The 48,540-nt window shown below is 56.1% G+C and carries 41 protein-coding genes; 14 read left to right on the plus strand and 27 right to left on the minus strand.

Going from position 1 to position 48,540, the window contains the following annotated elements; translation table 11 throughout:
* The 16 genes from dnaE to rpsB form a co-directional block, all read right to left on the minus strand.
* On the minus strand, positions 1–1,726 hold a 1,726-nt coding region (dnaE, locus tag ACW14G_RS10935), incomplete at its 3' end, for a DNA polymerase III subunit alpha (RefSeq protein WP_455648589.1).
* 36 nt (positions 1,727–1,762) lie between these two features.
* Positions 1,763–2,359 carry a ribonuclease HII gene (rnhB, locus tag ACW14G_RS10940; protein ID WP_163447282.1) on the minus strand — a complete coding sequence of 199 codons (597 nt, stop codon included), beginning with the start codon at positions 2,357–2,359 and terminating at the stop codon, positions 1,763–1,765.
* On the minus strand, positions 2,356–3,504 hold the full coding sequence (lpxB, locus tag ACW14G_RS10945) for a lipid-A-disaccharide synthase (RefSeq protein ID WP_249022293.1): 1,149 nt from the start codon (positions 3,502–3,504) through the stop codon (positions 2,356–2,358). The genes rnhB and lpxB overlap by 4 nt, the downstream gene beginning before the upstream one ends.
* Positions 3,504–4,292: an acyl-ACP--UDP-N-acetylglucosamine O-acyltransferase gene (gene lpxA / locus ACW14G_RS10950; RefSeq protein ID WP_064547588.1), complete on the minus strand. Its 789-nt coding sequence runs from the start codon at positions 4,290–4,292 to the stop codon at positions 3,504–3,506. Before lpxA ends, lpxB begins: the two co-directional genes overlap by 1 nt.
* A 3-nt stretch (positions 4,293–4,295) precedes the next feature.
* Positions 4,296–4,751: a 3-hydroxyacyl-ACP dehydratase FabZ gene (gene fabZ, locus ACW14G_RS10955; RefSeq protein WP_052285413.1), complete on the minus strand. Its 456-nt coding sequence runs from the start codon at positions 4,749–4,751 to the stop codon at positions 4,296–4,298.
* A 103-nt stretch (positions 4,752–4,854) separates the two neighbouring features.
* Positions 4,855–5,880 carry a UDP-3-O-(3-hydroxymyristoyl)glucosamine N-acyltransferase gene (gene lpxD / locus ACW14G_RS10960; protein ID WP_064547586.1) on the minus strand — a complete coding sequence of 342 codons (1,026 nt, stop codon included), beginning with the start codon at positions 5,878–5,880 and terminating at the stop codon, positions 4,855–4,857.
* A 3-nt stretch (positions 5,881–5,883) separates the two neighbouring features.
* Complete coding sequence (gene skp, locus ACW14G_RS10965; protein ID WP_065356564.1) at positions 5,884–6,369, minus strand: molecular chaperone Skp; 486 nt, start codon at positions 6,367–6,369, stop codon at positions 5,884–5,886.
* Between the two features lie 124 nt (positions 6,370–6,493).
* Entirely contained in the window at positions 6,494–8,911 is a 2,418-nt protein-coding gene (gene bamA / locus ACW14G_RS10970) for an outer membrane protein assembly factor BamA (RefSeq protein ID WP_455648590.1), read from the minus strand.
* A gap of 31 nt (positions 8,912–8,942) precedes the next feature.
* Positions 8,943–10,295 carry a sigma E protease regulator RseP gene (rseP, locus tag ACW14G_RS10975; RefSeq protein WP_163447278.1) on the minus strand — a complete coding sequence of 451 codons (1,353 nt, stop codon included), beginning with the start codon at positions 10,293–10,295 and terminating at the stop codon, positions 8,943–8,945.
* Positions 10,296–10,306: 11 nt separating this feature from the next.
* Entirely contained in the window at positions 10,307–11,164 is an 858-nt protein-coding gene (cdsA, locus tag ACW14G_RS10980; protein WP_163447276.1) for a phosphatidate cytidylyltransferase, read from the minus strand.
* Positions 11,165–11,176: 12 nt separating this feature from the next.
* Positions 11,177–11,935: a (2E,6E)-farnesyl-diphosphate-specific ditrans,polycis-undecaprenyl-diphosphate synthase gene (gene ispU / locus ACW14G_RS10985; RefSeq protein WP_163447274.1), complete on the minus strand. Its 759-nt coding sequence runs from the start codon at positions 11,933–11,935 to the stop codon at positions 11,177–11,179.
* Between the two features lie 237 nt (positions 11,936–12,172).
* Positions 12,173–13,369, minus strand: a complete 1,197-nt coding sequence (ispC, locus tag ACW14G_RS10990) for a 1-deoxy-D-xylulose-5-phosphate reductoisomerase (protein WP_223803279.1) — start codon at positions 13,367–13,369, stop codon at positions 12,173–12,175.
* 88 nt (positions 13,370–13,457) lie between these two features.
* On the minus strand, positions 13,458–14,015 hold the full coding sequence (gene frr, locus ACW14G_RS10995) for a ribosome recycling factor (RefSeq protein ID WP_163447270.1): 558 nt from the start codon (positions 14,013–14,015) through the stop codon (positions 13,458–13,460).
* A gap of 151 nt (positions 14,016–14,166) precedes the next feature.
* Positions 14,167–14,892, minus strand: a complete 726-nt coding sequence (pyrH, locus tag ACW14G_RS11000; RefSeq protein WP_000224567.1) for a UMP kinase — start codon at positions 14,890–14,892, stop codon at positions 14,167–14,169.
* 169 nt (positions 14,893–15,061) lie between these two features.
* Positions 15,062–15,913, minus strand: coding sequence for a translation elongation factor Ts (gene tsf / locus ACW14G_RS11005; RefSeq protein WP_455648591.1), 852 nt, complete (start codon positions 15,911–15,913; stop codon positions 15,062–15,064).
* A 135-nt stretch (positions 15,914–16,048) separates the two neighbouring features.
* Positions 16,049–16,774 (minus strand): 30S ribosomal protein S2, encoded by a 726-nt coding sequence (gene rpsB, locus ACW14G_RS11010; protein WP_455648592.1) that lies wholly within the window; start codon positions 16,772–16,774, stop codon positions 16,049–16,051.
* Positions 16,775–17,106: 332 nt separating this feature from the next.
* On the opposite strand from rpsB, the gene map reads away from it, so the two are divergent.
* From map to ACW14G_RS11030, 4 genes are all read left to right on the plus strand, one after another.
* On the plus strand, positions 17,107–17,901 hold the full coding sequence (gene map, locus ACW14G_RS11015) for a type I methionyl aminopeptidase (protein ID WP_163447268.1): 795 nt from the start codon (positions 17,107–17,109) through the stop codon (positions 17,899–17,901).
* A 60-nt stretch (positions 17,902–17,961) separates the two neighbouring features.
* Positions 17,962–20,634, plus strand: a complete 2,673-nt coding sequence (gene glnD, locus ACW14G_RS11020; RefSeq protein WP_167576713.1) for a bifunctional uridylyltransferase/uridylyl-removing protein GlnD — start codon at positions 17,962–17,964, stop codon at positions 20,632–20,634.
* Between the two features lie 33 nt (positions 20,635–20,667).
* Entirely contained in the window at positions 20,668–21,492 is an 825-nt protein-coding gene (dapD, locus tag ACW14G_RS11025; protein ID WP_052285401.1) for a 2,3,4,5-tetrahydropyridine-2,6-dicarboxylate N-succinyltransferase, read from the plus strand.
* Between the two features lie 108 nt (positions 21,493–21,600).
* Positions 21,601–21,981, plus strand: coding sequence for a DUF3461 family protein (locus ACW14G_RS11030; protein WP_065356560.1), 381 nt, complete (start codon positions 21,601–21,603; stop codon positions 21,979–21,981).
* A gap of 110 nt (positions 21,982–22,091) precedes the next feature.
* On the opposite strand, the gene cdaR is transcribed toward ACW14G_RS11030, so the two are convergent.
* The 3 genes from cdaR to dgt form a co-directional block, all read right to left on the minus strand.
* Positions 22,092–23,249, minus strand: a complete 1,158-nt coding sequence (gene cdaR / locus ACW14G_RS11035; protein WP_163447264.1) for a DNA-binding transcriptional regulator CdaR — start codon at positions 23,247–23,249, stop codon at positions 22,092–22,094.
* A 159-nt stretch (positions 23,250–23,408) separates the two neighbouring features.
* Entirely contained in the window at positions 23,409–24,854 is a 1,446-nt protein-coding gene (degP, locus tag ACW14G_RS11040) for a serine endoprotease DegP (protein ID WP_455648593.1), read from the minus strand.
* A 135-nt stretch (positions 24,855–24,989) separates the two neighbouring features.
* Positions 24,990–26,504, minus strand: coding sequence for a dGTPase (dgt, locus tag ACW14G_RS11045; RefSeq protein WP_163447260.1), 1,515 nt, complete (start codon positions 26,502–26,504; stop codon positions 24,990–24,992).
* 83 nt (positions 26,505–26,587) lie between these two features.
* Between dgt and mtnN the strand changes: the two genes are divergently transcribed.
* The 3 genes from mtnN to ACW14G_RS11060 are packed head-to-tail and all read left to right on the plus strand — an operon-like array spanning position 26,588 to position 28,717.
* The gene (gene mtnN, locus ACW14G_RS11050) at positions 26,588–27,286 is read left to right on the plus strand and encodes a 5'-methylthioadenosine/S-adenosylhomocysteine nucleosidase (protein ID WP_065356557.1); all 699 of its coding nucleotides are present in this window, start codon (positions 26,588–26,590) and stop codon (positions 27,284–27,286) included.
* Positions 27,279–28,079 carry a vitamin B12 ABC transporter substrate-binding protein BtuF gene (gene btuF, locus ACW14G_RS11055; protein ID WP_249022296.1) on the plus strand — a complete coding sequence of 267 codons (801 nt, stop codon included), beginning with the start codon at positions 27,279–27,281 and terminating at the stop codon, positions 28,077–28,079. Before mtnN ends, btuF begins: the two co-directional genes overlap by 8 nt.
* Positions 28,080–28,093: 14 nt before the next feature.
* Complete coding sequence (locus ACW14G_RS11060) at positions 28,094–28,717, plus strand: TRIC cation channel family protein (protein ID WP_064547555.1); 624 nt, start codon at positions 28,094–28,096, stop codon at positions 28,715–28,717.
* A 57-nt stretch (positions 28,718–28,774) separates the two neighbouring features.
* Here the strand turns inward: ACW14G_RS11060 and erpA are convergent, their stop codons facing one another.
* Positions 28,775–29,119, minus strand: a complete 345-nt coding sequence (erpA, locus tag ACW14G_RS11065; RefSeq protein ID WP_106925544.1) for an iron-sulfur cluster insertion protein ErpA — start codon at positions 29,117–29,119, stop codon at positions 28,775–28,777.
* Between the two features lie 82 nt (positions 29,120–29,201).
* On the minus strand, positions 29,202–30,620 hold the full coding sequence (gene clcA, locus ACW14G_RS11070; RefSeq protein ID WP_249022297.1) for a H(+)/Cl(-) exchange transporter ClcA: 1,419 nt from the start codon (positions 30,618–30,620) through the stop codon (positions 29,202–29,204).
* A 181-nt stretch (positions 30,621–30,801) separates the two neighbouring features.
* Between clcA and hemL the strand changes: the two genes are divergently transcribed.
* A complete protein-coding gene (gene hemL, locus ACW14G_RS11075; RefSeq protein ID WP_249022298.1) occupies positions 30,802–32,082 on the plus strand; it encodes a glutamate-1-semialdehyde 2,1-aminomutase in 1,281 nt (426 codons plus the stop codon).
* Between the two features lie 157 nt (positions 32,083–32,239).
* Here the strand turns inward: hemL and fhuB are convergent, their stop codons facing one another.
* From fhuB to hrpB, 6 genes are all read right to left on the minus strand, one after another.
* Positions 32,240–34,222: a Fe(3+)-hydroxamate ABC transporter permease FhuB gene (gene fhuB, locus ACW14G_RS11080; protein ID WP_249022299.1), complete on the minus strand. Its 1,983-nt coding sequence runs from the start codon at positions 34,220–34,222 to the stop codon at positions 32,240–32,242.
* Complete coding sequence (gene fhuD, locus ACW14G_RS11085; protein ID WP_249022300.1) at positions 34,219–35,109, minus strand: Fe(3+)-hydroxamate ABC transporter substrate-binding protein FhuD; 891 nt, start codon at positions 35,107–35,109, stop codon at positions 34,219–34,221. Before fhuD ends, fhuB begins: the two co-directional genes overlap by 4 nt.
* Entirely contained in the window at positions 35,109–35,906 is a 798-nt protein-coding gene (gene fhuC / locus ACW14G_RS11090) for a Fe3+-hydroxamate ABC transporter ATP-binding protein FhuC (RefSeq protein WP_249022301.1), read from the minus strand. Before fhuC ends, fhuD begins: the two co-directional genes overlap by 1 nt.
* A gap of 48 nt (positions 35,907–35,954) precedes the next feature.
* Positions 35,955–38,168: a ferrichrome porin FhuA gene (fhuA, locus tag ACW14G_RS11095; protein WP_163449495.1), complete on the minus strand. Its 2,214-nt coding sequence runs from the start codon at positions 38,166–38,168 to the stop codon at positions 35,955–35,957.
* Between the two features lie 226 nt (positions 38,169–38,394).
* Positions 38,395–40,929 carry a bifunctional glycosyl transferase/transpeptidase gene (gene mrcB / locus ACW14G_RS11100; RefSeq protein ID WP_455648594.1) on the minus strand — a complete coding sequence of 845 codons (2,535 nt, stop codon included), beginning with the start codon at positions 40,927–40,929 and terminating at the stop codon, positions 38,395–38,397.
* A 162-nt stretch (positions 40,930–41,091) separates the two neighbouring features.
* Complete coding sequence (gene hrpB / locus ACW14G_RS11105; protein WP_419057160.1) at positions 41,092–43,524, minus strand: ATP-dependent helicase HrpB; 2,433 nt, start codon at positions 43,522–43,524, stop codon at positions 41,092–41,094.
* A gap of 73 nt (positions 43,525–43,597) precedes the next feature.
* On the opposite strand from hrpB, the gene thpR reads away from it, so the two are divergent.
* The 6 genes from thpR (at position 43,598) to folK (ending at position 48,382) form a co-directional block, all read left to right on the plus strand.
* Positions 43,598–44,128, plus strand: coding sequence for an RNA 2',3'-cyclic phosphodiesterase (thpR, locus tag ACW14G_RS11110; protein WP_249022303.1), 531 nt, complete (start codon positions 43,598–43,600; stop codon positions 44,126–44,128).
* Between the two features lie 13 nt (positions 44,129–44,141).
* On the plus strand, positions 44,142–44,864 hold the full coding sequence (sfsA, locus tag ACW14G_RS11115; RefSeq protein WP_249022304.1) for a DNA/RNA nuclease SfsA: 723 nt from the start codon (positions 44,142–44,144) through the stop codon (positions 44,862–44,864).
* 156 nt (positions 44,865–45,020) lie between these two features.
* The gene (gene dksA, locus ACW14G_RS11120; protein ID WP_001155227.1) at positions 45,021–45,476 is read left to right on the plus strand and encodes an RNA polymerase-binding protein DksA; all 456 of its coding nucleotides are present in this window, start codon (positions 45,021–45,023) and stop codon (positions 45,474–45,476) included.
* Between the two features lie 68 nt (positions 45,477–45,544).
* Positions 45,545–46,441, plus strand: coding sequence for a tRNA glutamyl-Q(34) synthetase GluQRS (gene gluQRS, locus ACW14G_RS11125; protein WP_249022305.1), 897 nt, complete (start codon positions 45,545–45,547; stop codon positions 46,439–46,441).
* A gap of 55 nt (positions 46,442–46,496) precedes the next feature.
* Entirely contained in the window at positions 46,497–47,894 is a 1,398-nt protein-coding gene (pcnB, locus tag ACW14G_RS11130) for a polynucleotide adenylyltransferase PcnB (RefSeq protein ID WP_249023363.1), read from the plus strand.
* A complete protein-coding gene (folK, locus tag ACW14G_RS11135; protein WP_249022306.1) occupies positions 47,891–48,382 on the plus strand; it encodes a 2-amino-4-hydroxy-6-hydroxymethyldihydropteridine diphosphokinase in 492 nt (163 codons plus the stop codon). Before pcnB ends, folK begins: the two co-directional genes overlap by 4 nt.
* Positions 48,383–48,540 lie beyond the last annotated feature (158 nt).

Below are 48,540 nucleotides of genomic sequence, written 5' to 3' on the forward strand. Positions count from 1 at the left end.
GGCGGGCGTTGATCATCTCCAGCGCCCAGTTGATGATGGTGAGCGTACGCAGGCCAAGGAAGTCGAACTTCACCAGCCCCGCGTATTCCACATCGTTCTTATCGAACTGGGTTACCGGATGCAGCCCCTGCTCATCGCAATAAAGCGGCGCAAAGTCGGTAATTTTGGTTGGCGCGATCACCACGCCACCGGCGTGTTTACCGGCGTTACGCGTCACACCTTCCAGTTTGCGCGCCATATCGATTAGCGCGCGCACCTCTTCATCCGCCTCGTAAATTTCCGGCAGCTGCGGTTCAGCTTCAAACGCTTTCGCCAGCGTCATGCCCGGATCGGGCGGCACCAGCTTAGAGATACGGTCCACGAAGCCGTACGGGTGCCCCAGTACGCGGCCTACGTCGCGGATAACCGCTTTTGCCGCCATGGTACCGAAGGTAATAATCTGCGATACCGCATCGCGGCCATACATCTCGGCCACATGCTCGATAACCTGGTCGCGTTTCTCCATGCAGAAATCGACGTCGAAGTCGGGCATCGAAACACGTTCCGGGTTAAGGAAACGTTCGAACAGCAGGTCAAGTTCCAGCGGATCGAGATCGGTAATTTTTAGCGCATACGCCACCAGCGAACCTGCACCGGAACCACGGCCCGGCCCTACCGGCACGCCGTTATCCTTGGACCACTGGATAAACTCCATCACGATCAGGAAGTAGCCGGGGAAGCCCATCTGGTTGATAACCTGAAGTTCCACATCCAGACGCTCATCATATTCCGGACGACGCTTAGCGCGCACTTCCGGATCCGGGAACAGGAATTCAAGACGCTCTTCCAGCCCTTCTTTCGATTTCGCTACGAGGAAGTCCTCGGTGGTCATATCGCCAGTCGGGAACTGCGGCAGGAAATATTCGCCAAGGCGCACCGTGACGTTACAGCGCTTGGCGATCTCAACGGTATTTTCCAGTGCTTCCGGGATATCGGAAAACAGCTCGCACATCTCGTCTTCGCTGCGCATGTACTGCTGCGCGGAATAGTTGCGCGGGCGTTTCGGGTCGTCGAGGGTAAAACCATCATGAATGGCGACGCGAATCTCGTGGGCGTCGAAGTCGCCCGGTTCGAGGAAACGCACGTCGTTGGTCGCGACCACAGGAAGACCACGTCTTTCCGCCAGCTCTACCGCCGCATGTAGGTACGATTCTTCATCCTGACGACCGGTACGAATCAGCTCAAGAAAATAGCAGTTCGGGAAGTGTTGTTCATAAAAATCAACGCACTGATCCACCAGCGCCATATTCCCGCGCAGCAAGCTACGACCCACATCCCCCATACGTCCGCCGGAGAGCAGAATCAAGCCCTCTTTCAGCTCAATCAGCCAGTCGCGGTCGATAATGGGGCCCGCAGCGCCATAACCGCGCTGATAGGCTTTGGAGATCAGTAGCGTCAGGTTCTGGTAGCCCTGGTTGTTCGCTGCCAGCACCGTTAAATGGGTGAGTTCTTCGCCGAGCAGATCGCTCTGCACATGGAAATCGGCGCCGACAATCGGTTTAATCCCGGCACCGTGGCCTGCCCCGTAGAACTTCACCAGACCGCAAAGGTTGGTAAAATCGGTGATCGCCAGCGCAGGCATGCCCAAAGAGGCCGCCTTTTTCACCAGCGGCCCGGTTTTCGCCAGCCCATCAATCATGGAGTAGTCGCTATGCACCCGCAGGTGCACAAAACGTGGTTCAGCCATCTTTAGATTCCGGTTAACTTATTCTCGACACAAGAATCAGGACGCCAGTCCCAGTGCGCGTTTGACGGGAGCAAAGCTGCGTCGGTGATGTTCGGTTGCGCCATATTGCGCTAACTTTTCCAGATGAAAAGCGGTTGGGTAGCCCTTGTGCTGGGCAAAACCGTATTGTGGAAACACCGTGTCCAGCTCCGCCATTTCCGCATCGCGCGTGACTTTAGCGAGAATAGACGCGGCGCTGATTTCTGCCACCCGGCTATCGCCCTTCACCACCGCCATCGACGGCATCGGCAGCTTGGGACAGCGATTGCCGTCAATCAGCACGTATTCCGGTACGATAGCCAGCCCGGCCACCGCGCGCTGCATCGCCAGCATGGTGGCATGCAGAATATTGAGCTCGTCAATTTCATGCGGCTCGGCGCGGCCAAGGCTCCAGCACAGCGCTTTCTCTTTGATTTCGTCAAACAGCGCCAGACGGCGCTTTTCGCTCAGTTTTTTAGAGTCGTTGAGCCCGACAATCGGACGGGCAGGATCGAGGATCACCGCCGCCGTGACGACCGCGCCGACCAGCGGGCCACGCCCGACTTCATCCACACCCGCCACAAGATGGGTATGGGGATATTCAAATTCAATCATTGTGCTAGCTCCAGCACCGCGTCTGCCGCCTGTTCATCCGCATTACAGCGAATTTGCAGATGCAGCTCACGGAAGGTATCGTGCATCGCGTGGCTGGTTTTACCGTTGGCCAGCAGCGGCTGTAGCGCCTCGGCCAGCCGCTGCGGCTCACACTCATCCTGCAGCAGCTCTTTGACCAGCTCGCGGCCAGCCAGCAGGTTCGGCAGCGAAACATACTCGGTCTTCACCAACCGCTTCGCCAGCCAGAAGGTGAACGGTTTCATGCGATAGCCCACCACCATCGGACATTTGGCCAGCATGCACTCCAGCGCCGCCGTGCCTGAGGCCAGCAGCGCCGCGTCGCTGGCGATCATCGCCTCGCGCGCCATGCCGTCGAGCATGTGCACGTGGAGATCGGGCGCCACTTCCCCTTTGATACGTTCGAACTGCTCGCGACGCTTCGCGTTAACCAGCGGCACCACCACTTCAAGGTCGGGGTACTGCTGGCGCAACAGCTGCGCGGTTTTTAAAAAGTCGGCGCTGAGCATCTCCACTTCGGCACCACGGCTGCCCGGCAGCATCGCCAGACAGTGGACATCGTGGGCAATACCCAGCGTATCCCGCGCGGCGTTTTTATCCGGATCCAACGGCATGGCATCAGCCATGGTGTGGCCGATAAAGCGGCACGGGACGTTAAATTTGTCATAAAACGCTTTTTCAAAAGGCAGGAAAGCCAACACCATATTGGTGGATCTGCCAATTTTGAAGACGCGTTTTTGTCGCCAGGCCCACACGGACGGGCTGACGTAGTGGATCGTTTTGATCCCCTGCTTCTTGAGGTTGCCTTCCAGCGTGATGTTGAAATCGGGGGCATCAATGCCAACAAAGACATCGGGCTTGAGTTCAGTGAAGCGTTGGGTGAGATCGGCGCGAATGTGCAGCAGGCGACGCAGACGCCCCAGCACTTCCACGATCCCCATCACCGCCAACTCTTCCATCTCGTACCAGGCTTCGCAGCCTTCGGCCTGCATACGCGGACCGGCCACGCCGACAAAGCGCGCGTCAGGGACTCGCGCCTTGAGAGCGCGAATGAGGCCTGCACCAAGAATATCGCCGGAGGTTTCTCCGGCGACCAGGGCAATCGTCAGGGGACGCTGTTCAGCCATTAACGAATCAGGCCGCGCGTTGAGCGGGCAAAGAAATCGCTAAAGGGCTGAACTTCCGGATACTGCTTCGCCAGCTCGGCAATTTCCGGCTTCACTTCTTCCAGCGTTTTGCCGCTGCGGTACAACGCTTTATAAGCATTGCGAATCGCGGTGATCGCTTCGCGGCTAAAGCCACGGCGCTTCAGACCTTCGATGTTGACGCCAAACGGCGTCGCGTGGTTGCCCTGAGCAATAACGTACGGCGGAACGTCCTGAGCAACGCCAGAACAGCCGCCTACCATCACGTGCGCACCGATGATGCAGAACTGGTGCACCGCGGTCATGCCGCCGATGATAACGAAATCATCCAGCGAAACGTGTCCGGCAAGGGTAGCGTTATTGGCAAGGATGCAGCGGTCGCCCACCGTACAATCGTGCGCCACGTGGGCGTTGATCATCAGCAGGTTATCGCTGCCCACCTTCGTCAATCCACCGCCCTGTACTGTGCCACGGTGAATGGTGACGCTTTCGCGAATGCGGTTGCGATCGCCAATTTCCACACGAGTCGGCTCACCAGCGTATTTCAGATCCTGGTTAACTTCCCCGATAGAGGCGAACTGATAGATCTCGTTATCACGACCAATTTTAGTATGGCCGTTAACCACAACGTGAGACTTCAGTACGGTACCTTCGCCAATTTCGACGTTAGGTCCCACAATACAAAACGGGCCAATGTGGGCGTTAGCACCGATAACGGCACCGTCTTCCACAATGGCGGTAGGATGGATAAAGGCGGTTTTATCAATCACGGATCAGGACTCCCGGCTACGCGCACACATCATTGTTGCTTCGCAAACCACTTTACCATCGACCAGCGCAACGCCTTTAAAGCGAGTCAGGCCACGGCGGGTTTTCTCGAAGGTAACTTCCATAATCATCTGATCGCCAGGCACGACAGGACGCTTGAAGCGCGCTTCATCAATGCCTGCAAAATAGTACAGCTCGCCTGGCTCCAGTTTACCGACGCTTTTAAACGCCAGAATACCCGTGGCCTGCGCCATCGCTTCCAGAATCAGCACGCCCGGTAAAATCGGCTTGCCAGGGAAGTGGCCCTGGAAAAACGGCTCATTTACGGAAACATTTTTCACTGCGCGCAGAAAACGACCTTCTTCAAAATCCAGCACGCGGTCTACCAGTAAGAACGGGTAACGGTGCGGCAGAAGTTCTAAAATCTCTTCAATGTGCAGAGTATGAGTGTCAGTTGTCAAAATACTCTTCCTGTCAAAATATACTAAGGGACAATAATAACACGGCCTGCCGGATTACAAGAATGCCGACAGGCCGGAAAGTATCATGCGATACCGATGAAAATTAGTCTTGATTATCAAGCTTGCGTTCAACAGCTTTGAGACGCTTGCTCATTTCATCAATATTCATCACCAGTGCAGCCGTTTTGCGCCAGGTCTTGTTAGGCTGGAGCGGAATACCGGACGAGTATACGCCAGGTTCGGTAATCGGGCGCATAACCATGCCCATACCGGTTACGGTGACTTTATCGCAGATTTCCATGTGGCCGTTAATCACGCTGGCACCGCCAATCATGCAGTAACGCCCAATTTTCAGGCTACCGGCCATAATCACGCCGCCTGCGACCGCGGTATTGTCGCCAATCACCACGTTGTGCGCAATCTGGCACTGGTTATCAATGATAACACCGTTGCCGATCTGCGTATCGTCAAGCGCGCCGCGGTCGATCGTCGTACAGGCGCCGATCTCCACGCGATCGCCAATAATCACGCGACCCAACTGAGGGATCTTCACCCAGTTGCCGCGATCGTTGGCATAACCAAAGCCGTCAGAACCGATGACGGTGCTGGACTGGATCAGGCAATTCTCACCGATCTCGACTTCGTGGTAAATGGTTACATTCGCCCACAGGCGAGAACCGGCGCCAATTTTCGTTTTTTTACCAACGAAACACCCCGCCCCAATCACAACGTTATCGCCAAGCACAACGTCAGACTCAATCACCGCGTTCGCGCCGATGGAGACGTTGTTGCCGAGGGTCGCGGTCGGGCTAATGACCGCGCTCGGAGCGATATCCTGCGCCGGCTGTGGCGTGGTATCTAAAATTTGTGCCATGCGCGCGTAAGTAAGGTAGGGGTTCTTCACTACCAGCGCAGCGCCTTTGGCAAAAGGCAGTAAATCTTGCGTCAGGACAATCGCTGACGCTTCGCAAGCGGACAGGTGTTCACGATACTTGGGGTTAACCAGGAATGTGATATGACCCGCCTTAGCGGATTGCATGGACGCGACAGCGGTGATGACGATATCGCCATCACCGTGTAATTCCGCATCCAACTGCTGAGCTAAATCAGCCAGTCGAATTGAAGGCATTACTTATTTAACCTGTTTCAGTACATCAGCGGTGATGTCTTTAACATCGCTGCTGTTGAATGCAACGGCGTTAGCGTCAACCACCAGGTCGATGCTCTGGCTTGCAGCAACGGATTTCACAGCGGTCTGGATACGAGTAACCAGTTTGCCACGTTCTTCGTTGGTGCGACGCTGACGGTCTTGTTCAAAGGACTGCGCTTTCTGGGAGAAAGTCTGACGCTGTGCAGAGATGTCTTTTTCCAGTTTAGTGCGATCGCTACCTGCTTTCATAGACTGCAGACGCTGCATTTTAGACTGCAGGTCACCTTCCATGCGCTGAAGTTCGCTAGCACGGCCTTTGAATTCGTTTTCCAGGGTGCTGGAAACGCCAGTTTTCTGTGCAACTTGCTGGAACAGGCTACCCATGTTAACAATTGCAATCTTGTCTGCTGCCTGAGCAGACGCCGCCATTGCTAAACCCAGACCTGCAGCGACTAACCACTTTTTCACAATAATACTCCTTACCATCCCATACGTACCCGAAGGTACTGTTCTTTTGGTGGCCGAAGCCACCTGACGCTATCGCCTAATGCCAGCAAACTACACTGAACCCGCATTCCTTTGCAAAGAGCAATTACCAGGTTTTACCAATGTTAAACTGGAACTGCTCGGACTTGTCTCCATCGTATTTCTTGTACGGTTGGGCGTAGGAGAAGACCAACGGCCCCAATGGTGACATCCATTGTAATGCGATGCCCGCGGACATACGGATATTGCCCGGTTTGCCATAGTCAGGCACATTCGCGCTTGCAGGAACAGATGAAGAATCCCAGTTGGTATCCCATACAGTACCGGCATCCCAGAAGAACGATGTACGTACTGAGTTAGCATACTTATCGCTAATAAACGGTGTAGGTACAATCAGTTCCAGACTAGCCACTGCCATGGCGTTACCACCGACAGCATCATCAGACTTACAAACTGAATTCGTCGAATTCTCATCACAGTTATCCAGCCCATCCCCTCGATAATAAACTGCTTTCGGACCGATGGTATTGGACTGGAAACCACGCACGGTGCTGGAACCACCGGCATAGAAGTTCTCATAGAACGGCAGCTCTTTACCACCCAGACCGTCGCCGTAACCCCACTTGGTACGACCCAGCACCACCCACTGATGGTCTTCATCAAGCGGGAAATAGGACGCCGTATCCAGCGTAACTTTATAGAACTCGTTATCAGAGCCCGGAATCGTCACTTTACCGTTCAGGTTGACACGTGAACCGTCCGTCGGGAAGTAGCCGCGGTCGAGTTTGTTATATGTCCAACCGTAGTTGAAGGTGAAATCATCAGCTGTAAACCCGTTATCATCACTGGTGGTGCCCGGACTCTGACCGATAGAGTTCAGATAACGCCACATCGCCACCTGCGGTTCCATATTGGACAGGTCGTTGTGGACGTACCCCAGACCCGCACGCAGTGAGTTGTATTCGTTAATCGGGAAGCCCAGCGTACCATCTACACCATAACTTTTGTTGGTGTAGGACGACAGGTCAGCATCATCCGCTTTAAAGTCATTGTAGAAGACACGACCGCCAAGGCTAACGCCATCCACCGTAAAGTACGGGTTGGTCACAGAAAGCTCGGTATAGGTCTGGTAGTCGTTCTTGGTACCGTTGATACCGACAGAGTAACCGGTACCTAACCAGTTATCCTGCTGAACGCCCGCCTGGAAGCTCACGCCGCTTTCTGTACCGTAGCCGATACCGAAGTTGAAGCTACCGGTGTTACGCTCTTTGACTTTGTAGACTACGTCTACCTGGTCCGGGCTGCCCGGTACGCGCTGCGTTTCCGTATCGACCGTTTCGAAGAAGCCCAGACGGTTCAGACGATCTTTACCCTGGTCAACCAGGTCGCCGCCCAGCCATGCCCCTTCCATCTGACGCATTTCACGGCGCAGAACGGAATCTTTGGACGTATCGTTACCGACAAAGCGGATGTTACGCACGTAGAAACGGTTGCCGGCATCCACGTTGATGTGCAGCTTAACGGTTTTATCGGTGTCGTTGATTTCCGGCTGAGACTGTACGCGCGGGTAGGCATAGCCGTAGCGACCAAGAAGTTTCTTAATGTTATCTTCCATTTTGGTCACTTTCGCGCCGTTATACAGCTCGCCCGGCTCAATTTTGGTCAGGCTTTCAATTTCAGCCGAATGACCCGCCAGGTTACCGGTCACCTGGACGCCAGACAGTTTGTACTGGTCGCCTTCGGTGATGTTAATGGTGATATAAATGCCTTTTTTATCCGGCGTCAGGCTCACCTGAGTGGAATCAATGTTGAAACGCGCATAGCCGCGATCCAGATAGTAGCTGCGCAGGGTTTCAAGGTCGCCCGACAGCTTCTGTTTCTGGTATTTACGATCGCCAACGACGTTCCACCACGGCACTTCATCACGCAGCTGGAAAGTGGAGATCAGATCCTCGGTCTTGAACGCATGGTTACCGACGATGTTGATCTGCTGGATCTTTGCAGAGACCCCTTCCTGGAAGACCAGCTTCAAGTCGACACGGTTACGCGGCAGAGGGGTGACAACCGCCTTCACGCTCGCGCTGTACTTACCGACGCTGTAGTAGAAATCTTCCAGCCCTTTCTCGATATCGGAGAGGGTGGTACGGTCGAGAGATTCACCGACGCGAACGCCAGAGGCTTCCAGGTTTTGCTTGAGCATGTCATCTTTCACCGACTTGTTGCCGGAGAAAGTGATGCTCGCAATGGTTGGACGCTCTTTGACCTGCACCAGCAACACATCGCCGTCTCTCAGGACGCGGACGTCCTCAAAGTTGCCCGTCGCAAACAGGGCGCGAATGGTGTTACTGATGTCGTCATCAGTGACGGTATCGCCAGGACGTACTGGCATACTGAGAAGGGCCGCACCAACAGCGACACGCTGCAAGCCTTCGAAATGAATGTCCTTCACCACGAACCCTTCAGCACCGTATACAGTCGCGCTGCTAAACAGCAGCGACGCTATGAGCAACTTTTTCATCGCCATCGTTATTATGCGTTCTTCCTAACTAACTCTCTTACAACCGAGAGAAATCATTGAAAAGTGCAAGCCCCATTAACATCATCAGCAAAATCGAGCCGATGCGGTAACTAAAGTCTTGAACTCGCTCGGATACCGGGCCGCCTTTCAGCTTCTCAATCGCCAAAAACAGCAAATGTCCCCCATCTAATACGGGGAGCGGGAACAGGTTGATTATGCCTAAATTCACGCTGATGAGTGCAAGAAACATCAGGTAGTAAATCAGCCCATACTCCGCAGACATCCCAGCCCCCTGGGCGATTGAAATCGGCCCACTGAGGTTGTTCAGTTTGACGTCACCGGTGATCAATTTTCCCAGCATACTGACCGTCAGCTTCATCAACTGCCCGGTTTTCTCCGTGGCTTCGACGATGGCGCTGAATGGCCCATACTGGCGCACTGTTTTATATTCCTCAGGCAGCGGGATAATCTTCGGTACTACCCCTGCAAACCCTTCCGCCTTTCCGCTACCGTGTTTTGTATCCGGTATCAGAGTTAAAGACAAGAGACTGCCCTGCCTTTCGATCTCTAGCTGTAACGCTTTGCCTGGGTTATCACGCACCAGCGTAACAAACGTCATCCATTGCGTCAGCGGTTGACCGTTGACTGTAACGATCCGATCCCCTGCTTGTAAACCGGCTTTACGCGCCGCAGAGTCAGATTGCACTTCTGCCAGCACCGGTTCAATTTGCGCGCCGCGCGGACGTATACCAAGCGAAGTGACCGGATCTTCTTTATCCGGCTCGAACGCCCAGTGCCGCAGGTCGAGGATTTTATCCTGACGCTGCTCGCTGCCGAAAGGGGCCACGGTGAGAGTGGTGCTTTCATCACCAATTTTGGCCACCAGCGCCATGCGCACAGCATCCCAGTCAGGCGTTTCGATACCATCTACGGCTTTTAGTTCCGTGCCTGGTGCAATTTGTGCTGTCGCGGCGATGGAATTGGCGGTTATTTCACCAACAACCGGACGAATACCAGGGACACCAATGATAAACACCAGCCAATAGGCGAAGATGGCGAAAAGGAAGTTGGCGATGGGGCCCGCAGCGATAACAGCGGCGCGCTGGCCAACCGTTTTATTGTTAAACGCCATGTGGCGCAGCTCTGGCGCCACTGCGTCAACGCGCTCATCAAGCATTTTGACGTAGCCGCCCAGCGGGATAAGGGCGACAACAAATTCGGTGCCGCGTTTATCGACGCGGCGCCACAGCGCTTTACCAAAGCCAATAGAAAAGCGCTCTACACGGATACCACAGCGCCGAGCAACCCAGAAATGACCAAATTCGTGTACGGTGATCAATACCCCTAGCGCAATAATAAACGCGGCCAGGTTCCAGAGAATGCTCAGCATAAGTCCATCCGTTAAATCGTCCTGAAAACCAGCAGCAGCAGGCAGGCAAAGACCGGTACCGCCGCCGTCAGGCTGTCGATTCGGTCAAGGATCCCACCGTGACCGGGAATCAAATGACCACTGTCTTTAATACCCGCTTCACGCTTGAACATACTCTCAGTGAGATCGCCCAAAACGGAAGCCAGCGCTGCCACGATGGAACAGGTTAGCAGCACGGATGGTGCGACGTCCAGATTTGCCCATAAACCGTAAGCCCAGGAGATAATCGCTGCCGTCACCAGACCGCCGATAAACCCTTGCCAGGTTTTACCCGGAGAAACCTTCGGCGCCAGCTTATGCTTACCAAACAGCTTGCCGAACATATAAGCGCCGGAATCTGCACCCCAGACCAGGATCATGACGTAAAGCAGCCACAGCGCGCCGCTATAGTGATTTTCATCATAGTGCCAGGCGCGCAGCGCCAGCATGCCCCAGAAAAACGGTACGATGGTCACGATACCGAAAATCAAGCGCAACGTCTTTGACTGACGCCAGAACCCGGCAGAAGCTGGATAAAAGAGGACTAAAACCAGCGCCACAAGCCACCAGACCACCGAGGCCCATAGCGATGTTTCCACCACGGGTTGGTGAATATTATGGTGATACTCCGGGATCATAAAGAGCATCAGTGCCAGCAACAGGCCACACAGTACCGCCAGCCACACGCGTTGGGTGCGCGAGGTGAAACCGCTTAATTGCCCCCATTCCCACGCCGCCAGCATACAAACGACCAGCGTAACAATCGCGAAGCCGCCAGGTGGCAGCAAAAACAGGGCTGCAATGACAACCGGTATTAAAATTAATGCAGAAATCAGGCGATACTTCAGCAAAAGCTACCCCCATCAGGCCTTGTCGCCACCAGGCTCGGTGCCACCGAAACGCCGTTCACGATTGGCAAACGCATGCAGTGCACCCTCAAAGTCTTGTTCATCGAAATCGGGCCAAAGAACATCTGTAAAGTAAAGTTCAGCATAGGCAATTTGCCAGATAAGAAAATTACTGATTCGATGCTCTCCCCCGGTCCTAATAACTAAATCTACGGGAGCCAGTTCATGCATGCAGACCTGCTGACTGAGCAGTTCTTCATTGATTTGATCGGGGCGGAGTTCCCCTTCCTGAACCTGTTCGGCTAAGCGCTGAACTCCCTGAACAATATCCCATCGACCGCCGTAGTTAGCGGCAATGTTCAATGTTAACCCCGTGTTATTTTCCGTCAGCGCTTCCGCTTTACGGATCCGCTCTTGCAGGCGTGAGTTAAACCGACGGGTATCGCCAATAATCCGCAGCCGAACGTTATGCCGGTGCAGACTTTTTACTTCGCTATCCAGCGCCCAGACGAACAGCTCCATCAGAGCGCTCACCTCTTGCTCAGGGCGATTCCAGTTTTCACTGCTGAACGCGTATAGCGTCAATGCTTCAATACCGTTATTCGCGGCATAGGCAACGGCACGACGCACAGATTTCGCCCCGGCTTTGTGCCCAAAGGCGCGAATCTTACCTTGCTTCTTCGCCCAGCGGCCGTTGCCATCCATAATAATTGCCACATGGCGGCAACCGTGGGCTGGCAAATTCTCGCTGGTTGGTTGATTAGCAGACAACATAACGCGTTTATAATCCATGAAAAGGGATGAGCGGTACCCCGGAATACAGCTATACACTTTATCGCTCAGGCAAACCCGATTGATTTTACGTGTCTTTGTCTCGCAAAAAAGCCGTGCTAAATCACGGCTCTCCCTATCGCCCAGCCAAAACGCGCAGCGATAGGGTGGCGCAGACTATATCACTGAAGCCAGATGCTAACAAATGCCATGACGGCTCGTATGCTGATTCTGCTCTCATTACCTGACGAAATATTTCGTCTGCAAGGTTGCCGCTTCGCGTGCGCTGGCATCAATAATCAACACCTCATCCACGTTCTGTGGTTCCCTGAGGTCGAGATGTTCCAGCACCGCCAGATTGAGCGCCGCAATGTCGGTAAAGCGGATCTGGCCGTCGAGGAATGCCGCCACGGAGATCTCGTTAGCCGCATTCAGCGCGGTGGTCGCCGCCTGCCCTTGCTCGAAGGCGTCCATCGCCAGCTTCAGACAAGGGTAGCGCGCATAATCCGGCTCAGAGAAGCTCAGTGCGCCCATCTTGCAGAAATCCAGCGGCTTCGCTCCGGATACGACGCGTTGCGGCCAGGCCATGGTATTGGCAATCGGCGTCCGCATATCAGGCTCACCCAGTTGCGCCAGCACGCTACCGTCCTGATAACGCACCATCGAGTGAATCACCGACTGCGGATGAATCAGTACTTCCATCTGCTTAGCTGAAGCATTGAACAGCCAGCGGGCTTCGATGTATTCCAGACCTTTATTCATCATAGTGGCCGAATCGACGGAAATTTTGCGTCCCATCGACCAGTTCGGGTGACGACACGCCTGATCCGGCGTCATTGCGCTCAGTTCAGCAATCGGCGTCTCCCGGAACGGGCCACCTGATCCGGTAAGCAGAATGGAGGAGACTCCATGCTGCGACAGCTCAGCGTACCCTAAGTCGGACTGAAAACTTTGCGGTAAACTCTGAAAGATAGCGTTATGTTCACTGTCGACCGGGAGAAGCTGCGCGCCGTGCTGCTTTACTGCTTCCAGGAATAGCCGACCGCAGGTCACCAGCGACTCTTTGTTCGCTAGCAGAATGGTTTTCCCCGCGCGGATGGCCGCCAGCGTCGGTACCAGACCTGCCGCGCCGACGATGGCCGCCATAACCTGATCCACCTCGTCGAGCGCCGCGACGTCACACGCCGCTTGTTGCCCGCTCAACACTTCGGTACGACTCCCATGCTCACGCAACGCCAGCATCAGCGCATTGGCGCTTTTCGCGTCGTCCATCACCGCATAGCGAGGAGAAAACTCCAGGCACTGTTCGATCATTCGATCGACATTTTTGCCCGCAACCAGCGCTGTAACCGCAAAACTTTCGGGGTTATGGCGTACCACATCCAGCGTGTTGCAGCCAATCGAGCCTGTTGAGCCCAGAACAGTTAATCGCTTCATGAGAGATCCAGGATTGATAAAATGCAAAACGCCGCCAGCGAAGCTGCGACGCTTCCTGTACGGCGTTAATAGCACAACTCACACAGTCTTAGAACTGCATCAGTTCCGCTTCTTTCTCTGCCAGCGCCGCTTCCACTTTCTTGATAGCAGCATCGGTCAGTTTCTGTACTTCTTCCTGAGAGCGGCGATCGTCATCTTCGCTGATCTCTTTGTCTTTCAGCAGCGCCTTCACTTTGTCGTTCGCATCTCGACGAACGTTACGCACGGAAACGCGCGCTTGTTCTGCTTCGCCACGAACGATTTTGGTCAGATCTTTACGACGCTCTTCGGTCAGCGGAGGCAGCGGAACGCGGATATCGGTACCCGCGGAGCTTGGGTTCAGACCGAGGTCAGACGCCATGATCGCTTTTTCAACGGCAGGGCCCATAGAACGGTCAAACACGTTGATTTTCAGCGTACGGGTATCTTCTACGGTCACGCTTGCCAGCTGACGCAGCGGCGTCGGGGTGCCGTAATATTCAACGATGATGCCATCCAGCAGGCTGGGAGAAGCACGACCCGTGCGAATTTTGCTGATTTGGTTTTTGAATGCTTCTACGCATTTATCCATGCGTACTTCGGCATCTTTTCTGATATCGCTAATCACGTTACGAATCCTTGAAAACTAGTCTCAGTCGACCAGACAATGGCACATTGCAGTGAATGCGCTAAGTATAGTCTCGTTTAAATCATGCCACAGAATTATGTCATTCTGCCGGGTAAAGGCGAATCTTACCCGGAAATGGCCGTGACGGAAATTATTCCGTAATCAAAGTGCCTTCTTTTTCGCCCATCACCACGCGGCGCAGCGCGCCAGGTTTGTTCATGTTGAATACGCGAATCGGCAGTTTGTGGTCACGGGCCAGCGTAAAGGCCGCCAGATCCATGACTTTCAGTTCTTTATCCAGTACTTCGCTGTAGGTCAGCTGATCGTACATGGTGGCAGACGGATCTTTCGCCGGATCAGCGGTGAAGACGCCGTCAACTTTGGTTGCTTTCAGTACCACGTCGGCTTCGATTTCGATGCCGCGCAGGCAGGCTGCGGAGTCGGTGGTAAAGAACGGGTTGCCGGTACCGGCGGACAGAATCACGACGCGGTTATTACGCAGCAGGCTGATCGCCTCTGCCCAGCTGTAGTTGTCGCAAACGCCGTTCAGCGGAATTGCCGACATCAGGCGGGCGTTCACATAGGCGCGATGCAGTGCGTCACGCATTGCCAGGCCGTTCATTACCGTAGCCAGCATGCCCATGTGGTCGCCCACAACGCGGTTCATACCGGCTTTTGCCAGACCCGCACCACGGAACAGGTTGCCACCACCAATAACGACACCCACCTGGATGCCCAGCTCAACAAGTTCTTTAATCTCTTGCGCCATACGGTCAAGAATACTTGCGTCAATACCGAAGCCTTCAGTGCCCTGCAAGGCTTCGCCGCTAAGCTTGAGCAGAATACGTTTGTAGACAGGTTTTGCGTTGGTAGCCATTTTCTTTCCTGAGGTGTCACGAATGGGATGGTTTAATTCAAGTGACATCATGCGTTCCTTGCCACCTGAACCCTATAGGAGCTGGCTGATTTCCACATGACGATGTTCTTTACTACACGTGCTTTACTACACAAAAGAGAGCCGCCCTCAGGCGGCTCCTTTACTGCAATTAAGACTGCTTGGACATTGCAGCAACTTCTGCTGCGAAGTCAGTCTCAACTTTCTCGATGCCTTCGCCCACTTCGAAGCGGATGAAGCCAGTTACGTCAGCGTTGTGCTCTTTCAGCAGCTGAGCAACAGACTTGCTTGGATCCATAACGAAAGGCTGGCCGGTCAGAGAAACTTCGCCGGTGAATTTCTTCATGCGGCCTTCAACCATTTTCTCTGCGATTTCTTTCGGCTTACCAGACTGCATCGCGATGTCCAGCTGAACCTGGTACTCTTTTTCTACCACTTCAGCAGACACGTCTTCTGGCTTAACGAATTCTGGCTTGCTTGCAGCGACGTGCATTGCCAGCTGTTTAACCAGCTCTTCGTCAGCGCCTTTAGCAGCAACCAGAACACCGATACGCGCACCGTGCTGATAAGAACCCAGAACGTCGCCTTCCAGCGCAGCAACGCGGCGAATGTTGATGTTTTCACCAATTTTCGCTACCAGCGCAACACGTTCTTCTTCGAACTGTGCTTTCAGAACTTCAACGTCAGTGATTTTGCCAGCAACGGCAGCGTCCAGTACTTTGTCAGCAAATGCCTGGAAACCAGCATCTTTAGCAACGAAGTCAGTCTGGCAGTTAACTTCCAGAATGAAGGCGATGTTGCCGTTGATTTTGGTTTTGATCACGCCGTCAGCAGCAACGTTGCCTGCTTTTTTCGCCGCTTTGATCGCGCCAGATTTACGCATGTTTTCGATTGCCAGCTCGATGTCGCCATTAGCTTCAGTCAGGGCTTTTTTGCAATCCATCATGCCTGCGCCAGTACGCTCACGCAGCTCTTTTACCAGGGAAGCGGTAATTTCAGCCATTCTAAAATCCTCGGAAGATTTGATCTGCCCGGCCGAAACCGTACAGATTTAAAAGTGAAAAAGGGGGCCATAAACAGGCCCCCTAACCAAACGTGTTACTACCTGGTTTATAAGGGCTCTAACGAGCGTGCCTTATTACTCAGCTTCTACGAAGCTTTCTTCCGCCTGGGAAGCCAGATCGGAAGAACGGCCTTCACGAACGGTAGCAGCTACAGCGCTCAGGTACAGGGTCACAGCACGGATTGCATCGTCGTTACCCGGGATAACGAAATCAACGCCATCTGGATCAGAGTTGGTATCAACGATAGAGAATACCGGGATACCCAGGTTGTTCGCTTCTTTGATAGCAATGTGCTCGTGGTCAGCATCGATAACGAACAGTGCGTCCGGCAGGCCGCCCATGTCTTTGATACCGCCCAGGCTGTTTTCCAGTTTCTCAAGCTCACGAGTACGCATCAGCGCTTCTTTCTTGGTCAGCTTGTCGAAAGTACCGTCCTGAGACTGAGTTTCCAGATCTTTCAGACGTTTGATGGACTGACGAACGGTTTTCCAGTTAGTCAGCATACCGCCCAGCCAGCGATGGTTCACGAAGAACTGGTCGCAGCTCTTAGCAGCTTCTTTCACCGCTTCGCTTGCAGCGCGTTTAGTACCAACGAAAAGGATTTTACCTTTACGAGAAGAGATCTTGTTCAGTTCAGCCAGAGCTTCGTTGAACATCGGTACAGTTTTCTCAAGGTTGATGATGTGAACTTTGTTACGCGCGCCGAAGATGAAAGGCTTCATTTTCGGGTTCCAGTAACGGGTCTGGTGACCGAAGTGAACACCAGCCTTGAGCATGTCGCGCATGGAAACAGTTGCCATGGTTTAAAACCTCTATAGATAAAGTTGGGGTTATGCCTCCACGTATCCCATATTACCGACCCCAAAGGGCACCCCGGAATATGTGCCGATACGTGTGTGTTATTTACACAAAGTGAGATTTGTCGCTTCCGGACAAAACAATGAGCGGAAGTTCGGCGCGCTTTATACCATAAAACCGACGCAGATACCAACAGTTGTTATCGCCGACGCAGGGCACGAAAGGCGAAGTTCAGAATGATTCTCAATTTGGCAGGGGGTACTCCTGGCTGTTAACATTGACATCACTAATACTCAATTATTGTCGAAAAAATCGACACTGATGGACATATTCCATGGCTATTTCTATTAAGACTCCAGAAGATATTGAAAAAATGCGCGTTGCTGGCCGTCTGGCCGCAGAAGTGCTGGAAATGATCGCCCCGCACGTCAAGCCTGGCGTGACCACCGGCGAGCTGGATCGCATTTGCAACGACTATATTGTCAACGAACAGAAAGCAATCTCCGCCTGCCTCGGCTACCACGGATATCCGAAATCGGTCTGTATCTCTATCAATGAAGTGGTGTGCCACGGCATCCCGGATGACGAAAAACATCTGAAAGATGGCGATATCGTCAACATCGACGTGACCGTGATTAAAGATGAGTTCCACGGCGATACGTCGAAAATGTTCATCGTTGGCAAACCGACCATTCTCGGCGAACGTCTGTGCCGCGTTACCCAGGAGAGCCTGTACCTGGCGCTCAAAATGGTGAAACCGGGCGTGAACCTGCGCGAAATTGGCGCGGCGATTCAAAAGTTCGTTGAAGCGGAAGGCTTCTCCGTGGTGCGTGAATACTGCGGTCACGGCATTGGCCGCGGCTTCCACGAAGAACCGCAGGTGCTGCACTATGACTCTCGTGAAACCGACGTGGTCCTGAAACAAGGCATGACCTTCACCATCGAACCGATGGTCAACGCCGGGAAGAAAGAGATTCGTACCATGAAGGACGGCTGGACGGTAAAAACCAAAGACCGGAGCTTGTCTGCGCAGTACGAGCATACTATTGTGGTGACAGACAACGGCTGCGAAATATTGACGTTACGCTCGGATGACACCATCCCGGCGATAATCTCGCACAACGAATAATGAAAAGCCGGCAAATGCCGGCTTTTTTTTGGGTAATCGTTTTTTCTTATGGGTGGCGCAATGAGTAACTCCATACCTGAACTGGCTTGTACCCCCCTTCCCACTCTGCCAGGCCAGCCGGACAACCCGGTACACTGGCCCGAAGACAGCCTGAACTGCGCCGATATCAAAAGCCGGCTGGAAGCCTTCCAGCGCTGGCTCGGCGTCGCGTTCGACGAAGGCGTCAGCGCGGAACAGCTCATCGAGGCGCGCACCGAATTTATCGACCAGATGCTCCAGCGCCTGTGGCTGCACTACGGTTTTGGCGAGGTTGAGGACGCTGCGCTGGTCGCCGTCGGCGGCTACGGTCGCGGCGAGCTGCATCCGCTTTCGGACGTCGACCTGCTTATCCTCAGCCGCAAAAAGCTGCCCGACGAGCAGGCGCAGAAAATCGGCGAACTGCTGACGCTGCTGTGGGATATCAAGCTGGAAGTCGGCCACAGCGTGCGCACGCTGGAAGAGTGCCTGCTGGAAGGGTTATCCGATTTAACCGTCGCCACCAACCTGATTGAATCGCGCCTGTTGATCGGCGACGTCGCGCTGTTCCTTGAGCTGCAAAAACACATCTTCAGCGAAGGCTTCTGGCCGTCGGAAAACTTTTTCCCGGCGAAAGTCGCCGAGCAGGAGGCGCGCCACCAGCGCTACCACGGCACCAGCTACAATCTGGAACCGGACATTAAAAGCAGCCCCGGCGGCCTGCGCGACATCCACACCATTCAGTGGGTCGCTCGCCGCCACTTTGGCGCCACCTCGCTCGATGAAATGGTCAGCTTTGGCTTCCTCACCGAGGCCGAGCGCAACGAGCTTAACGAGTGTCTGCATCTGCTGTGGCGCATTCGCTTTGCCCTGCACCTTGAACTTAATCGCTACGACAACCGTCTGCTGTTCGATCGTCAGCTCAGCGTCGCCCAGCGGCTGAAATATGCCGGCGAAGGCAATCAGCCGATCGAACACATGATGAAAGACTTCTATCGTGTCACCCGTCGCGTGGGCGAGCTGAACCACATGCTATTGCAGTTGTTCGATGAAGCGATTCTCGCCCTGACGGAAGATGAAAAACCGCGCGCCATCGACGATGACTTCCAGCTGCGCGGGACGCTGATCGATCTGCGCGACGATACGCTGTTTATCCGCGAGCCGCAGGCTATTTTGCGGATGTTCTACATGATGGTGCGCAACAGCAACATCACCGGCATCTATTCCACCACGCTGCGCCACCTGCGCCATGCCCGACGTCATCTGACCGAGCCGCTGTGCTATATCCCAGAGGCGCGTTCCCTGTTCCTCAATATGCTGCGCCACCCCGGCGCGGTGAGCCGCGGCCTGCTGCCGATGCACCGCCACAGCGTGCTGTGGGCCTATATGCCGCAGTGGTCATATATCGTCGGCCAAATGCAGTTCGACCTGTTCCACGCCTATACCGTCGACGAGCACACCATCCGCGTGCTGCTGAAGCTGGAGAGTTTTGCCAATGAGGAGACCCGTTCGCGCCATCCGCTTTGCGTCGACCTCTGGCCGCGGCTCAACCATCCGGAACTGATTCTGATTGCCGCCCTGTTCCACGATATCGCCAAAGGGCGCGGCGGCGACCACTCAATCCTCGGTGCTCAGGACGTGCTGAAATTCGCCGAATTGCATGGTCTGAATTCGCGTGAAACCCAGTTGGTCGCCTGGCTGGTACGCCAGCATCTGCTGATGTCGGTCACCGCCCAGCGCCGCGATATTCAGGATCCGGAAGTCATCAAACAGTTCGCCGAAGAGGTGCAGACCGAACACCGTCTGCGCTTCCTGGTGTGCCTGACGGTCGCCGATATTTGCGCGACCAACGAAACCTTGTGGAACAGCTGGAAACAGAGCCTGCTGCGCGAGCTGTATTTCGCCACTGAAAAACAGCTGCGTCGTGGGATGCAGAACACGCCGGATATGCGTGAACGCGTGCGTCATCACCAGATGCAGGCGCTGGCGCTGCTGCGCATGGATAACATCAATGAAGAAGCGCTGCACCAGATCTGGAACCGCTGCCGCGCCAACTACTTTGTCCGCCACACGCCGAACCAGCTGGCGTGGCACGCTCGTCACCTGCTTAAACACGATCTCAGTCAGCCGATGATTCTGCTGAGCCCGCAGGCAACGCGCGGCGGCACCGAGATCTTTATCTGGAGTCCGGACCGCCCGTACCTGTTCGCTGCCGTCTGCGCCGAACTGGACCGTCGCAACCTGAGCGTCCACGACGCACAGATCTTTACCACCCGCGACGGTATGGCGATGGACTCCTTTATCGTGCTTGAGCCGGACGGCAGCCCGCTCTCCAGCGATCGCCACGAAGCCATCCGCTTAGGATTGGAGCAGGCGATTACCCAGCGTAGCTGGCAGCCGCCGCAGCCGCGTCGCCAGGCCGCCAAACTGCGCCACTTCTCCGTCGATACTGAGGTCAATTTCCTGCCGACCCATACCGACCGTCGGTCATTCCTTGAGCTAATCGCCCTTGACCAGCCGGGGCTGTTGGCGCGCGTCGGCCAGGTGTTTGCCGACCTCGGTATTTCGCTACACGGGGCCAGAATTACGACAATTGGTGAACGAGTAGAAGATTTATTTATAATCGCCACCGCCGACCGGCGTGCCCTTAATAATGAGCTGCAACAAGAAGTGCAACAACGGTTGACAGCGGCCCTCAATCCAAACGATAAAGGGTGACGTATTTTTATTAGTGAATGGAAAGAGTAAACAATGCAGCAATTACAGAACGTTATTGAGTCCGCTTTTGAGCGTCGCGCCGACATCACGCCGGCAAATGTGGATACCGTAACCCGCGAAGCGGTTAACCAGGTGATTTCCCTGCTGGATTCCGGCGCGCTGCGTGTCGCTGAAAAGATCGACGGCCAGTGGGTCACTCACCAGTGGCTGAAGAAAGCGGTTCTGCTCTCTTTCCGTATTAACGATAACCAGGTTATCGACGGTGCGGAAAGCCGCTACTTCGATAAAGTACCGATGAAATTCGCTGATTACGACGAAGCGCGTTTCCAGAAAGAAGGTTTCCGCGTGGTGCCGCCGGCTGCCGTTCGTCAGGGTGCCTATATCGCCCGCAACACCGTGCTGATGCCGTCCTATGTGAACATCGGCGCTTACGTTGACGAAGGTTCCATGGTGGATACCTGGGCGACCGTAGGCTCCTGCGCGCAGATTGGTAAAAACGTGCACCTGTCCGGCGGCGTCGGCATCGGTGGCGTACTGGAGCCGCTGCAGGCGAACCCGACCATCATCGAAGACAACTGCTTCATCGGCGCGCGTTCTGAAGTGGTTGAAGGTGTGATCGTAGAAGAAGGCTCCGTGATCTCGATGGGCGTCTACCTCGGTCAGAGCACCAAAATCTACGATCGCGAAACCGGCGAAGTGTTCTACGGCCGCGTTCCGGCAGGCTCCGTTGTCGTCTCCGGCAACCTGCCTTCTAAAGACGGTAAGTACAGCCTGTACTGCGCCGTCATCGTGAAGAAGGTTGACGCGAAAACCCGCGGTAAAGTCGGTATCAACGAACTACTGCGTACTATCGATTAATAAGATGCGAAAAAGCGGGGGCAACCCCGCTTTTTTTTATTCTTACGCTGGCGGAGTTTGATTTTTTCGTTAATTATTCAATAGTTAAATTAGATCAGGGGTACCGCTATGTACGATAATTTGAAAAGCCTGGGGATTACCAATCCCGATGAAATCGATCGTTACAGCCTCCGGCAGGAAGCCAACAACGATATCCTGAAAATCTATTTCCAGAAGGATAAGGGTGAATTTTTCGCTAAGAGCGTGAAGTTCAAATATCCGCGTCAGCGTAAAACCATCGCTGGTGATGGTCAGGGTTTCAAAGAAGTGCAGGAGATCAGCCCGAATCTGCGCTACGTGATTGACGAGCTGGACCAGATTTGCCAGCGCGATCGCAGTGAAGTCGACCTGAAGCGTAAGATCCTTGACGATCTGCGTCATCTGGAAAGCGTCGTGACCAATAAGATCAGTGAAATTGAAGCCGATCTTGAGAAGTTGACGCGTAAATAGCAGCATGTGGATGTATTTGTAGGCCGGGTAAGGCGAAGCCGCCACCCGGCCTTTTGCCTGATGGCGCTACGCTTATCAGGCTTACACAGACCGCACACTCTACGGTTTTATCATCGCTGCTCATCCAATTGCAGCGCAATATACAGCAGCAGCCTGTCGTCAAAATTCCCCAAATCCAGCCCGGTTAGCTCCGAGATACGGTTCAGTCGATACTCCAGCGTATTGCGGTGAATAAACAGTGCCTTTGAGGTAGCCAGCGGCTGAACATTGTTGCGAAACCATGCTGTCAGGGTACGACGTAGCAGACCGTTGTTATCCATTGCCTTCAGGCGCATCAACGGGCGCGAAAGCTCGTTAGCCTGCCAGCCCCCGCGCAGGCTGTCGAGCAGCACCGGCAGCATCAAATCCTGGTAAAAATAGCTGCGGCTCTCGGGCATGCGCTGTTTGCCCACCATCATGGTGGTACGGGCAGTACGGTACGAGCGGGCAATGCTGCCCGGCCCGGTAAAATAGTTGCCCAGCGCCACGCGAAAACGCAGATGGCCGTTCTCTTTCATGCGTGAAATCAACTGCTCAACGCGCTTCTGGTGGTCTTCAGCATCCCAGCGGCCAAACTGATTGAGTGCCGGTTTCAGCACCACCATTTCAGTCAAAGAGACGATAGCAATCAGGTTGTTGCGCTCCGGCGTGGTCAGCGCGTTTTGCAACTGCTGTAACTCGGCCATGGCGCTGTCGACGCCAAGCTGCCCGCTGTCGACTTCAACGACCGCCGCCACGCGCGGCTGGTTAAGGTCGATTCCCAAACGCTGCGCCCATTCGGTCAACGCAGGGGTATTCTCCTCGGCCTGAATCAGATTCATGACCAGCTCTTCACGCAGACGGCTGTCCTGCGCCAGCAGATGCATCAGCCGCGACTGCTCGAGCATCATCTCCGCCGTCATGCACACCAGCTCGCCATATTTACGCAGCGTCTCCGGTTCGCCGGTCAGGCCGATAACGCCGACGATTTCCCCCTCCAGACGCAGCGGCAGGTTGATCCCTTGACGCACGCCATGCAGATGACGCGCCACCGCATCATCGATGTCTACGACCCTGCCCTGTGACAGCACCAGCAGCGCACCTTCGTGCAATTCCCCAATACGCTCGCGATCGCCGCTGCCGATAATGCGTCCACGGGCATCCATCACGTTAATATTGGTATCGATGATGCGCATGGTGCGCGCCACAATATCCTGCGCCATTTTAGTATCGAGATGCCAGCCAGCCATGAACCCCTCCTGTGAGCAGGTTACATGATAAGAAAGACAGGGGAACCGCGCACTGTGCAAATGCACAAAGCACAGCCGAGATCTATGGAGTTGTGGGGAGCTTCACATTACGAAAGGAAGAAACCCTTTCCCCTGATGGGGAAAGGGTTGAGGTCATGATTACTGCATCAGCAGGTAGATAGAGCTATCACCACGCTGGATGTTCAGCGCCAGAACGGACGGCTTGCTGTCGAGGATTTTGCGCAGCTCGGCGATGTTTTTCACCACCTGCTGGTTCGCGCCCACGATAATGTCGCCTTTCTTCAGACCAATCTGCGCGGCCGGGGTCCCGGCTTTCACCGTATTAACCACCACGCCTTTATCCTGGCCTTTGTTGCTCATTTCCGCACCTTCAATCCCGTTGAAAATGCTGCTGGACTCTACCTGAGTCTGGCTGCTTTGCTGCAGTTCCAGGTTCACCGTCACCGGTTTGCCATCGCGCAGCAGGCCGAGGGTGATTTTGCTGCCCACCGGCATGGTGCCCACCTGGGCGCGCAGCGCCGCGAAGCTGCTAATTGGCTTACCGTTCAGGGCGGTAATCACGTCACCGGCTTTGATGCCCGCTTTCGCCGCAGAGGAGTTCGGCATAACCTGGCTGACGAAAGCGCCGCGCTGAGCGTCAACTTTCATTGCTTTCGCCAGTTCAGAGTTCAGCTCGGTACCCATAATGCCCAGTTCACCGCGTTTTACCTGGCCAAATTTCACCATCTGATCGGTCAGGTTTTTCACCATGTTGCTTGGAATGGCGAAGCCGATACCGATGTTGCCACCGTCCGGCGCAAGGATCGCGGTATTGATACCAATCAGCTCGCCGTTCAGGTTCACCAGCGCGCCGCCGGAGTTACCACGGTTGATCGCCGCATCGGTCTGAATAAAGTTTTCGTAGTTTTCGACGTTCAGGCCGCTACGACCCAACGCGGAGACGATACCGGAAGTGACGGTTTCGCCCAGACCGAACGGGTTACCAATCGCTACGGTGTAGTCGCCGACGCGCAGGGCATCGGAATCCGCCAGCTTAATTGCCGTCAGGTTTTTCGGATCCTGAATCTGAATCAGCGCGATATCCGAGCGCGGGTCTTTACCGACCACTTTAGCGTCAAACTTACGTCCATCACTCAGCTGTACTTTAATCACGTTGGCGTTATCAACCACGTGGTTGTTGGTGACGACGTAGCCTTTGGCGGCGTCAATCACCACACCGGAGCCGAGGGCCATAAATTTCTGTTGCTGCTGCGGCTGGGCGCCACCGTTACCGCCGTTCGGGCCAGCGCCCTGGCAGAAAGGTGAGCTCTGGAACGGTGAACCGTCCTGACAGAACGGCGAGTTGTCGCCGAAGAACTGCTGGAAGTTACGACCCATACGCGGCGTGTTTACCGTTGTGCTGCCCTCAACATTAATGCTGACGACAGACGGCATCACTTTTTCCAGCATCGGTGCCAGGCTAGGCATAGGCTGGGCAGCGGATGCGGTAGAAGATGCCGTCTCGGCCGCGCTAGCGGACAACGGAGACAGAACCAGACTTAAACTAAGAGCCAGAGCACTCATTGCTAACGTGGTTTTTTTCATGTGTTTCAATCTCAATATCAGATTACGCAAAATTGCTGTGTTCGTGACTATCAGATTCGCTTTATGACACTAAGTTCCATTCAACTGCACGTGGGAAAAGTAAAAATTTATTGAGCGCCTTTACAAAACTTCTGATTATTCTACTGCCATCAGTCGTCGATATTCATCCCACGCGTAGAGGTCGGTCATTCCGCTGATATAATCCTGAAGCAGACGACAACGGTAATAATATTCCATCACCGGAAATTCAAGGGCATCGCGTGAAATTTTATTCACAGCCTCAACATAAGCTAAACGATGTCGCGTTGAGAGCTTGCAAAAAAGGCGCGACTCAATGGGTAAGCGACGCACCCGCTCGTGTTCCACCAGTTCACTGAAATCGCTTAAGGATAATTTAAGCAACGGCGCGTAGATATCCAGCAATCCACCAATAACCCGGTAGCCCTGCAATTCCAGCTGCTCAACCTCATGATGACTAAACACATGTTTTATAGCCACATTTTTATAAAGATTAAGCAACTGACTATAACTACTTTCATCTTCCAGCAGTGCGTGATTAAAGTCGCCAGCATAAATCTGCGGCAGATTTTCAATAAACCTCTGCGCCGCATAGGGCACCAGTTTATTTAATGTGTTCACCCGTAAATACATAAAGAACTGGTCTTCAGTACTGCGGCTTAATGAATTAGCGCGAGATTTATCCCAGGCATTTTCTACCACCTGTGCGAACAGTGAGCCTTTTGTATGCTCCGGCCAGGAATCGTATAAATGCTGATACAGCTGTTCAACACTGAAGATACGTTTTTCAACGGCATCCTCAAGGTCCGCCACGCAATAAGAAATATCATCGGCCGCTTCCATAATCCAGGTTAATGGAAAACGATTGTAAGGCGCTAAATCCAGTTCTTTACGTAAGCGCGAAATATAACCTTCTTCGGCCAGGTAGTAGCCCGGTTTTTTCATTAAATAGCTGTGGGTCACCGGCGTCTCGCCCACCCACCAGGCCGGACGCGTATATTTCAGGATGCAGCCCACCTGCGCCCAGGTCAGGTTCATACGCATTAGCGTATGCACCAGTCGAACCCCCTGCGCGTTGCCTTCAAAGTGACACAGATCCTGACGCACCTTACGGCGCAACTCATTCAGCGTCTCTTCACCTTCGCGCAGCTGGAGGCTCACGACTTCACAGCGGTCATGGCTCAGCGGCTGGCGCAGCGCATCTTTCGGCGCCAGACGCTGGCTGAACCAGTCGTTGATTGCCGCTTCGCCAAAATGGCCAAACGGCGGATTGCCGATATCATGCATCAGGCAAGCCATCTCAACGATGCTTTCAAACGGCCCGGTCAACTCGTCCAGACCGTAGGCCACCAGCAGCTTTTTCTCTTTCAGGCGGCTTAAAATCTCTTTGGCGATATAGCGCCCTACCTGCTGGACCTCCATCGAGTGAGTGAGGCGCGTGCGAACGGCGGCATTACGCTCCAGCGGGAAGACCTGGGTTTTCTGCTGCAAACGGCGAATCGCCGGCGAGTTGATGATGCGCCCACGGTCACTTTCAAAAATGCGCAGGATCTCATGCTCCGAGCTGACGCCCTGCGGTGAACGATAGCGCCGACGCCAGTTAATTTTGTTACGAAAATCAATCTTAGCCATAGCCTCTCCGTCGCGAGAAATGCGCTTCCCCTGAACCGCATGATAGACTATGCCTTTAAACATGGCACATCGCGAGTAAATCTATGAAAATCGGCATTATTGGCGCAATGGAAGAAGAAGTTACGCTGCTGCGTGACAAAATCGAAAATCGTCAGACTATCACCCTCGGCGGCAGTGAAATCTACACCGGGCAGTTGAACGGCGTGGACGTTGCTCTGCTGAAGTCCGGCATTGGTAAAGTCGCGGCCGCGATGGGCGCTGCCCTGCTGCTGGAGCGCTGCCAGCCGGACGTTATCATCAACACCGGTTCCGCGGGCGGTCTGGCGCCGACGCTGAAAGTGGGTGATATCGTGGTCTCCGATGAAGCGCGCTATCACGATGCCGACGTTACCGCATTCGGCTACGAAATCGGCCAGATGGCCGGCTGCCCGGCGGCGTTCAAAGCCGACGATAAACTGATTGCCGCCGCCGAAACCTGCATCAAGGCGCTGGATCTGAATGCGGTACGCGGCCTGATCGTCAGCGGCGACGCTTTCATTAACGGCGCCGAAGGGCTGGCGAAAATTCGTCGCAACTTCCCGCAGGCCATTGCCGTTGAGATGGAAGCTACCGCCATTGCCCACGTTTGCCACAGCTTTGCCGTGCCGTTCGTGGTGGTGCGCGCCATCTCCGACGTTGCCGACAAAGAGTCCCACCTGAGCTTTGACGAATTCCTGGCGGTTGCCGCGAAGCAATCGACGCTGATGGTTGAAACGCTGGTGCAGAAACTCGCACATGGCTAAGCGCTTGATGACAGGGCTGCTGGCCCTGCTGTTTAGCGCCCCGGCGTGGCTCTATGCCGCGCCGCGGGTTATCTCCCTCTCCCCTGCCAATACCGAACTGGCCTTTGCCGCCGGGATCACCCCCGTTGGCGTCAGCGCGTGGTCTGACTACCCCGCCGCGGCCAAAACGATCGAACAGGTCGCCTCCTGGCAAGGCATCAACCTGGAGCGCATCGTGGCGCTGCATCCGGACGTCGTGCTGGCGTGGAAGGAAGGCAACGCCGAGCGCCCGGTCAATCAGTTGCAGTCGCTCGGCATTACCGTTCTGTGGATTGACTCACACAGTATTGAAGACATCGCCGCCGCGCTGCGTAAGCTGGCAAAGTGGAGCCCGCAGCCGGAAAAAGCCGAGCAGGCCGCCGCCGCGCTGATGCGCGACTACGCTCAACTGAAGGCGCAATACGCCGACGCGCCGAAAAAGCGCGTGTTTATGCAGTTCGGTTTCAACCCTATCTTCACCAGTAACAAAAGCGCGATTCAGAACCAGGTGCTGGAGATTTGCGGCGGTCAGAACATCTTTGCCGACAGCCGCGTCGCCTGGCCGCAGGTGAGCCGTGAGCAGGTACTGACGCGTCAGCCGCAGGCCATTGTCGCCGCCGGTGACGAAAGTCAGATTCCGAAAATTCAGCGCTACTGGGCCAGTCAGCTCACAATCCCGGTTATTCCCCTTAATAGTGACTGGTTTGAACGGGCAAGCCCACGTATTATCCTCGCCGCAAAACAACTCTGTACTGCGCTGTCGCAGGTTCATTAATTGGGTAATTGGTCATGCTTGTCTACTGGCTTGATATTGTTGGCACCATTGTTTTCGCCGTCTCCGGCGTGCTTCTGGCGGGGAAACTGCGCATGGATCCGTTCGGCGTGCTGGTTCTGGGCGTCGTTACCGCCGTCGGTGGCGGAACGATTCGCGATATGGCGCTTGCCAACGGCCCGGTATTCTGGGTAAAAGACCCGACCGACCTGGTCGTGGCAATGGTGACCTGTATGCTGACCATCGTGCTGGTGCGCCAACCGCGTCGCCTGCCGAAGTGGGTGCTGCCGGTACTCGACGCAGTCGGGCTGGCGGTGTTCGTCGGCATCGGCGTCAATAAAGCGTTTATTGCGCACTCCGGGCCGCTGGTCGCGGTCTGTATGGGGGTGGTGACCGGCGTCGGCGGCGGGATTATCCGTGACGTGCTGGCGCGCGAAGTGCCGATGATTCTGCGCACCGAAATCTACGCTACCGCCTGTATTATTGGCGGGATCGTCCACGCGACAGCCTATTACACCTTCAAAGTGCCGCTGGAAAACGCCAGTATGATGGGGATGGTGGTGACGCTGGCCATTCGTCTGGCCGCCATTCGCTGGCATCTGAAGCTGCCGACCTTTGCGCTGGACGACAACGGGCGCTAACCCTGCTTGCAAACAAAATTGCCCGCGGCTAAGCGGGCAATTTTAGACATTTGATCATCAAATGCTGAAGGAAGAACCGCAGCCGCAGGTGCTGGTCGCGTTCGGGTTGGTCACGATAAAACGTGAACCTTCCAGACCTTCGGTATAGTCAACGGAACCGCCTACCAGATACTGCAAGCTCATTGGATCAACCACCAGGCCAACGCCCTGTTTTTCGATGGTCATATCGCCTTCGTTGATCTGATCGTCAAAGGTAAAACCGTACTGGAAGCCGCTGCAGCCGCCGCCCGTGATGTACACACGCAGCTTCAGGTTTGGATTCTCTTCATCCGCAATCAGGACTTTTACTTTTTTGGCTGCGGCGTCGGTAAACTCCAGCGGCAGCGCTACGTCATCACTCATTTTATGCTCCCATTACTACAGCTAGTCTGGGCAAATAGTAACCCGACTCTTTGGGTCATTATCTAATACCCTGGTAAATCGTTCAAGTATTCTCCCCGGCAACCTGCCGGGCTTTTGCCTCTTGCTCGGCTTCCTGCTTGGCCAGCGTACGCGCCAGGATAGTGGCATAAAGCGGTTGTCCGCCGAGGAACTGCGCTAATAGCGTGGCACCGAGCCCGGTGATAATCATTGGCAAAATGAGCTGATAGTTATCGGTCATCTCCAGTACCAGCACGATACCGGTCAACGGGGCGCGAACGGAAGCCGCCAGCAGCGCGCCCATTCCGGCGATGGCGAAAGTGCCAGCGTCCAGATGATAAGCCGGAAACAGACTCGCCGCCGCCGTGCCAAACGCGGTCCCCAGCAACGTGCCCAACGCCAGCATCGGTGCGAAAATCCCGCCTGGCGCGCCGGAGGAGAAGCACAGCAGCGTGGTCACGACGCGAACAATGAACAAACACAGCAGCGCGCCGATGGTGTAGTTACCCGCCGCCGCAATCGGGATCAGGGTAAAGCCGCCGCCCGATGCCGCCGGTTGAATCAGCCCCAGTACGCCGCAGCAACCGCCGATCAGACCGCCAATCAGTACCCATTTTTTAATATTGCCACCGTGGATGCGGAAAAACATATCCTGGGTCTTCAGCACCATCGTGTTGAACAGCGGCCCAAAGCAGCCGAACACAATGCCCAGCACCATATACAGCCACAGCGTATTGACCGGCGCGTTGCTCAGTTTACCGACCTCAATCACCGGCGTTTCGCCGTTGAAGATGCGGAACACAATGCTCGACATGATAACGCCGGTAAACACCGCTTTAATTGAAATCAGGCTGTAGCGGAACTGCGGTCGCATCTCTTCAATAATGAACAGTATGCCCGCCAGCGGCGCGTTAAAGGCCGCCGACAAGCCCGCCGCCGCGCCCGTTGCCAGCAGGGTGTGGCGCGCTTCTTCGCCGCGCTGGCGGAAGATATCACTCACCATGCGCCCCACGTTGCCGCCGATCTGCACCGTCGGCCCTTCGCGTCCCAGCACCATACCGGCACCGAGCGTGCCCATGCCGCCGATAAATTTCACCGGCAACACGCGCCACCAGCGCACTGGACGTAACTCTTCCAGTGCGCCTTCAATTTCCGGGATCCCCGAGCCACCGGCCTCCTGCGCAAAACGACGCACCAGCCAGTAACCTACCATCGCCAGCAGCGCCGACAGAATAAAGGCCAGCGGCCAGACGATAAACCAATGGTCCGCAACCTGAGCCAACGTGCCAATACGCGCGTTCATCACCCAGTTCACCGCATGCTCAAACGCCACGCCGACTAAACCCACCAGCGCGCCAACCACGGCGGCCATCAGGAGCACCATCAGCGGCGTTTTATCGCGATTCAACAATTTACGCACCACGTCACGGCGGCGTAAACGGACAATCCGTTGTGCCTCTAAAGGGGGTATTTCAGCTTTCATACCGTCATCACTAATTGGTAATACAAATAGGAAGGGGGAGCATTTTACCCACACCTGTGCGCTACGTCGCGAAAAAATTGCTTCAGGAGGGCTTTGTTGCAATCAGGCAAAAATTTCATAACCTCTACGGAATAATTTAGAATAGCGGACAAAACATTTTTCACGAACCAGGATCCTGGCAATGAGCAAATCTGAAAACCTCTATAGCGCAGCGCGTGAACTTATCCCCGGCGGCGTTAACTCGCCGGTACGCGCCTTCACCGGCGTTGGCGGCACGCCGCTGTTTATTGAACGCGCAGATGGCGCATACCTGTACGACGTCGACGGTAAAGCCTATATCGATTACGTCGGCTCCTGGGGGCCAATGGTGCTGGGACATAACCATCCGGCTATCCGTAACGCGGTCATTGAAGCGGCCGAGCGCGGCCTGAGCTTCGGCGCGCCGACCGAAATGGAAGTGACTATGGCGAAGCTGGTGACCGAACTGGTGCCTACCATGGATATGGTTCGTATGGTCAACTCCGGTACCGAAGCCACCATGAGCGCCATTCGCCTGGCCCGCGGCTTCACGGGCCGCGACAAAATCATCAAGTTTGAAGGCTGCTACCATGGCCATGCCGACTGCCTGCTGGTGAAAGCCGGGTCCGGCGCGCTGACCCTCGGCCAGCCAAATTCACCGGGTGTCCCGGCAGACTTCGCCAAACATACCCTCACCTGCACCTATAACGATCTGGCGTCCGTGCGCGCGGCGTTCGAGCAGTATCCGCAGGAGATCGCCTGCATTATCGTTGAACCGGTCGCCGGCAACATGAACTGCATTCCGCCACAGCCAGAGTTCCTGCCGGGCCTGCGCGCCCTGTGTGATGAGTTTGGCGCGCTGCTGATTATCGATGAAGTAATGACTGGCTTCCGCGTGGCGCTGGCGGGCGCACAGTCCTACTACGACGTGGTGCCGGACCTGACCTGTCTGGGCAAAATCATCGGCGGTGGGATGCCGGTAGGGGCGTTCGGCGGCCGTCGTGACGTGATGGACGCGCTGGCGCCAACCGGCCCGGTTTACCAGGCGGGTACGCTCTCCGGTAACCCGATTGCGATGGCAGCGGGTTACGCTTGCCTGACCGAAGTGGCGCAGCCGGGCGTCCACGAGACGCTGACCGAGCTGACCAACCAGCTGGCGCAAGGCTTGCTGGATGCCGCACAAGACACGGGTATCCCGCTGGTCGTCAACAACGTGGGCGGCATGTTCGGTATTTTCTTCACCGATGCCAAAGAAGTCACCTGCTATCAGGATGTGCTGAAGTGCGACGTGGAGCGCTTCAAGCGCTTCTTCCATCTGATGCTGGAAGAAGGGGTATATCTGGCGCCGTCGGCCTTTGAGGCGGGCTTTATGTCGGTTGCCCACAGCGAAGAAGATATTGATAACACCATCGACGCGGCGCGTCGAGTGTTTGCCCAGCTGTAAGGGATATACGCGCAGTTCCCCCTCACCCTAGCCCTCTCCCCATCGGGGAGAGGGAACCGTTCGGAACAGCCTTCACCTACGGCACCAGCTCGCTTTTCCCCCTCGCCCCTTTGGGGAGAGGGTCGGAGTGAGGGGGGACGTTCCCTCACCCTTTCATCTAGCGGCTCTGCTTCCTCAGCAAATAGATAAAGTACGGCGCGCCGATAAAGGTCGACAGCAGCCCCGCGGGCACCTGATACGGAAACATCAGCATTCGTCCGCACCAATCCGCAAACACCAGCAGCAGGCCACCAATCAAGGCGGAAATCACCATATGCGGCATCGTCCGTCGGAAGCCCATCATCCGTGCGATATGCGGCGCCATCAAACCGACAAAGCTCAACGGCCCGATGGTTAGCGTCGCCGCCGCCGTCAGGCTCGCCGCCAACAGCAGCAGCGCAATGCGGGTCGGCGCCAGCGCCATGCCGATCGACCGCGCCGTTTCACCGCCCAGCGGCAGAATGGTGAGCCAGCGACGGCACAGCGGCACCAGCAGCAGTAAAATCACCATCGCGGCCGCCGACTGCATCACCTGCTTGCCGGTAGCGTTGTAGGTCGAGCCGGAAATCCACGTCAAAATCTGCGCCATACGCGGGTCGCCGCTGGCCTGTAGCATCATCAGCAACATGGTGAATGCGGTGCTCAACGCCATCCCCGCCAGCAGCATGCGGTGCGGCGAGAAGCCGCCGCGCCCGGCTGCAATCAGGATAATCAGCAGCGTGGCCGCTGCGCCGACGCTCCCGGCAGGCAGCAGCCAGCCAAAGGCGTTGCCCGGCACGATAAACAGCATCAGCACCACGCCGAACGCCGCACCGGAACTAATTCCCAGCACTTCCGGGCTGGCCATCGGGTTGCCGGTCAGACGCTGAATAATGCAGCCCGCGACCGCCAGCATCATCCCGGCGATCAGCGCGGAGGCGATACGCGGCCAGCGCCACTGGAGCAGTTGATCCAGCAGCGAACCGCTGGCCCAGTGCCAGCCGTAAGCGTCACGCCCCAGCGACAACGCCGCAAATACGGCAATCAACAGGATGGCTAACCCGCCCAGCGCAAACCACGCAACGTTCTGCCGTTCGCGGGCAACGCTGTCGCTGGCGTTCATTGCGGGCGCGCTCATGCTGCGCAAACGCGGTAGCAGCCACAGCAGCAACGGCGCGCCAATCAGCGCGGTGACGGAGCCGGTAGAGACCTCCATCCAGACTCGCGACAGCCACAGAATCAGTTGATCGGAGAGCCACAGGATCAACGCGCCAATCAACGGCGCCAGCAGCAGTCGGGAGAGCAAACGCCGCGCCCCCAGCATTTTCGCCAGCAGCGGCGCAAACAGGCCGATAAAACCAATAATCCCCACCGCGTTAACCAGCAAGGCGCTGATGACGATCGCCAGCGTTAGCGCCCCCAGACGAGCCAGCGATAACGCCAGCCCGAGGTTACGGGCCACGCCGTCATCCAGCCCCATCAGCGTCAACGGACGCAGCAGCAGCAACGTCAACATCACGCCGCCCAGCAGTTGCGGCCACAGACGCTGCACCACGCTCCAGTCGGTCTGCGTCAGCGTGCCGGTGCTCCACAGGAACATGCTTTGCAGCTGGTCATGGTGGAAAATCACCATCAGTTGGTTGATGGCACCACAGTAGAGGCTCACCACCAGACCGGCGAGAATCAGCGTGACCGGCGAAAGCCGTTTACCCCACGCGACGCCAAACACCAGCGCCCCGACGATGCAGGCCCCCGCTAGCGCGGCAAATTGCGCCGCCAGCACCCCCGGTATCGCCCACAGAGTGGTGATGGTCATACCGAGCTGCGCACCAGTGGCCACGCCAAGCGTCGTCGGTTCTGCCAGTGGGTTACGCAAAACCTGCTGGAACAGCACGCCGACCAGCCCCAGCCCAGCTCCAACCAGCAGCGCAATCGCCAAGCGCGGCAGCAGGCTGTAGTGGAAAATCATCTGGTCAATGGCGTCGATATTCGGCTGACGCATCGCCTGCAACCAGAGCGAACCCGGCAGCGCGGTGCTGAAGTTAAACCAGGTCAGCGCCAACGCAGCAATAAACAACAGACCCAGCAGCAGTGCAGCAAAGGGAGAGAAGGTCGTTTTCACGCATTGCCTCCCAACGAATTATCCAGGATGCGGGCAAAATGCATCGCCGATAGCGTGGCGCCATAGAACCAGACCGCCGGTACGACCTGCATGCGGCCAGCGCGTACGAATGGCATTGCCTGCCATAACGGCGTGGCCGACAAGCTGCGCATTTCCGCAGCGTTACCGTGGTCGAAACAAATCACATCGACGTCTTTATAGGCCGCCAGCCGGTCAATCCCCACGACCGTGCTGCCCCAGAAGTTGGTTTCACCCTGCCAGGCGTTTTTAACCCCCAGACGGTCGAGAACTTCCTGGAACAGGCAGTTCGGGCCGAACACCAGCACATGACGCGAATCGAGCAGTGACATCATCAGCAGGGGGCGCTCCCCACGCTGACGGAAACGCGGCTTCAGTCCATCGATAAAGGCATCGAATTCCGCCAGATGGCGATGTGCGGCCGCTTGTTTACCCAGCAGGTCCGCCATTTCCATCAGCGAGCGTCGCGCCTGCGCCAGCGGCTGTTTCCCGTCGCTGAACGCGAAGCCGTGCCCCGGCGCGATGCGCGCCAGCACCTCCGGCGAAGGGCCATAGCCTGCCGACCATACCAGCATCGACGGCTTCATTTGCGTCAGTAGCTCCAGATTGGGCTCCGTGCGCAAGCCAACGTCAATCACCGAATCCGGCAGCACCGGTTCGTTGACCCACATACGGTAGTTGGGAATATCCGCGACGCCGTATGGCGTGACGCCCAGCGCCAGCATCAGCTCAACGGGTAACCATTCGAGCGCCACAATGCGCTCGTTGTTCATCGGCGCGGCCTGCGCCGTTTGCATCCGCCACAACAGCGGCGACAGCGCCATCGCCGTCAGTAACCGACGGCGGCTAATCAGGTTTACGTCAGCCATCAATAGACAAAACTTACCGGTGCAGCACCGGCCGGGTGTGGCAGGATCCCCATCGGGATACCATAAATACGTTCCAGCGTGTCGCTGCGCATCAGTTCATCCGGCGTCCCCTGGGCAATCATTTCGCCGCCGCGCAGGGCCACCAGATAGTCGCAGTAACGCGCCGCCATATTGATATCGTGCAGCACCGCTACCACGGTCAGGCCGCGCTGCTGGCTGAGGCGATGTACCAATGCCAGCACATCGACCTGATGAGCAATATCCAGCGCGGACGTCGGTTCATCAAGCAGCAAGCAACGGCTATCCTGCGCCACCAGCATGGCGATCCATGCACGCTGACGCTCACCGCCGGACAGGCTGTCAACCAGGCGCTGGGCCAGCGGCTTCAGCCCCACCAGCGCAATCGCCTCGTCCACCTTTTCACGGTCGGCAACACCAAAACGCCCTAGCGCACCGTGCCATGGGTAGCGGCCAATCGCCACCAGTTCACGCACCGTCATCCCTTCAGCGGGCGGCAGTTGCTGCGGCAAATAGGCCACCTTGCGGGCAAACGCTTTGCTGTTCCAGCTGTCGAGCGGCTGACCGTCAAGCAGGATCTCCCCTTCCGACGGCGGCTGATGGCGGCCCAACATTTTCAACAGGGTCGATTTGCCCGAGCCGTTGTGGCCGATGAGCCCGGTCACTTTGCCCGCAGGAAAGGTTAAAGAGAGAGGATGAAGCAGCGTACGGCCCGGAACGCGAAAAACGACCTGTTCGAGAGAAAAGGTCGTATCTGAATGAGTTTTGTTGTCCTGCATAACCGTCAACATGTTAAAGGGCGCGGAAAATCCGCGCCCTGGAGGTGGTTAGAAACGGAACGTTGCGGTCGCAACAACCTGACGTTCTGCGCCCCAGTAGCATGCGTATTCGCTGTAGCAGCTGGAGACGTAATCACGGTCGAACAGGTTATTGACGTTAACGGCAACAGATGATCCCGGTAAGCCGAAGCGACCCAGGTCATATTTCACCATTGCATCGGCAATCGCGTAACCCGCTACGCTAAACGCTTCATTTTTCTTCGCGGCAACGTTTTTGTAGTAGCTCACGGTGGAGCCGGTGTAACGCACGCCCGCCCCGAAGGTCAGACCGCTCAGCGCCGTGTCGTAGAAGGTGTAATCCGTCCACAGGGAAGCCTGGTTACGCGGAACTTCTGCCGGACGCTTACCTTTGAAGATCGTGTCTTCAGTGTACTCTGCGTCATTGTAGCTATAGGCAGCCGTTACGTTGATGTTTTCGTTAACCGCCGCTTTCGCTTCCAGCTCGATACCGCGAGAACGGATTTCCCCGGTCTGTACGCTGTACAGACCTGTCGGATCGTTCGGATCGGAGGTCAAATTTTTGTTCTTAGTCAGCTGATACACCGCTGCGGTCAGCACCACCGGCATATCTTTCGGTACATACTTCACGCCAGCTTCATACTGCTTGCCGCGAGACGGATCGAACGGCTTCCCTTCTTTTGTTGAACCGGAAGTCGGTTCGAAAGATTCGCTGTAGCTAAAGTACGGGGAAATACCATTGTCGAACAGGTAGTTAATCCCGCCACGCCAGGTGAACTGCTGGTCGTGGTTCATCGCTTCTGTACCCGTGCTGCGGGTCAGTGTTGACGTTTTCGCGTAATCATAGCGGCCGCCCAGCGTCAGTACCCACTTGTCCCACTCCATCTGATCCTGTGCATACAGGCCAGTTTGCTCCATACGGTTCAGAACCTGGTACTTCGCGTAAGGACCGCTGACATCGATATTTGGGTTACCGTACTGCGGATTATTCATATCCAGTGCGTCGGCAGAACCATACAGCGCGTCAACATCATTGCGCATGCGAGAATAATCAACGCCGGTCAGCAGCGTATGATCGACTTCACCAGTCGCAAATTTAGATTGCAGTTGGGTATCAACGGTGAAGCCATTCAGATCCTCGTCAGAACGCACGTACTGACGGTTGATCTGGCCCGGCGCAATATAGCCGTAACCATATACCGAGCGGTACAGCGTTTTCACCTGGTCGTAGCGCAGGTTCTGACGCACGGTGAAGGTGTCGTTAAATTCGTGAGAGAAGTTGTAGCCCACCATCTGCTGGCGACGCTGCATCTTGTTGTCTTTTTCACCTTCGTTGAAATCGGTCGGCAGCTTGTGCGCGTTACCGTTGGCATCAATGTAAGGAACCACGGTGCCTTCACGCGGCAACCAGCCGTAGTAGCCGGCATCGGGATCGCTCTGGAAGTTGCTCAGGAAGGTAAAGTTAGTTTTGTCATCCGGACGCCAGCTGAAAGACGGCGCCACGGCATAGCGGCTCGATTTCGCCATATCCTGCTGAGCATCCTGGCTGCGGCCTAAGCCGGTCAGACGGTAGGACCACACGCCTGCATCATCAATCGCATCGCTGAAGTCAAAGCCAGTCTGCCAGAGGTTATCCGTGCCCATCTTGAACTGAATTTCGCGCAGCGGTTCGGTAGTCGGACGCTTACTGACCATGCTCACGACGCCGCCCGGGTTGCTGTTGCCGTACAGCACGGAGGTTGGTCCACGCATCACTTCAACGCGTTCCAGGAAATACGGGTCCATAGAAACTTCAGAGTAGTTATTCCCCTGCAGTTTCATACCATCCAGGTACTGGTTGGTATTCACGGTTGTCGGTGCGGTGAAACCACGAATTGAAACCACATCATAGGTTGAGGAACTACCGCGCGTAGAAAAGACGCTCGGCGTATAGGCCATCGCATCTTTGACAGTTGTCGGCTGGCGCATGTCCATTTCCTGACGGGTAATGACCGAAACAGACTGCGGCGTCTTCTCAATCGGAGTATCCGTCTTGGTTGCCGTCGCGGAACGTTTTGCCGCGATCGTTGGTGCCGGGCCCCAGGCGCTTTCTTGCGAAGCCGGAGCGGCGGTGACGGTGATGGTTTCTTCTTTCGGTTGTTCTGCTGCCTGTGCATAAACAGACATGCCGCTAACCGCTGTGGCTACTACAACCGCGAGTTTACGCAGCGAGTGGGTTGGCTGAGCAGTTTTAAGACGTGCCATGGGTATTTCTCTGATGAAGTGAATGATAACGTAAACGAGAATTATTATTATAACGAGCAGCATGATAGGCGAAAAATTGCGTCGATAGCAAGCAATACGCGCCCCTACAAAAACTAAGGGGTTAAGAAACAAACAGATGAAATAATGAGGTTAAAAAAAAGAAAAAACCTGGATATAAAAAGGCCTCTGTCAGAGACAGAGGCCTTTTAGTGGGTGCATTACGCGATTAATTCCCGCCGAACATATCCTTGATCCAGCCGGCTACGCCGTCGCTCTCTTTCTTCTCTTGCTGCGGCTGCTGCTGTTGTTGCTGCTGCGGCTGTGAAGAGGACGAGTCAAACGGGTTCGTCGACTGCTGCTGCTCTATCTGCTGCTGGCTTTGCTGGCACAGCGCATCCGGGTCGGTCGTCCAGACCGGCAGCATACGCATGCCGCCACCGCCGCAGATAAAGTTACCGCCTTCATCCACGCCCATATTGACCACGTCTTCTGGCGGCGTCAGATCCAGCGCAATCGGCGACTCGCTTGCCAGGTAACGCTGATAGATAGACATCGCACCACTCGCGCCGTACAGCTTGGTCGGCTGGTTATTATCGCGACCTACCCAGGTGATCACCACTTCACGGCCATCGATACCAGCAAACCAGGTATCGACGTTGTTGTTGGTGGTCCCGGTTTTCCCTGCCAGATGCAGGTTCGGGTATTTCGCGCCCAGCTGACGACCGGTACCGCGTTGAACCACCTGCTGCATGGTCCACAGCGTCATGTACGCCGCCTGTGCCGGCACCGCACGCTCGGCCTGCGGGAAGCTCTGGTACAGCACGGTACCGTCTTCCGCAATCACCGAACGCAGCGCCGACAGGGTCGCGCGGTTACCGCCGCTGGCAATGGTCTGGAATGCCTGCGCCACTTCAATCGGCGTCAGGTTCAGTGCCCCAAGCAGCATCGCCGGTACGGCGTTGAGCTGGTCTTTCGGCACGCCCAGCTTCAGCCAGGTATCGGTGACGGCGGGCAGGCCCAGCGCCATACCGAGGTTAACCGTCGGCACGTTCATTGAACGCGTCAGCGCATCCACCAGCATCACCTGACCGCTGTAGCGGCGGTCATCGTTCTGCGGCGACCACACCTGGCCATTCGGCTGACGCAGCGAAATCGGCGCATCGGCAATCCAGGTGTTCAGGCGATACTGATTCGGCTGGCTCAGCGCGGTCAGGTAGGTTGCCGGTTTCGCCAGAGAACCAATGGAACGACGCGCCTGCATGGCGCGGTTGTAGCCCGCAAACTGCGGCTCTGCGCCGCCGACCATCGCACGCACTTCACCGCTGAAGCGATCAACGACCACCATCGCGGTTTCCAGATCGCTCAGCTTACGCTGTTTCTTCAGCGCCGGAATGCCTTCGGTGGCCGCTTTTTCAGCCGCATCCTGCGCCACGGAGTCAAAGGTGGTGAAAATCTTCACGCCGGAGAGATCTTTCACCTTATCGCCCAGCTTCGCCTGCAGCTCCTGACGCACCATCTGCATAAACGCCGGCTGTGGTGAAATCACCCCGCCGCGCGGCTGCACGCCCAGCGGACGCGCGCTCAGCATGTCGTACAGCTCCTGGTCGATCACCTGCTGCTGTTGCAGCAGACGCAGCACCAGGTTACGACGCTCCAGCGCCAGTTTCGGGTTACGCCACGGGTTATAAATCGACGCCCCTTTTACCATGCCCACCAGCAGCGCCTGCTGGTCAAGGCTCAGCTCTTCCACCGGACGGCCAAAGTAGTAGAGGCTCGCCAGCGGGAAGCCGCGAATTTCGTTGTCACCGCTCTGACCGAGGTACACCTCGTTCATATACAGCTCAAGAATGCGGTCTTTGCTGTAGCGGGCGTCCATAATCAGCGCCATGTAGGCTTCGTTGGCCTTACGCCAGTAGGAACGCTCGCTGGACAGGAACAGGTTCTTCACCAGCTGCTGGGTCAGCGTACTCGCCCCCTGCACCGTCCGCCCGGCAGTCAGGTTCGCCAGCACCGCACGACCCATGGAGTAGAAGCTGATGCCATCATGCTCGTAGAAGTGGCGGTCCTCGGTCGCAATCAAGGTATCGATCAACAAGTCCGGGAAGCCGCTGCGCGGCACAAACAGACGCTGTTCGCCGTTCGGCGAGGACATCATGGTAATCAACCGCGGATCGAGTCGGAAATAACCGAACTGACGGTTGTTATCCATGTTTTCGATGCTATCGAGACGCGCGCCGTCGAAGGTCAGACGCGCGCGCACCTGCCCCTCTTTGCTGTCCGGGAAATCGAACGGACGACGGATCATCTCGATGCTGTTGGCCTGCACGGTGAATTCACCCGGGCGCGTCATCGCCGTCACCTGACGATACTGGGTCGCCGTCAGCAGCTGAATCATCTCGTTCTTGCTGATGGCCATATCCGGCTCGAGGCTAACCATGCGGCCATACACCGCCGCCGGCAGTTGCCAGACTTTACCGTCAATGCGGCTACGGATTTTTTGATCCAGATAGACGCCATAGATAGCAATCAGTACCGCGAAGACGATCCCCAGTTTGACCAGGAACCAGAACCAACGGCGTTTGCCGCGCGGTTTTTTCCCCTTGCCGCCTTTACGCGCACGTGGTTTTTCGTCGTCGTAGCCATCATCATCATAATCGTCGTCATACTCATCATCTCTGAGCTGTCGACGGCTTACCTTTTGTTTTGCCGGACGTGCAGGCTTGCCCTTCCGTCCAATCGGCTCGCGGTCATTCCCCGCCATGCTTTTTCTCCGCAACATTCAGGCATAAAGGCCTGATTCTCAATTCTTCTGTCACAGGACAGAAGAAGATATCTCTCAATTTTACGCTGTGTTTATGCCGGATGGCGGCTTCACCTTATCCGGCCTACTCGCTTAAACGTAGGCCTGATAAGCGTAGCGCCATCAGGCAGAATACTTCTTCGTCCGCCGCGTTGGCGCGGTATTCGCCGGATCGTCCGGCCAGACGTGTTTCGGATAACGCCCTTTCATCTCTTTTTGCACCTCGCGATACGCCCCCTGCCAGAACGCGCTTAAATCACGCGTAATTTGCAGCGGCCGCTGCGCCGGTGACAGCAGCTCCAGCACCAGCGCTACACGCCCCTCGGCGATAGTCGGCGTACTGGCTTCGCCAAACATCTCCTGCATACGTACGGCAAGCGCAGGCGGATTATCTTCGTGGTAGCGAATCGCAATACGGCTTCCCGTGGGCACAGTGTAATGAGTTGGCAGCGAACTCACCAGACGTTGTCGTAATGACCACGGCAACCAGTCGAGTAGCGCCTGGTGAATATCCAGCGATTTCAGGCCGCGCAGCGAATGGATACCGCTCATCTGCGGCAACAGCCAATTCTCCAGTTCCGCCAGCAGCGACGCGTCATCCACCGCGGGCCATGCCTCTTCCGGCAGCCACTGCGCCGCGCATTGTAACCGCAAGCGTAGCTGTTCCGCTTCGTTCGTCCAGTTCAACACGCTTAATCCTTTCTCGCGAATACCCGTGAGCATCGCCTGATGCAATTCACTTTCGGACGGCTTGGCCAACGGGCGTACACTCAACGTCAGTTGGCCAATTTGACTACGCCGCAGCGCTTTCAGCGTGCCCTGCACATCATCCCACTCAATGGTGTCGGATTGTTGAAGCAGAGGCGGGCAGCGGCTGACCAGCGCGTCGATATCCACCGCGCAGGCCTGCAAAATACGCGCGTCCGGCGAGGCGCTGCCCTGCAACAGCAGCGGCGCAATCAACCACTCGTGACGGCCTAACGCATCGTCAGCATCCAGCATCGCCCCCATGCCATTCGCCAGCTGATAGCGGCCTTCCTGACCACGACGACGGGCAATACGGTCAGGGAACCCCTGCGCCAGCAGCGGCGCAATGGCGTCCACATCCGGCTGCCCTGCGCGACGGTTCAATCGCTTGCAAAGCTGCTGGCTACGCTGCTGCCATGGCCCATGAGCGCGGGAAAACGCCTGCAGCAGGTCGCTATTGCCACCGCGCGGCGGTTCTTCAAGGATTGCCGCCAACCGGGCCGCCGTCGCCACTTCGTCGTCGCTTTGCGCCGCCAGCAGCATCGCCGCCAGACGCGGATCGATGCCCAGCGCCGCCATCTTTTGCCCTTTCACCGTCAGGCGTTCGCCCTCCAGCGCCTGAAGCTGCGTCAGCAGCCGACGGGCCGCCGCCAGGTTCACCGCGGGCGGCTGATCGAGCCAGCTCAGTTGCGATGGGTCGGCACAGCCCCACTGCATCAGATCCAGCAGCAGCGAGGAGAGATCGCTTTGTAAAATCTCCGCGTCGCTCTGCGCCGCCGCGCGCTCGGCCTGTTCCTTCGCCAGCAGATGCACGCACACGCCCGGCTCCAGACGTCCGGCACGCCCCGCGCGCTGGGTCATCGAGGCCTGGCTGACACGCTGAGTGAGCAGACGCGTTAACCCGGTGCGCACGTCAAAACGCGCCACCCGCTCCTGGGCGCTGTCCACCACCAGACGAATGCCTTCAATGGTCAAACTGGTTTCGGCAATATTGGTCGCCAGCACCACTTTACGCTTGCCGGCTGGCTCGGGCAGAATGGCCTGCCGCTGTTCGCTCAGCGGCAACGCGCCGTATAAAGGGCACAGCAGCACATCATCGGCCACGCGTTCAGCAAGGTGATTCTGCACCCGCTGAATTTCACCGACGCCGGGTAAGAACAGCAGCAGCGAGCCGTGCTCATGACGCAGAAGCTCGGCCGTCGCGATCGCCACGGCCTCATCAAAGCGCTGATGCGCGGGCAATGATTGATAGCGGCGTTCGACGGGGTAAGCGCGCCCTTCGGAAACCACAGTAGGCGCGTCCGGCAGCAGACGCTGTAGACGGTCGTTATCCAGCGTGGCCGACATGATCAGCAGCTTGAGATCGTCGCGTAGCCCCTGCTGAACATCAAGCAGCAGCGCCAGCGCCAGATCCGCCTGTAAACTGCGTTCGTGGAACTCATCAAGGATCACCAGCCCCACGCCCGTAAGTTCGGGATCGTGCTGGATCATGCGGGTGAGGATCCCTTCGGTCACCACTTCTAAGCGGGTATTTGGCCCCACGCAGGTCTCTGCGCGCATCCGGTAGCCCACCGTCTCGCCCGGCTTCTCGCCGAGGAGCTCCGCCAGACGCTGCGCGACGTTACGCGCCGCTAGCCTGCGCGGCTCCAGCAGCAGGATGCGCCCATCGATTCCGCCCTCGCGCAAAATTTGCAGCGGCAGCCAGGTGGATTTACCCGCGCCCGTCGGCGCGTTCAGCAGCACCTGCGGGGCTTGCCGTAAGGCGTGGAGAAGTTCAGGAAGGACGCTTGCGACCGGCAACAGGGACACGAATGGCTCCAGAGGGTTAACATTAAACGGCGGACATTGTAGCATCGCCTCAATTCATAACCGAGTCCCCACCATGTCTGAGTCAAAAAGACTGTTTTTCGCCATTGCGATTCCGCCGAAAATCCAGAAGCAACTGGTGCAGTGGCGCGCGGATCATTTTCCCGCCGATGCGGGCGTGCCGGTGGCGGCAGCCAATATGCATCTGACGCTGGCTTTTCTGGGCGAAGTCAGCGCGGAAAAACAGCGCGCGCTGGCGGCCATGGCGGGGCGCATCCGTCAGCCAGGCTTTACGCTACATCTTGACGACGCTGGCCAATGGCTGCGCTCGCGCGTGGTCTGGCTTGGCACGCGCCAGCCGCCGCGCGGTCTGCTTCAGTTGGCCAACATGCTGCGCGCCCAGGCCGCACGCAGCGGCTGTTACCAAAGCCCACAGCCGTTCCACCCGCATCTCACGCTACTGCGCAACGCCGGACAGGCGGTGCCGATTCCCGCGCCCGGTTTTCACTGGGAAGTCCCGGTCACCGAGTTTGCGCTGTACGAATCGCGCTTCACCGGCGGTCGTACGCGATATACCTCATTGCAGCGCTGGACGCTCAGCGAATAACGAAGGAAACCCGATGCAGTTTATCCCCGCGCTTCAGTCCGCGACGCTTATCAAGCGTTACAAACGCTTTCTCGCCGATGTCATTACGCCAGAAAGCGAAACCTTTACCCTGCACTGCCCTAACACCGGCGCAATGACCGGCTGCGCAACGCCAGGCGACACCGTGTGGTATTCCACATCAGAAAATACTAAGCGTAAATATCCCCACACATGGGAATTAACCCAGACGCAAAACGGGGATTTTATTTGTGTGAACACGTTACGCGCAAATACCCTGGCCAAAGACGCGATTCTGACAGGCTGTATTCCCGAACTTACTGGCTACAACACCCTGAAAAGCGAAGTGAAATATGGTGAGGAAAATAGTCGAATTGACCTCATGTTACAGGCAGATGATCGCCCCAACTGCTATATTGAAGTGAAGTCGGTCACACTCGCGGAAAATGAGTTCGGCTATTTTCCCGATGCCGTCACCGTGCGCGGACAGAAGCATTTGCGCGAGCTGATGGGCGTTGTGGCCAGCGGCGAACGCGCCGTTTTGCTGTTTGCAATATTGCACTCAGCCATTGAATATTTCTCTCCAGCACACCATATTGATGCTAAATACGCACAGTTGTTGCAAGAAGCGCAAAAACAGGGGGTGGAAATTTTGGCTTATAAAGCGGAACTTTCTGCCGATAATATGACTCTGATATCGCCGTTACCCGTTTCGTTAACGCGGGGTGGAGTTGAATAGAAAGTGTTCGGGCTGCGGCGCAAATACGCTTTTCCTCACAGCATTGTCAAGTGTTACGTTTAGATAATTGCCATCCGGAAAAGCATCTGCTATTTATAGCGGCCTGATTTTTCCCCCGAACACGGGGATCGATAGTGCGTGTTAAGGAGAAGCAACATGCAAGAAGGGCAAAACCGTAAAACATCGTCCCTGAGTATTCTCGCCATCGCTGGGGTGGAGCCGTACCAAGAGAAGCCAGGCGAAGAGTATATGAACGAAGCCCAGCTGGCGCACTTCAGACGTATTCTTGAAGCATGGCGTAATCAACTTAGGGATGAAGTCGATCGCACCGTTACACATATGCAGGACGAAGCTGCAAACTTCCCGGATCCGGTAGACCGTGCCGCACAGGAAGAAGAGTTCAGCCTCGAATTGCGTAACCGCGATCGTGAACGCAAGTTGATCAAAAAGATCGAGAAGACGTTGAAGAAAGTCGAAGACGAAGATTTCGGCTACTGCGAGTCCTGCGGTGTTGAAATTGGTATTCGTCGTCTGGAAGCGCGTCCAACGGCTGACCTGTGTATTGACTGCAAAACGCTGGCAGAAATCCGCGAAAAGCAGATGGCAGGTTAAGAGAACGCTAACACTCTATCTTCAAGGCGGGAATCTCTCCCGCCTTGTTGTTTTTTATTGCACTAAACATGTCAACACAACCTTATATCGGGCGCTTTGCCCCTTCTCCTTCCGGTGAGCTACATTTCGGCTCGTTGATTGCCGCCCTTGGCAGCTATCTCCAGGCCCGCGCTCAGCAGGGTATCTGGCGCGTCCGCATTGAAGATATCGACCCCCCTCGTGAAGTTCCCGGTGCTGCAACCACCATTTTGCATCAGCTGGAACATTACGGCCTGCACTGGGACGGCGACGTGCTGTGGCAGTCGCAGCGCCACGATGCCTATCGTGAAGCGCTGGCTTGGCTGAAAAGCCAGGATCTGTGCTACTACTGCACCTGCACGCGCGCGCGCATTCAAAGCATTGGCGGCACCTATGACGGCCACTGTCGCGACCTCAGCAACGGCCCGCAAAATGCCGCCATGCGTCTGCGTCAGACACATCCGGTGACCGAATTCACTGACCTGCTGCGCGGCACAATCAAGGCCGACGAACGCCTGGCCCGCGAAGATTTCATTATTCATCGCCGTGATGGATTATTTGCTTATAATCTCGCCGTGGTGGTCGACGACCATTTTCAGGGGGTGACGGAAATTGTCCGTGGAGCCGATTTGATCGAGCCAACCGTCCGCCAGATCTCGCTGTACCAGCAGTTTGGCTGGCCAGCGCCTGACTATATTCACCTGCCGCTGGCATTGAATGAAGAAGGTGCTAAACTTTCCAAGCAAAATCATGCACCTGCTCTTCCTGTTGGGGATCCACGCCCGGTACTTATTGAGGCGCTGCGCTTTTTAGGCCAGCCGGTTCCGACGCAATGGCAGGATGTCAGTACGGCGGATTTATTGCACAATGCGGTTGCTCAGTGGTCGCTGACGACGGTGCCTGAGACGGCGAAGATCAATCCGCCATTCTCAAATGCGTTGTGCTGAGCTATGATTAGCCGCTATTTTTTTGTCCTAAAGTCAGATACTACCGAGGTGCACCATTTTTACCCGAGTCGCTAATTTTTGCCGCAAGGTGCTGAGCCGTGAGGAGAACGAGGCTGAAAACGCCATCGCAAAACCTGCTATGACCGTCATTCCGCGCGAGCAGCACGCTATTTCCCGCAAAGATATCAGCGAAAACGCCCTCAAAGTTCTTTATCGTTTGAACAAAGCAGGCTACGAGGCTTACCTCGTTGGCGGCGGCGTTCGCGACCTGCTGCTTGGCAAAAAACCAAAAGATTTCGACGTGACCACCAGCGCCACACCCGATCAGGTGCGTAAGCTGTTCCGCAACTGCCGCCTGGTTGGTCGTCGCTTCCGCCTGGCCCACGTTATGTTTGGCCCGGAAATTATTGAAGTCGCCACTTTCCGTGGTCACCACGAAGATGGTCAGTCCGATCGCACCACCTCCCAGCGTGGGCAAAACGGCATGCTGCTGCGCGACAACATCTTCGGCTCTATTGAAGAAGACGCCCAGCGTCGCGACTTCACCATCAACAGCCTTTATTACAGCGTGGCGGACTTCACCGTACGCGACTACGTTGGCGGCATGCAGGATCTGTCAGACGGCGTCATCCGCCTGATCGGCGATCCGGAAACCCGCTACCGTGAAGATCCGGTACGCATGCTGCGCGCCGTGCGCTTTGCCGCCAAGCTGGATATGCGCATCAACCCAGAAACCGCCGAGCCGATTCCGCGCCTGGCGACCTTAATGCACGACGTACCTCCGGCGCGCCTGTTTGAAGAATCGCTGAAGCTGCTACAGGCGGGCTACGGCTTTGAAACCTACAAGCTGCTGCGCGAATACAACCTGTTCCAGCCGCTGTTCCCGACCATCACTCGCTACTTCACCGAAGACGGCGACAGCCCGATGGAACGCATTATCGCCCAGGTGCTGAAAAACACCGACAACCGCATTCGTAACGATATGCGCGTTAACCCGGCGTTCCTGTTCGCCGCGATGTTCTGGTATCCGCTGCTGGAAATGGCGCAGAAAATCGCTCAGGAGAGCGGACTGGCCTATTACGACGCTTTCGCGCTGGCGATGAACGACGTGCTGGATGAAGCCTGCCGTTCGCTGGCGATTCCAAAACGCATTACCACGCTGGTGCGTGATATCTGGCAGCTGCAGCTGCGCATGTCCCGCCGTCAGGGTAAACGCGCGTGGAAGCTGATGGAGCATCCTAAATTCCGCGCCGCCTACGACCTGCTGGCGCTGCGCGCCGAAGCCGAAAACAACCACGAATTGCAACGCCTGACCCAATGGTGGAGCGAATTCCAGGTGGTCGCGCCGCCGGCGCAAAAAGAGATGCTCAACGATCTGGGCGACGAACCAGATACCCGTCGTCGCCATCGCCGCCCACGTAAACGCGCGCCGCGCCGTGAAGGTAGCGCGTGACCGTCGTTTATATCGCCATCGGCAGCAACCTCGCCTCTCCGCTGGAACAGGTGAACGCTGCCGTTGAGGCGCTTGGTACCATTCCCGAAAGCCGCTTGCTGGCGGTATCGTCGTTTTACCGCACGCCGCCGTTAGGCCCACAGGACCAACCTGATTATCTGAACGCCGCCGTGGCCCTCGACACTGACTTGTCGCCTGAGGCGTTGCTGGATCATACCCAACGTATCGAGCTACAGCAGGGCCGCGTGCGTAAAGCCGAACGCTGGGGCCCGAGGACGCTGGATCTCGATATTATGCTGTTTGGCGACGCGGTGATTGATACGGAACGTCTGACGGTTCCGCACTACGATATGCACAACCGCAGCTTTATGCTGTGGCCGCTGTTTGAAATTGCGCCTGAGCTACGTTTCCCGGGAGACACCCCGCTTGGCGACTATCTGGCGGCTCGCTACCCTGAAAGCCCAGCCCTCTGGCACACCGCCCGCTAGACAACGCCCCGCAATGAGTGGGGAGTATCATGACAACAGCCTCTGACTCCGACAATATTCCCCTTTATCGCACTAATGTTACTTTATTTGCGTAATACGATCGCCAGTGGAGATATTAATTAATATCAGAGGTTCAAATTTATTACATTGTATAAAAT

The organism is Kluyvera sp. (assembly GCF_965301105.1).

What these genes read in the sequence shown, in the direction of transcription:
- rnhB (WP_163447282.1), bottom strand. Translation starts at nt 2,359, where the DNA reads ATGATTGAATTTGAATATCCCCATACCCATCTTGTGGCGGGTGTGGAT.
- lpxB (WP_249022293.1), bottom strand. Translation starts at nt 3,504, where the DNA reads ATGGCTGAACAGCGTCCCCTGACGATTGCCCTGGTCGCCGGAGAAACC.
- lpxD (WP_064547586.1), bottom strand. Translation starts at nt 5,880, where the DNA reads ATGCCTTCAATTCGACTGGCTGATTTAGCTCAGCAGTTGGATGCGGAA.
- bamA (WP_455648590.1), bottom strand. Translation starts at nt 8,911, where the DNA reads ATGGCGATGAAAAAGTTGCTCATAGCGTCGCTGCTGTTTAGCAGCGCG.
- rseP (WP_163447278.1), bottom strand. Translation starts at nt 10,295, where the DNA reads ATGCTGAGCATTCTCTGGAACCTGGCCGCGTTTATTATTGCGCTAGGG.
- ispU (WP_163447274.1), bottom strand. Translation starts at nt 11,935, where the DNA reads ATGTTGTCTGCTAATCAACCAACCAGCGAGAATTTGCCAGCCCACGGT.
- ispC (WP_223803279.1), bottom strand. Translation starts at nt 13,369, where the DNA reads ATGAAGCGATTAACTGTTCTGGGCTCAACAGGCTCGATTGGCTGCAAC.
- pyrH (WP_000224567.1), bottom strand. Translation starts at nt 14,892, where the DNA reads ATGGCTACCAACGCAAAACCTGTCTACAAACGTATTCTGCTCAAGCTT.
- tsf (WP_455648591.1), bottom strand. Translation starts at nt 15,913, where the DNA reads ATGGCTGAAATTACCGCTTCCCTGGTAAAAGAGCTGCGTGAGCGTACT.
- rpsB (WP_455648592.1), bottom strand. Translation starts at nt 16,774, where the DNA reads ATGGCAACTGTTTCCATGCGCGACATGCTCAAGGCTGGTGTTCACTTC.
- map (WP_163447268.1), top strand. Translation starts at nt 17,107, where the DNA reads ATGGCTATTTCTATTAAGACTCCAGAAGATATTGAAAAAATGCGCGTT.
- glnD (WP_167576713.1), top strand. Translation starts at nt 17,962, where the DNA reads ATGAGTAACTCCATACCTGAACTGGCTTGTACCCCCCTTCCCACTCTG.
- dapD (WP_052285401.1), top strand. Translation starts at nt 20,668, where the DNA reads ATGCAGCAATTACAGAACGTTATTGAGTCCGCTTTTGAGCGTCGCGCC.
- ACW14G_RS11030 (WP_065356560.1), top strand. Translation starts at nt 21,601, where the DNA reads ATGTACGATAATTTGAAAAGCCTGGGGATTACCAATCCCGATGAAATC.
- cdaR (WP_163447264.1), bottom strand. Translation starts at nt 23,249, where the DNA reads ATGGCTGGCTGGCATCTCGATACTAAAATGGCGCAGGATATTGTGGCG.
- degP (WP_455648593.1), bottom strand. Translation starts at nt 24,854, where the DNA reads ATGAAAAAAACCACGTTAGCAATGAGTGCTCTGGCTCTTAGTTTAAGT.
- dgt (WP_163447260.1), bottom strand. Translation starts at nt 26,504, where the DNA reads ATGGCTAAGATTGATTTTCGTAACAAAATTAACTGGCGTCGGCGCTAT.
- mtnN (WP_065356557.1), top strand. Translation starts at nt 26,588, where the DNA reads ATGAAAATCGGCATTATTGGCGCAATGGAAGAAGAAGTTACGCTGCTG.
- btuF (WP_249022296.1), top strand. Translation starts at nt 27,279, where the DNA reads ATGGCTAAGCGCTTGATGACAGGGCTGCTGGCCCTGCTGTTTAGCGCC.
- ACW14G_RS11060 (WP_064547555.1), top strand. Translation starts at nt 28,094, where the DNA reads ATGCTTGTCTACTGGCTTGATATTGTTGGCACCATTGTTTTCGCCGTC.
- erpA (WP_106925544.1), bottom strand. Translation starts at nt 29,119, where the DNA reads ATGAGTGATGACGTAGCGCTGCCGCTGGAGTTTACCGACGCCGCAGCC.
- clcA (WP_249022297.1), bottom strand. Translation starts at nt 30,620, where the DNA reads ATGAAAGCTGAAATACCCCCTTTAGAGGCACAACGGATTGTCCGTTTA.
- hemL (WP_249022298.1), top strand. Translation starts at nt 30,802, where the DNA reads ATGAGCAAATCTGAAAACCTCTATAGCGCAGCGCGTGAACTTATCCCC.
- fhuD (WP_249022300.1), bottom strand. Translation starts at nt 35,109, where the DNA reads ATGGCTGACGTAAACCTGATTAGCCGCCGTCGGTTACTGACGGCGATG.
- fhuC (WP_249022301.1), bottom strand. Translation starts at nt 35,906, where the DNA reads ATGCAGGACAACAAAACTCATTCAGATACGACCTTTTCTCTCGAACAG.
- fhuA (WP_163449495.1), bottom strand. Translation starts at nt 38,168, where the DNA reads ATGGCACGTCTTAAAACTGCTCAGCCAACCCACTCGCTGCGTAAACTC.
- mrcB (WP_455648594.1), bottom strand. Translation starts at nt 40,929, where the DNA reads ATGGCGGGGAATGACCGCGAGCCGATTGGACGGAAGGGCAAGCCTGCA.
- thpR (WP_249022303.1), top strand. Translation starts at nt 43,598, where the DNA reads ATGTCTGAGTCAAAAAGACTGTTTTTCGCCATTGCGATTCCGCCGAAA.
- sfsA (WP_249022304.1), top strand. Translation starts at nt 44,142, where the DNA reads ATGCAGTTTATCCCCGCGCTTCAGTCCGCGACGCTTATCAAGCGTTAC.
- dksA (WP_001155227.1), top strand. Translation starts at nt 45,021, where the DNA reads ATGCAAGAAGGGCAAAACCGTAAAACATCGTCCCTGAGTATTCTCGCC.
- gluQRS (WP_249022305.1), top strand. Translation starts at nt 45,545, where the DNA reads ATGTCAACACAACCTTATATCGGGCGCTTTGCCCCTTCTCCTTCCGGT.